Annotated in this window: 54 protein-coding genes, 2 tRNA genes and 1 other RNA gene (2 of these 57 cut by a window edge); 43 read left to right on the forward strand and 14 right to left on the reverse strand. The window is 61.6% G+C overall.

What is annotated here, in order from left to right:
* The 3 genes from ACZ51H_RS02105 to ACZ51H_RS02115 form a co-directional block, all read left to right on the forward strand.
* Positions 1–1,228 carry the 3' portion of an autotransporter assembly complex protein TamA gene (locus tag ACZ51H_RS02105; RefSeq protein WP_464802301.1) on the forward strand. The gene continues 665 nt to the left of window position 1, outside the view, so 1,228 of the gene's 1,893 nt are visible here — the last part of the coding sequence; its start codon lies beyond the left edge, outside the window; its stop codon occupies positions 1,226–1,228.
* A 77-nt stretch (positions 1,229–1,305) separates the two neighbouring features.
* Positions 1,306–5,403, forward strand: a complete 4,098-nt coding sequence (locus tag ACZ51H_RS02110; protein WP_464802302.1) for a translocation/assembly module TamB domain-containing protein — start codon at positions 1,306–1,308, stop codon at positions 5,401–5,403.
* Positions 5,404–5,535: 132 nt separating this feature from the next.
* The gene (locus ACZ51H_RS02115) at positions 5,536–6,189 is read left to right on the forward strand and encodes an outer membrane protein (RefSeq protein ID WP_464802303.1); all 654 of its coding nucleotides are present in this window, start codon (positions 5,536–5,538) and stop codon (positions 6,187–6,189) included.
* Positions 6,190–6,237: 48 nt separating this feature from the next.
* On the opposite strand, the gene pyrF is transcribed toward ACZ51H_RS02115, so the two are convergent.
* Positions 6,238–6,912, reverse strand: a complete 675-nt coding sequence (gene pyrF, locus ACZ51H_RS02120) for an orotidine-5'-phosphate decarboxylase (protein WP_464802304.1) — start codon at positions 6,910–6,912, stop codon at positions 6,238–6,240.
* Positions 6,909–7,244 carry a hypothetical protein gene (locus tag ACZ51H_RS02125; protein WP_449471517.1) on the reverse strand — a complete coding sequence of 112 codons (336 nt, stop codon included), beginning with the start codon at positions 7,242–7,244 and terminating at the stop codon, positions 6,909–6,911. Before ACZ51H_RS02125 ends, pyrF begins: the two co-directional genes overlap by 4 nt.
* Positions 7,245–7,411: 167 nt before the next feature.
* Between ACZ51H_RS02125 and ku the strand changes: the two genes are divergently transcribed.
* From ku to ACZ51H_RS02140, 3 genes are read left to right on the forward strand one after another with little or no spacing between them, the layout of a single operon-like run.
* Positions 7,412–8,278 carry a non-homologous end joining protein Ku gene (gene ku, locus ACZ51H_RS02130; protein ID WP_464802305.1) on the forward strand — a complete coding sequence of 289 codons (867 nt, stop codon included), beginning with the start codon at positions 7,412–7,414 and terminating at the stop codon, positions 8,276–8,278.
* A gap of 3 nt (positions 8,279–8,281) precedes the next feature.
* Positions 8,282–10,777: a DNA ligase D gene (gene ligD / locus ACZ51H_RS02135; protein ID WP_464802306.1), complete on the forward strand. Its 2,496-nt coding sequence runs from the start codon at positions 8,282–8,284 to the stop codon at positions 10,775–10,777.
* A gap of 59 nt (positions 10,778–10,836) precedes the next feature.
* Positions 10,837–11,022 (forward strand): hypothetical protein, encoded by a 186-nt coding sequence (locus tag ACZ51H_RS02140; RefSeq protein WP_449471522.1) that lies wholly within the window; start codon positions 10,837–10,839, stop codon positions 11,020–11,022.
* A gap of 103 nt (positions 11,023–11,125) precedes the next feature.
* Here ACZ51H_RS02140 and ACZ51H_RS02145 read toward each other — a convergent pair whose 3' ends face one another.
* Complete coding sequence (locus ACZ51H_RS02145) at positions 11,126–11,512, reverse strand: EF-hand domain-containing protein (protein ID WP_464794429.1); 387 nt, start codon at positions 11,510–11,512, stop codon at positions 11,126–11,128.
* A gap of 268 nt (positions 11,513–11,780) precedes the next feature.
* Here ACZ51H_RS02145 and purB point away from each other — a divergent pair, with 268 nt between their 5' ends.
* Positions 11,781–13,097 (forward strand): adenylosuccinate lyase, encoded by a 1,317-nt coding sequence (purB, locus tag ACZ51H_RS02150; RefSeq protein ID WP_464802307.1) that lies wholly within the window; start codon positions 11,781–11,783, stop codon positions 13,095–13,097.
* Positions 13,098–13,245: 148 nt separating this feature from the next.
* On the opposite strand, the gene ACZ51H_RS02155 is transcribed toward purB, so the two are convergent.
* Positions 13,246–13,322 (reverse strand) — tRNA-Pro (locus ACZ51H_RS02155).
* 99 nt (positions 13,323–13,421) lie between these two features.
* Entirely contained in the window at positions 13,422–13,703 is a 282-nt protein-coding gene (locus ACZ51H_RS02160) for a JAB domain-containing protein (protein WP_464794479.1), read from the reverse strand.
* A gap of 244 nt (positions 13,704–13,947) precedes the next feature.
* Here ACZ51H_RS02160 and thyA point away from each other — a divergent pair, with 244 nt between their 5' ends.
* From thyA to ACZ51H_RS02180, 4 genes are all read left to right on the forward strand, one after another.
* A complete protein-coding gene (gene thyA, locus ACZ51H_RS02165) occupies positions 13,948–14,838 on the forward strand; it encodes a thymidylate synthase (protein ID WP_464772575.1) in 891 nt (296 codons plus the stop codon).
* Between the two features lie 104 nt (positions 14,839–14,942).
* Complete coding sequence (locus ACZ51H_RS02170; protein WP_464802308.1) at positions 14,943–16,295, forward strand: thiamine pyrophosphate-dependent enzyme; 1,353 nt, start codon at positions 14,943–14,945, stop codon at positions 16,293–16,295.
* A 217-nt stretch (positions 16,296–16,512) separates the two neighbouring features.
* Positions 16,513–17,517 carry an alpha-ketoacid dehydrogenase subunit beta gene (locus tag ACZ51H_RS02175; RefSeq protein ID WP_464802829.1) on the forward strand — a complete coding sequence of 335 codons (1,005 nt, stop codon included), beginning with the start codon at positions 16,513–16,515 and terminating at the stop codon, positions 17,515–17,517.
* Positions 17,518–17,520: 3 nt separating this feature from the next.
* Positions 17,521–19,020 (forward strand): dihydrolipoamide acetyltransferase family protein, encoded by a 1,500-nt coding sequence (locus ACZ51H_RS02180; protein ID WP_464802309.1) that lies wholly within the window; start codon positions 17,521–17,523, stop codon positions 19,018–19,020.
* Between the two features lie 144 nt (positions 19,021–19,164).
* On the opposite strand, the gene ACZ51H_RS02185 is transcribed toward ACZ51H_RS02180, so the two are convergent.
* On the reverse strand, positions 19,165–19,632 hold the full coding sequence (locus ACZ51H_RS02185) for a hypothetical protein (protein ID WP_449474600.1): 468 nt from the start codon (positions 19,630–19,632) through the stop codon (positions 19,165–19,167).
* A 159-nt stretch (positions 19,633–19,791) separates the two neighbouring features.
* Here ACZ51H_RS02185 and ACZ51H_RS02190 point away from each other — a divergent pair, with 159 nt between their 5' ends.
* Together ACZ51H_RS02190 and ACZ51H_RS02195 are read left to right on the forward strand one after the other, a co-directional pair.
* Positions 19,792–20,946, forward strand: coding sequence for an AI-2E family transporter (locus ACZ51H_RS02190; protein ID WP_464802310.1), 1,155 nt, complete (start codon positions 19,792–19,794; stop codon positions 20,944–20,946).
* A gap of 41 nt (positions 20,947–20,987) precedes the next feature.
* Positions 20,988–21,064, forward strand: a tRNA-Asp gene (locus tag ACZ51H_RS02195).
* A gap of 196 nt (positions 21,065–21,260) precedes the next feature.
* On the opposite strand, the gene ACZ51H_RS02200 is transcribed toward ACZ51H_RS02195, so the two are convergent.
* From ACZ51H_RS02200 to ACZ51H_RS02220, 5 genes are all read right to left on the reverse strand, one after another.
* Positions 21,261–21,449, reverse strand: a complete 189-nt coding sequence (locus ACZ51H_RS02200) for a DUF2842 domain-containing protein (protein ID WP_464772577.1) — start codon at positions 21,447–21,449, stop codon at positions 21,261–21,263.
* 47 nt (positions 21,450–21,496) lie between these two features.
* A complete protein-coding gene (locus ACZ51H_RS02205) occupies positions 21,497–22,075 on the reverse strand; it encodes a 5-formyltetrahydrofolate cyclo-ligase (RefSeq protein WP_464772034.1) in 579 nt (192 codons plus the stop codon).
* An 86-nt stretch (positions 22,076–22,161) separates the two neighbouring features.
* Positions 22,162–22,318: non-coding RNA, 6S RNA (gene ssrS, locus ACZ51H_RS02210), on the reverse strand.
* An 11-nt stretch (positions 22,319–22,329) separates the two neighbouring features.
* Positions 22,330–22,665, reverse strand: a complete 336-nt coding sequence (locus ACZ51H_RS02215; RefSeq protein WP_449471534.1) for a cell division protein ZapA — start codon at positions 22,663–22,665, stop codon at positions 22,330–22,332.
* Entirely contained in the window at positions 22,658–22,855 is a 198-nt protein-coding gene (locus ACZ51H_RS02220; RefSeq protein WP_460987686.1) for a hypothetical protein, read from the reverse strand. Before ACZ51H_RS02220 ends, ACZ51H_RS02215 begins: the two co-directional genes overlap by 8 nt.
* Positions 22,856–23,029: 174 nt before the next feature.
* Between ACZ51H_RS02220 and tkt the strand changes: the two genes are divergently transcribed.
* The 4 genes from tkt to ACZ51H_RS02240 all read left to right on the forward strand — a co-directional run bounded on the left by tkt (position 23,030) and on the right by ACZ51H_RS02240 (position 28,373).
* Complete coding sequence (gene tkt, locus ACZ51H_RS02225) at positions 23,030–24,997, forward strand: transketolase (RefSeq protein WP_464802311.1); 1,968 nt, start codon at positions 23,030–23,032, stop codon at positions 24,995–24,997.
* A 29-nt stretch (positions 24,998–25,026) separates the two neighbouring features.
* Complete coding sequence (gene gap / locus ACZ51H_RS02230) at positions 25,027–26,037, forward strand: type I glyceraldehyde-3-phosphate dehydrogenase (protein ID WP_464802312.1); 1,011 nt, start codon at positions 25,027–25,029, stop codon at positions 26,035–26,037.
* 111 nt (positions 26,038–26,148) lie between these two features.
* On the forward strand, positions 26,149–27,381 hold the full coding sequence (locus tag ACZ51H_RS02235) for a phosphoglycerate kinase (RefSeq protein WP_464802313.1): 1,233 nt from the start codon (positions 26,149–26,151) through the stop codon (positions 27,379–27,381).
* 95 nt (positions 27,382–27,476) lie between these two features.
* A complete protein-coding gene (locus tag ACZ51H_RS02240) occupies positions 27,477–28,373 on the forward strand; it encodes a fructose bisphosphate aldolase (RefSeq protein WP_464802830.1) in 897 nt (298 codons plus the stop codon).
* 67 nt (positions 28,374–28,440) lie between these two features.
* Here the strand turns inward: ACZ51H_RS02240 and ACZ51H_RS02245 are convergent, their stop codons facing one another.
* A complete protein-coding gene (locus ACZ51H_RS02245) occupies positions 28,441–29,193 on the reverse strand; it encodes a DUF72 domain-containing protein (protein ID WP_464802314.1) in 753 nt (250 codons plus the stop codon).
* 38 nt (positions 29,194–29,231) lie between these two features.
* Here ACZ51H_RS02245 and thiE point away from each other — a divergent pair, with 38 nt between their 5' ends.
* From thiE to ACZ51H_RS02360, 23 genes are all read left to right on the forward strand, one after another.
* Complete coding sequence (thiE, locus tag ACZ51H_RS02250) at positions 29,232–29,924, forward strand: thiamine phosphate synthase (protein ID WP_464802315.1); 693 nt, start codon at positions 29,232–29,234, stop codon at positions 29,922–29,924.
* Between the two features lie 178 nt (positions 29,925–30,102).
* Complete coding sequence (locus ACZ51H_RS02255; protein ID WP_464802316.1) at positions 30,103–31,200, forward strand: L,D-transpeptidase family protein; 1,098 nt, start codon at positions 30,103–30,105, stop codon at positions 31,198–31,200.
* Complete coding sequence (locus tag ACZ51H_RS02260; protein ID WP_460987693.1) at positions 31,197–31,781, forward strand: M23 family metallopeptidase; 585 nt, start codon at positions 31,197–31,199, stop codon at positions 31,779–31,781. Before ACZ51H_RS02255 ends, ACZ51H_RS02260 begins: the two co-directional genes overlap by 4 nt.
* A 98-nt stretch (positions 31,782–31,879) precedes the next feature.
* Positions 31,880–32,443 (forward strand): elongation factor P, encoded by a 564-nt coding sequence (efp, locus tag ACZ51H_RS02265; protein ID WP_449471547.1) that lies wholly within the window; start codon positions 31,880–31,882, stop codon positions 32,441–32,443.
* A gap of 137 nt (positions 32,444–32,580) precedes the next feature.
* Positions 32,581–33,396 carry an inositol monophosphatase family protein gene (locus ACZ51H_RS02270; RefSeq protein ID WP_460987694.1) on the forward strand — a complete coding sequence of 272 codons (816 nt, stop codon included), beginning with the start codon at positions 32,581–32,583 and terminating at the stop codon, positions 33,394–33,396.
* Positions 33,397–33,522: 126 nt separating this feature from the next.
* Complete coding sequence (locus tag ACZ51H_RS02275) at positions 33,523–33,897, forward strand: NADH-quinone oxidoreductase subunit A (RefSeq protein ID WP_097091191.1); 375 nt, start codon at positions 33,523–33,525, stop codon at positions 33,895–33,897.
* Positions 33,888–34,442 carry a NuoB/complex I 20 kDa subunit family protein gene (locus ACZ51H_RS02280; protein ID WP_380800685.1) on the forward strand — a complete coding sequence of 185 codons (555 nt, stop codon included), beginning with the start codon at positions 33,888–33,890 and terminating at the stop codon, positions 34,440–34,442. The genes ACZ51H_RS02275 and ACZ51H_RS02280 overlap by 10 nt, the downstream gene beginning before the upstream one ends.
* 1 nt (position 34,443) lies before the next feature.
* Positions 34,444–35,355 carry an NADH-quinone oxidoreductase subunit C gene (locus ACZ51H_RS02285; protein WP_460987695.1) on the forward strand — a complete coding sequence of 304 codons (912 nt, stop codon included), beginning with the start codon at positions 34,444–34,446 and terminating at the stop codon, positions 35,353–35,355.
* On the forward strand, positions 35,355–36,590 hold the full coding sequence (locus ACZ51H_RS02290; RefSeq protein ID WP_449471551.1) for an NADH-quinone oxidoreductase subunit D: 1,236 nt from the start codon (positions 35,355–35,357) through the stop codon (positions 36,588–36,590). Before ACZ51H_RS02285 ends, ACZ51H_RS02290 begins: the two co-directional genes overlap by 1 nt.
* Positions 36,590–37,258 (forward strand): NADH-quinone oxidoreductase subunit NuoE, encoded by a 669-nt coding sequence (gene nuoE / locus ACZ51H_RS02295; protein ID WP_464794497.1) that lies wholly within the window; start codon positions 36,590–36,592, stop codon positions 37,256–37,258. Before ACZ51H_RS02290 ends, nuoE begins: the two co-directional genes overlap by 1 nt.
* A 109-nt stretch (positions 37,259–37,367) precedes the next feature.
* Entirely contained in the window at positions 37,368–38,684 is a 1,317-nt protein-coding gene (gene nuoF, locus ACZ51H_RS02300; protein WP_464802317.1) for an NADH-quinone oxidoreductase subunit NuoF, read from the forward strand.
* Between the two features lie 2 nt (positions 38,685–38,686).
* Entirely contained in the window at positions 38,687–40,693 is a 2,007-nt protein-coding gene (gene nuoG, locus ACZ51H_RS02305) for an NADH-quinone oxidoreductase subunit NuoG (protein ID WP_464802318.1), read from the forward strand.
* A complete protein-coding gene (gene nuoH / locus ACZ51H_RS02310; RefSeq protein ID WP_464772045.1) occupies positions 40,690–41,739 on the forward strand; it encodes an NADH-quinone oxidoreductase subunit NuoH in 1,050 nt (349 codons plus the stop codon). Before nuoG ends, nuoH begins: the two co-directional genes overlap by 4 nt.
* A complete protein-coding gene (nuoI, locus tag ACZ51H_RS02315) occupies positions 41,736–42,221 on the forward strand; it encodes an NADH-quinone oxidoreductase subunit NuoI (protein WP_097091199.1) in 486 nt (161 codons plus the stop codon). Before nuoH ends, nuoI begins: the two co-directional genes overlap by 4 nt.
* A gap of 33 nt (positions 42,222–42,254) precedes the next feature.
* Positions 42,255–42,866 (forward strand): NADH-quinone oxidoreductase subunit J, encoded by a 612-nt coding sequence (locus ACZ51H_RS02320; RefSeq protein WP_464772046.1) that lies wholly within the window; start codon positions 42,255–42,257, stop codon positions 42,864–42,866.
* A gap of 17 nt (positions 42,867–42,883) precedes the next feature.
* A complete protein-coding gene (gene nuoK, locus ACZ51H_RS02325; protein WP_019053664.1) occupies positions 42,884–43,168 on the forward strand; it encodes an NADH-quinone oxidoreductase subunit NuoK in 285 nt (94 codons plus the stop codon).
* 6 nt (positions 43,169–43,174) lie between these two features.
* Complete coding sequence (gene nuoL / locus ACZ51H_RS02330) at positions 43,175–45,211, forward strand: NADH-quinone oxidoreductase subunit L (protein ID WP_464772047.1); 2,037 nt, start codon at positions 43,175–43,177, stop codon at positions 45,209–45,211.
* Complete coding sequence (locus tag ACZ51H_RS02335; RefSeq protein WP_449471562.1) at positions 45,211–46,785, forward strand: NADH-quinone oxidoreductase subunit M; 1,575 nt, start codon at positions 45,211–45,213, stop codon at positions 46,783–46,785. Before nuoL ends, ACZ51H_RS02335 begins: the two co-directional genes overlap by 1 nt.
* Positions 46,785–48,221, forward strand: coding sequence for an NADH-quinone oxidoreductase subunit NuoN (nuoN, locus tag ACZ51H_RS02340; protein ID WP_464802319.1), 1,437 nt, complete (start codon positions 46,785–46,787; stop codon positions 48,219–48,221). Before ACZ51H_RS02335 ends, nuoN begins: the two co-directional genes overlap by 1 nt.
* A 44-nt stretch (positions 48,222–48,265) precedes the next feature.
* A complete protein-coding gene (locus tag ACZ51H_RS02345; protein WP_464802320.1) occupies positions 48,266–48,925 on the forward strand; it encodes a biotin--[acetyl-CoA-carboxylase] ligase in 660 nt (219 codons plus the stop codon).
* A 16-nt stretch (positions 48,926–48,941) separates the two neighbouring features.
* The gene (locus tag ACZ51H_RS02350; RefSeq protein ID WP_460987703.1) at positions 48,942–49,721 is read left to right on the forward strand and encodes a type III pantothenate kinase; all 780 of its coding nucleotides are present in this window, start codon (positions 48,942–48,944) and stop codon (positions 49,719–49,721) included.
* Positions 49,721–51,358, forward strand: coding sequence for a ribonuclease J (locus tag ACZ51H_RS02355; protein ID WP_464802321.1), 1,638 nt, complete (start codon positions 49,721–49,723; stop codon positions 51,356–51,358). The genes ACZ51H_RS02350 and ACZ51H_RS02355 overlap by 1 nt, the downstream gene beginning before the upstream one ends.
* An 11-nt stretch (positions 51,359–51,369) precedes the next feature.
* Positions 51,370–51,630 (forward strand): DUF1467 family protein, encoded by a 261-nt coding sequence (locus ACZ51H_RS02360; RefSeq protein ID WP_464794510.1) that lies wholly within the window; start codon positions 51,370–51,372, stop codon positions 51,628–51,630.
* Between the two features lie 114 nt (positions 51,631–51,744).
* Here the strand turns inward: ACZ51H_RS02360 and ACZ51H_RS02365 are convergent, their stop codons facing one another.
* Together ACZ51H_RS02365 and ACZ51H_RS02370 are read right to left on the reverse strand one after the other, a co-directional pair.
* Positions 51,745–52,401, reverse strand: a complete 657-nt coding sequence (locus ACZ51H_RS02365) for a response regulator (protein ID WP_449471570.1) — start codon at positions 52,399–52,401, stop codon at positions 51,745–51,747.
* Positions 52,398–54,071 (reverse strand): sensor histidine kinase, encoded by a 1,674-nt coding sequence (locus ACZ51H_RS02370; protein WP_464802322.1) that lies wholly within the window; start codon positions 54,069–54,071, stop codon positions 52,398–52,400. Before ACZ51H_RS02370 ends, ACZ51H_RS02365 begins: the two co-directional genes overlap by 4 nt.
* 162 nt (positions 54,072–54,233) lie before the next feature.
* On the opposite strand from ACZ51H_RS02370, the gene recO reads away from it, so the two are divergent.
* The 3 genes in view from recO to metZ are tightly spaced (at most 52 nt apart) and all read left to right on the forward strand, a layout consistent with a single transcriptional unit that may run on beyond the window.
* Positions 54,234–54,968 (forward strand): DNA repair protein RecO, encoded by a 735-nt coding sequence (gene recO / locus ACZ51H_RS02375; RefSeq protein WP_464802323.1) that lies wholly within the window; start codon positions 54,234–54,236, stop codon positions 54,966–54,968.
* A 52-nt stretch (positions 54,969–55,020) separates the two neighbouring features.
* Positions 55,021–56,067 carry a 3-isopropylmalate dehydrogenase gene (gene leuB / locus ACZ51H_RS02380; RefSeq protein WP_464802324.1) on the forward strand — a complete coding sequence of 349 codons (1,047 nt, stop codon included), beginning with the start codon at positions 55,021–55,023 and terminating at the stop codon, positions 56,065–56,067.
* 10 nt (positions 56,068–56,077) lie between these two features.
* Positions 56,078–56,854, forward strand: the 5' portion of a protein-coding gene (metZ, locus tag ACZ51H_RS02385; protein ID WP_464802325.1) for an O-succinylhomoserine sulfhydrylase. Its footprint extends 432 nt past the window's final position; 777 of the gene's 1,209 nt are visible here — the first part of the coding sequence; its start codon is at positions 56,078–56,080; its stop codon lies beyond the right edge, outside the window.

The raw sequence follows: 56,854 nt of genomic DNA on the forward strand, positions 1-56,854 counted from the left end.
CGGCGATCTGGATATCATCGTGACGCCGGGTGCCTACCGCACGTTCGGATCGGTCATCCTTAAGGACAACAAGCTGTTCAACGCTCGCCATGTTGAGAGCATCGCCCGCTTCGAGCGTGACGATCCTTACAAGGCGTCGGATGTCGAGGACCTGCGAAGCGCGATCGTTGCCACCGGTCTGGTATCGTCGGTCACGCTGACACCCAAGGATGCTGGTGACGGGAAGCATGTCGATCTGGCCGTCGATGTCCGGCCCGCGCCACTGCGGACCATTGCTGGCGAGTTGGGCTATGGCACCGGCGAAGGCTATCGCGCCGCCGTAAGCTGGCAGCACCGCAACCTGTTTCCGCCAGAAGGCGCCGTCACATTGCGCGGGGTGCTTGGAACGCAGGAACAAACCGCGTCCTTCACCTACCGGCGCAACAATTTCCGGGAGCGTGATCATGTGCTGACCGGGCTCGTGTCGATCAGCAATATCAAGCGGGATGCCTATGACGCGCGTACGATTACCCTTTCGGGGGCGCTGGAACGACAAACGAACATATTGTTTCAGAAAAAATGGGTCTGGCGGGTTGGGACGGAGTTCATCGCGTCGGATGAAAAGGATGCTTTCAGCGGCGGCAACAGACGAACCTTCCTGATCGGCGCGGTGCCGCTCAGCCTCACTTATGATGGCAGCGACGACCTTTTGAACCCGAGCCGGGGCTTCCGGCTGGGCGGTCGTTTCAGTCCCGAACTGTCCTTCCAGAACAGGACCTTCGGCTATTCCCGCGTGCAGTTGGACGGCAGCGTTTATCAGCCGGTGAATGACCGGATCGTGGTGGCAGCACGCGCCCGCTTTGGCACGATCCTGGGCTCCACGGTCGATCAGATCGCGCCGTCGCGGCGCTTCTATGCCGGTGGCGGCGCTTCGGTCAGGGGCTATGGCTATCAGGACATCGGTCCGCGCGACGCGAACAATGATCCGATCGGCGGCAAAAGCCTTGCTGAATTTTCACTGGAAACCCGCGTTCGTTTCGGGAACTTCGGTGTCGTGCCATTTGTGGATGCAGGCAATATCTCCACCAGCTTCCTGCCACGTTTTAAAGACATGCGCATCGGCGCGGGCATGGGGCTGCGCTACTATAGCAGCTTCGGCCCGATCCGGATCGACGTCGGCACGCCATTGAACCCGCAGAAGGGTGATCCGCGGGTTGCCGTATATGTTTCTCTCGGGCAGGCCTTCTGATGGCCGAGGGTGAGGTGCAGCGGCCGCAGCGGCGTCATCGGGCCTGGGATGGGCGATGGCAGCGGTGGATAGTGGGCATGCTTGCCCTTCTCCTGGTTGCGGCGGCGGCGGCGCTGGTGTGGCTCGATACGTCGGCCGGGCACCGCTTCCTGGTTGCGCGTGTTGAAAAGATCAGCCCGCCGTCCGGCCTACGTATCCATGTCGATAGGATCGAAGGCAGCATTTACCGCCGCGCCATCCTTCATGGCGTGACGCTGTCCGATCCCAAAGGCGCCTTTCTAACGGCTCCGCGCATAGAACTGGATTGGTGGCCGCTGGCGTGGCTTTCAAACCGTCTGGACATCGACCGGCTGAACATTCCTGTGGCGACGCTGCACAAGCTGCCACGCCTTAACCCTAGCAAGCAGAAGGGGCCTATCCTTCCCGGCTTTGACATCCGCTTGATGCAGTTTTCGGTAGGCCGACTGGTCATAGCCAAAAATATCAGCGGACGTGTGCAGCAGGCGACGATTTCCGGTGACGCCGACATACGTGACCGAAGAGCAGTCATCGACCTTTCCGCGCGGGTTCTGGGGCAGGAGGATGCGATCAACCTCGCGCTCGACAGTCGCCCGGATGACGATCAGTTCGACCTGGATGTAACCGTCAATGCGCCCGCTGGCGGCGTCCTGGCGACCATGGTGGGGTTGCGGCAGGACGGCAACCTGCGGATTCGGGGGGAGGGCAGCTGGACACGCTGGGACGGCAGGCTGGCTGGTACGCTGGACAGTGATCCTGCGATCGACTTGGCGCTTGCAGCCCGCAGTGGCACCTATTCCGCGACCGGATCGGTCGAAGCATCGGCCATAGCAGGAAAAGGGCTGGTACAGCGTCTAGCTTCGCCGCGCCTTTCGCTGGAAGCGCACGGAGAGCTGAAGGACCGCGTGCTGGACGGCAAACTGTCCCTGCGTTCGGAAGCCATCGCGCTGAGTGCTGATGGCGCCCTCGATCTGCGTAACTCCGCATTTGATAATCTGCTGATCGATGTGAAGGTTGCGCGGCCCCAAGCCTTGCTCAAGTCGATGCGGGGACGCGACGTCACCGCGCGGGTGCGGCTGGATGGCGCCTTTTCCAGCGTCGGCTACGAATATTTGCTGAGAGCCAGACAGCTTGTGTTCGACCGTACCGTGATCAGCGATGTGCGCGCAGAGGGTAAAGGACGCAAGGTCGGCAATGGGCCGTTGCTGATCCCCTTGCACCTGCGTGCGCGGCGGCTGGAGGGGCAGGGCGACCTTGTCGAAGGCATCATCCGCAATTTCGTGCTGGATGGCGTGTTGCAGATCAAGGGACAGCAACTCCTTACCAATCCCATGCCGATCCGGTCGGAAAAGCTCAGCGGCAAGCTGGTCATGCTCGCCGATCTCAGGACCGGTCGTTATGATTTCGGTCTGGATGGACAGATACGCGGCCTGGCCATTCCTGGTCTCGGTATCGTGGATCTCACGTCCAAGCTGCGGGCAGTGCCGGGAAAAAGCGGCGCGTTCAGCCTCAGCGGCACGGCAATGGCGCGCATGCGCCGGTTGGATAATAGTTTCCTGCGGGGGTTGGGCGGTGGCCTGCCGGTGGTGAAGAGCAATCTTTCGCTTGGCGCCGACAAACGCCTGATGTTCACGGGGCTGCGCCTTGAAGCGCCGCTGCTCAGTCTTTCGGCTGATGGATATCGTCGGCCCGACCGAAGTTTCCATTTTGAAGGCAGCGGCACGCACAAGCGATATGGGCCGGTACGCCTGACGCTTGACGGCAGGATTGAGCAGCCGACGATCGACCTGTTGCTTCAGCGACCCCTTGACGCATTGGGCGTCGCCGACATGCGTGTGCATCTGGTCCCGGACGACGCCGGGTATCAATTCACAGCTCTAGGCGGATCGACGCTGGGCGCCTTCAATGGCGAGGGCCAAATCCTGTTGCCGCGCGGCGCTCAGGCGGTGGTGAGGGTGGCGAAGCTCGCCGTGTCAGGAATAACCGCCAGCGGTGATCTGCGTCCTGTGACCGGCGGCCTTGAAGGGCAGCTGAATGTCGCTGGCCCCGTCAATGGAAGCATCGGCTTTGTCCCCGTGAATGACATTCAGCAACTGGTCCTGAAGCTCGACGCCACGGACGCCAGCTTTGATGGTCCCACGGCAATCGCGGTGCGTCGCGGCAAGCTGGATGCGACGGTTCTGCTCGATCCCGCCGGGACGTCGATCAATGCCGTGACGCAGGCCAGAGGCTTGCGGGTAGGGGGCATCCTGATCGGCAGACTGGCGGCCAATGCTGATCTGACCGGCGGTCGCGGAACGGTGAAGGCCAGCCTTTCGGGCCAGCGCGGCCGTCTTTTCGACTTGCAAGGTGAAGCGCAGGTCGAACCCGATCGCATCCGCATTGCAGCGCGAGGTACGGTGGACAAGCGAGCGATCCGGCTGACGCGGCCTGCGCTTTTGACCCGCAGTGCTGACGGTTGGCGATTGTCCCCGGCGACCATCAGCTATGCTGGCGGCTCCCTGCAATTGGGTGGAGAGCTAAGCGGCCAGACGACGCGCATCGAAGGTCGCGTGCAGAAGCTGCCGCTTTCCCTGCTGGATATTGCTTATGATAATCTGGGTCTGGGCGGCACCGCCACGGGATCGCTCAGCTATGTGCATAGCCGGGGCGGCATGCCCACCGGGAAGGCGGAACTACGCGTGCGCGGCCTGTCGCGTTCGGGATTATCGCTTAGTTCCCGGCCCGTCGATGCCGGGGTGAACGCGGTTCTCACCAATGACCGGCTTGCTTCGCGCATGTTATTCGCCGCCAATGGCCAGACTATTGGGCGGGCGCAGATCTTGCTGACGCCGCTTGGTACGCAAGGAAGCCTGATCGAGCGGCTGAACCGGGCGCCTCTATTCGGTCAGCTGCGATTTCGAGGGACTGCGGATACGCTCTGGCGCCTGACCGGGGTGGAGATAATCGACATCTCCGGCCCCGTGAGTGTCTCCGCTGACGCGCGCGGTACGCTTGGTAATCCGGTGATTTCCGGCGCGCTCGCGACTGACACGGCCGTGATCAACAGTGCGGTGACCGGTATGCGGCTGCATAATGTGAAGGCGCGTGGACGATTTTCCGGCGCGCAACTGGTCATGTCGAGTTTCACCGCCAATGCCAAGAATGGCGGAACGGTCAGCGGGACGGGCAGCTTCACCTTCGCCGGAATTGCCGGGGTCGGCATGGACTTGCGTTTGCAGGCAGATGACGCTGCCCTGCTGGACCGCGACGACATAGCCGCTACGGTCACCGGCCCGATCACCTTGCGTTCGGACGGCGTCAACGGAACCATTGGTGGCGACCTGCTGCTCAATCGCAGCCGTTTCACCTTGGGCCGTGCAGCCGCAATCGCCCAGATTCCGGAGCTTCGCGTCACAGAGGTCAACCGTAACGGTGAAGAGATCGAACGGCCCCGCACAAATCGGCCGTGGGCTCTTGCCATCAAGACGCGGGCGCGTAATCGCCTGACGGTCACAGGTTTGGGCCTTGATAGTGAGTGGCGTGCCAATCTGGATATCGCTGGCACCGTGACCAGTCCTGCAATCTCCGGAACGGCAGAGCTCGTTCGTGGAGGTTACACATTCGCCGGGCGTCGTTTCGAACTCCGTGAAGGCAAGATTCAGTTTGATGGTCGCACGCCAACGAATCCCACGCTCGACATCGATGCGGAAGCCAACGTCAACGACCTCACCGCGATGATCCATGTGGGTGGTACAGGTCTCAGGCCCGACATCAGCTTCACCAGCGTGCCCGCCCTGCCGCAGGACGAACTGCTTTCCCGCATATTGTTCGGCACATCGATAACCAATCTTTCCGCGCCCGAGGCGTTGCAACTCGCCTCGGCCGTCGGATCGCTCCAGGGTGGCGGAGGGCTTGATCCGATCAACGCAGTGCGCAAGGCTGCCGGACTTGATCGGCTGCGCATCATCGCCGCCGATCCTACGCAGGGGCAGGGAACCTCAGTTGCGGCCGGAAAATATCTGACGCGCAAGACCTATGTTGAACTCATAACCGATGGCCAAGGCTATTCCGCGACGCGCATGGAATATCAGATCACCCGTTGGCTTTCTCTGCTGGCGTCGATTTCCACTCTCGGTCGGGAAAGCGCAAACGTCCGCATATCCAAAGATTACTGACCTTGCCTGCGTTCCTGTTCGTTGCCGAAATACCACAATTTCAGCTGTTTATCTCAGGTTCATGAAACCATTGCCTGCCGTGGGACTTCCACCACTTCCTCCTCAAGGAGGTGAGTGACAATGGAGTATCCTATGCGGAAAATAATGGTCGCAACCCTGCTGGCTGGATCGGCCGTCGCCTCTCCCGCACTGGCACAGGATGCCGGCGCCACTTTCACCGGTCCAAGGGTCGAAGCCATTTTGGGCTATGATCATACCGGCGCAGGTAGCAGCGTGGACAATGACAATAGCAGAGATGATCAGTCGATCGAAGGGCTGCTATATGGCGTAGGCGCAGGCTACGATGTCAATCTCGGCAGCGCTGTCGTAGGTGTCGAGGGCGAATTCACGGATTCGACCGCCAAGAGCAGCAGAAACCCCTTCACCAGCCAGTTCGGTTTCGGCCGTGTCAGCCAGGGCCGTGACCTATACGTCGGCGCCCGGGCTGGCATCCTCGCCAGCCCCAACACCCTTGTCTATGTGAAGGGTGGCTACACCAACACCAAGCTGAACGTGCTTGCAGGCGACACCGACGAAACAACCGATACCGCCTTCAAGCTCGACGGCTGGAGGATCGGTGGCGGCGTTGAACGCGCCTTCAACCAGAATATGTTTGGAAAGCTGGAGTATCGCTACTCAAAATATGACAGCGCACACATCGATTTCATGAATGGCGCGACGAGCAGCGAATTCGACATCGATACCGATCGTCATCAGGTCGTGGCCAGCGTAGGCTGGCGCTTCTGACGGGACGGGGGGATCGGCTTTGCGGATCCTCCCATCACGCCTTTCCCTCTATAAAGTCGCTTCGATTTCCCGTGCGGCCATATCAGGATTTTCCGCGAGGCTGATCGGCCGTCCCACGACAAGGATCGATGCGCCCCGATCCAGTGCTTCCCGAGGTGTGACCGCGCGCTTCTGATCACCCAGGGCGCCGCCTTGTGGCCGGACGCCAGGCACAACGAAAAAGCCATCGGGCCAGGCACGTTTGGCTAGCGCGACTTCTTCCCCGGAACAGACGATGCCGTCCAGTCCAGCACTCTGCGCCAGGTCGGCAAGCCGTGTCACCTGATCTTCAGCCTTGCCGCCCACCCCTATATCCACAAGGTCGCTATTATCCAGGCTGGTGAGCACGGTTACCGCGACGACCTTTGTATTGACGCCCGCCGCTGCTTTTGCATCCTCCAACATGGCGCGCCCGCCCGCCGCATGCACGGTGAGGATCGCTGGTTCGAGGCCATGGAGCGCCTGAACCGCCTTCGCGACCGTATTCGGGATATCGTGCAGCTTCAGGTCGAGGAAGATCGGCAGATCGAATTTCATCATTTCCCGCACGCCGTGGTGGCCATGTGCGCAGAAGAATTCGAGCCCCAGTTTCAACCCGCCTACATGTCCGCGCACACGCCGGGCCAGATCCTGGGCTTTGGTGAGGTCGGGCGTATCAATGGCGACGTAAATGGGGCTGCTCATGCTGTTCCTGTAGCGGGTAGGGAAGGAGAAGAAATGGAAAGGTCGTCGGCGATGCTGGCAGGCGGTAAGGTGGGAGCAGCCGTGGCGGTTGCCGCGATCAGCGCCCGCTCCGTGCTTTCCAGCTTCCTCTTCATCCGCCAACGCGTGGTGCGGGCCATGATCCAGAAGGGAACGGCGCCCACCAGAAAGGCGATGAGTATGGGAAACCAGATACGCGTCTCCCACACGATGTCGCCCCATATCTTGATTTCGGTAGGCCGGTTGTTCGCCTTGCAGAACAGGGCAATCGCGACGGCCAAGACAACCCAGAAGGCAGTCCGCAGGAATTGCATTCGGCATGTCCTCTAGCTGATAATCGAACCAGCTTAGGCCATTTCGGCGTAGTTCGGAAGCGCCTCGTCGGATTTGCTGGTGTTGGGAGGACAGAAAGTCGCCCCACTGCATGCCGGAACCCTTGTGCCCGCCTGCGCATTTTCCTTGCGGCAAGGAGGTTCAGGACATGGCGGCGCGCGCATATTGGCAGGGACAAATCAGGCTGGCCCTCGTGGCCATTCCCGTCGAAATCTATGCGGCCACCAAATCAGGCGCCCAGATAGCCTTCCATCAGATTCACGAACCCAGCGGCAAGCGCGTGCGCTACGAAAAGACCGTTCCCGGCCTTGGTCCGGTCAAGCCCGAGGACATTGTGAAGGGCTATGAAGTCAGCAAGGGCGACTATGTCCTGCTTCAGCCCGAGGAGATTGATGCGGTCAAGCTGGACAGCAAGAAAACGCTCGAACTGACGCAATTTGTGGACGCTGACGAGATCGACGTCCTCTATTATGAGCGGCCCTATTATGTCGTGCCTGCAGATGATCTTGCCGAAGAAGCGTTTATCGTCCTGCGCGAGGCATTGCGGCGCGCGAAGAAGGTTGGATTGGGCCAACTCGCCATGCGCGGCCGGGAATATATCGTTTCGCTAAAGCCTTGCGGGCGGGGTATGGTGCTGGAGACGCTTCGCTATGCCGATGAGGTCAATCGTGCCCAGTCCTACTTCCGCGAAATTGAGGATGTGAAGCCCGATCCGGAACTGCTCGACCTTGCCGAAGCGCTCATCGAAAAGAAGACTGCGCCTTTCAAACCCGACAGCTTCCACGACCGTTATGTCGATGCGCTTGAGCGGCTGATCGAAAAGAAGAAGAAGGCCAAGGGCCGTCGCGTCATCGAGGACGAGGATGAGGCTCCGGTCAAGCGCAGCGGCAACGTGATCGATTTGATGGCGGCGCTGAAGAAATCCGTCGATACCGGGGCGAAACGCGCGCCCGCCAAGAAACCGGCCGCGCGGCGCACCGCCAGCAACAAGGCTGTCACGCGCAAGCGGGCATGACATATGGCCGAAGCCGACCCCCTCAAGGAATATAATCGCAAGCGCGATTTCACCCGAACGAAGGAACCGGCGGGCAAACGGACGCGCACGAGCGGCAACAGCTTCATCGTGCAGAAGCATGATGCCACGCGTCTACATTATGATTTCCGGCTGGAAGTGGATGGTGTCCTGAAAAGCTGGGCGGTGACACGCGGCCCTAGCCTCGATCCCGCCGACAAGCGCCTTGCCGTTCGCACGGAAGATCATCCGCTATCCTATGCGAGCTTTGAGGGCACGATCCCAAAGGGGGAATATGGCGGCGGCACCGTGATGCTGTGGGATGAAGGCAGTTGGGAACCGGTCCCCGGAAAAAGCGCGAAGGATCTGGAGAAAGGACATCTTCACTTCATTCTTCACGGCCAGCGGATGAAGGGAGAGTGGCTTCTGATCCGCCTGAAACCCCGGCCCGGCGACGGGAAGAGGGAGAATTGGCTCCTCCGCAAGATCGACGATGCCTATGCTGGCCCCGCCGAGGATCTGGTCGGGCGTGAACTGACCAGCATCACGAGCGGCAGGACCATGGGCGAGATTGCCGCCAACGCGCCAGCCATCTCGTTAAAGGGTAAGCGCGGAAAGGCTTTCGATGCCGCCATGGACCAAGCGAAGAGGGCGACGCCGGTTCAGCCTTCCGCCAAGCGCCGCCGACAGGAAAAAGTACCGCCATTTCAGGCGCCACAGCTCGCTACGCTGGTCGATGCTGTCCCCACGGGCAATGGTTGGCTGCATGAAATCAAATATGACGGTTATCGCACCTTGGTCAGTGTTTCCGGCAGCCGCGTTCAGCTGTTCACGCGCACGGGCCTCGACTGGACTGACCGCTTCGCGCCACTGGCGAAGGAAATTAGCGGCATGAACCTTCCGCCCATGCTGATTGATGGAGAAGTCGTCGCACTGGGGGCGGACGGAAATCCGGACTTTTCCACATTGCAGCAGGTGTTGAAGGGCGAGGGTAAAGGCGCCCTCCACCTCTTCGCCTTCGATCTTCTTTCACTGGAAGGAGAGGATCTGACATGGCAGCCCAACATCGCCCGTAAGGAAGAGCTAGCGGCACTACTAGGTCAGGGGAGCGCACATGTGCATTTTTCTGATCATATTATCGGCGCTGGCGAAAAGCTGTTCCGGACGATGTGCGAGGCTGGACAGGAAGGCATAATCTGTAAGCGGGCCGATGCGCCTTATCGGGGCGCCCGAACGAAGAACTGGCTCAAGGTCAAATGCACCCGCCGACAGGAATTTGTGGTTGTCGGATGGACTCCCAGTTCCGCAAGTGGGCGAGCGATCCGTAACATCCTTCTAGCGCAGAATGATGATCAAGGACTCGTCTACGCGGGCAAGGTCGGCACTGGTTTCAATGCGCGGAACAGTGATCGACTGCTTCGCCAACTGAAAGCACTAGCCCGCCAATCCCCTGCCTTGAACGTACCACGCAGCGAAACTCGGGGTGCCAAATGGGTGTGCCCTGACCTGGTGGCTGAAATCGCCTTCGCCGAGTTTACCAGCGACAATGTCGTGCGCCACGGCAGTTTCCTTGGGCTTCGCGAAGACAAGAAGGCGGGCGAAGTAGCTCGGGAGAAGGTGATGGCTGTGCCCGAACAGGAAAGCGACGTTCATGTCTCAAATCGTGACCGGCTGATCTTTCCGGAGGCGAAGGTGACCAAGGGGCAGTTGGCTGACTATTATGAAGCAGCCGGGGCGATCATGCTGCCCTGGATTGCGCATCGCCCGATCAGCCTGGTGCGCTGCCCACAGGGAAGGGCGAAGAAATGCTTTTTCCAAAAGCATGACAGCGGCAGTTTTGGTGACCATGTGAAGCACGTCCCCATTCGCGAGAAGGACGGTGATGAGCAGGACTATCTTTATGTGGACGATATTGATGGGCTAATAGCTTGCGTTCAAATGGGTACGATTGAATTCCATGGCTGGGGTTCCCGGGTGGAGGATGTCGAAAAGCCTGACCGGCTGATCTTTGACCTCGATCCGGACGAAGGTCTCGACTTTGAGGATGTGAAGAAGGCCGCCCGCGACATTCGCCGCACGCTTGAGGACATAGGGCTCACCAGCTTTCCCATGTTATCCGGTGGGAAGGGCGTGCATGTGGTTGTCCCGCTTACGCCCGAAGCCGAATGGCCGCAGGTCAAGGATTTCGCAGACCGCTTCGCGAGGGCACTTGCCGCCGCCGAACCCGATCGTTTCACGGCAACGATGAGCAAGGCCAAGAGGAAGGGCCGGATTTTCATCGATTGGCTGCGCAATCAGCGGGGGGCTACGGCGGTGCTTCCCTATGTCGTCAGGGCGCGCGAGAATGCTCCGGTGGCGGTGCCCGTCAACTGGAACGAACTGGAGGATATTGATCGGCCGGGGGCTTTCACTATCGCGGACGTGGATGAATTGATCACCCGCGCGGCATCACGAGAGATGCGGGGATGGGGAGAAGCGCGGCAGACGCTGCCCGATTATTGAACTGATATCTGACAGCTATCTTTTCTCTGGCGCGACCTTGTTGCATAAGCCGATTCACCATGACCAAGTCCGACAAAGACGCGCCCGATGCAGGCGCCCCCGAACAGGCAACAGAAGCAAAGCCCGATCTGGCAACGGCTGCACGAAAGACAGCGGGCCGAGGCGTATGGATGGGCACCGCAGTCGGCATAGGATCGGCCGCCATCGTTGCAGCGCTTCTGTATACGAATAAAAAACGCGGCTGATTGATTGGCTAAAAGGGAGGCGGCATGGCCTTCGCTCCACGCCGCCTCATGCTGTGACCCATAGACCGGGTTCTTGTCAGCTTCGATAATAGTGGCGCGGTGATTAAGCGGCGCCGCGGCTCAGATAGGTGATGAGTTCGGGCTTGCTCACTGATGTGCTTTTGTCCGCATCAGCTGTCTTGAATGCGCCATCAGCCCAAGTTGTGACGTCAGCGGCGGATAGTTTTTCACCGCTGCTTTTCATCTCCTGATCCTTGAGCGCAACCATCCAGCGTGAAAACTCGGCTTTGTCGAGTTGACCGTCTCCATTGGCATCATAGGCCGGGAATTCGCTATCGACGATGGATGCGACGGTATCGGCCGGTGTCGCCGCCGGGCTTTGAGGAGATGTGCTCGCACCTGCCTGTGGGCTACCGGGCACAGAGCCAACCTGTCCGATGGCCGGAACGGCGGCAGTCAGCGCAACAGACAATATAAGGCCGCGTAACATCACTTTCTCCCTCGGCAGCGGTCGAGCAGGTCAGTTGCTCGATAGCTTGACCCATGAATACATGAGTGACGACTGTGTTTCCTGAATATCCATTCAGAGTCGGCAATTCGCCTGCGAAACCGGCTCATCCCGTCCTTGAACGCTGCGATATTCGGGGTAAAAAGTTGCTGGTACAGACGCGCGAACCCAAATGAGGGCGCGATTTGCCCTTGAATGGCTGGACTGCTAGGCGGCGCGCGAACTTTTATCAGCAATCAGGATTCGTTCGATGGTCCCGCGCTACGCCCGCCCGAAAATGACAGCTCTCTGGGAGCCCGAGGCTCGATTTCGCATTTGGTTCGAGATCGAGGCGCACGCCACCGAAGCGCTCGGTGAATTGGGCGTGGTGCCCAAATCAGCTGCTAAGGCGCTGTGGGACTGGTGGGCGACCAACCCGACCATAGATGTGCCAGCGATCGACGCCATCGAGGCCGTCACCAAGCATGACGTCATCGCCTTCCTGACCTGGGTTGCTGAACAGGTCGGCGACGAAGCGCGCTTCATGCATCAAGGCATGACCTCTTCCGACGTGCTGGACACCTGTCTTGCTGTGCAGCTTTCCCGCGCGGCCGACATCCTGATCGAGGATCTGGATCAGCTGCTCGACGTCATCAAGCGCCGCGCGTTTGAACATAAATTGACGCCGACGATCGGGCGCAGTCACGGTATTCATGCCGAGCCGGTCACTTTCGGTCTCAAGATGGCCGAGGCCTATGCCGAGTTCAGCCGGTGCCGGACCCGCCTCGTCGCGGCGCGTGAGGAAATTGCGACCTGTGCTGTTTCCGGCGCGGTGGGCACGTTCGCGAATATCGATCCGCGTGTCGAAGAACATGTCGCGGCCAAGCTGGGCCTGGCGGTCGAACCCGTTTCGACCCAAGTCATTCCCCGTGATCGCCACGCCATGTTCTTTGCCACCCTGGGCGTTATCGCAAGCTCGATAGAACGGCTGGCCGTCGAGGTCCGGCATCTGCAACGCACCGAAGTGCTGGAGGCGGAGGAGTATTTCTCCCCCGGCCAGAAGGGCAGTTCGGCAATGCCGCACAAGCGCAATCCGGTTCTGACTGAGAATCTGACGGGCCTTGCGCGCATGGTGCGCAGCTATGCGCTGCCCGCGATGGAAAATGTAGCCCTGTGGCATGAGCGCGACATCAGCCATTCGTCGGTTGAACGCTATATCGGTCCTGACGCTACCATCACGCTCGACTTTGCTCTGGGCCGTATGACCGGCGTCATCGACAAGCTGCTCGTCTATCCCGAGCGCATGATGAAGAATCTCGATAAGATGGGCGGTCTTGTTCATTCGCAGCGGGTGTTGCTGGCGCTGACGCAGGCGGGCGTTTCGCGCGAGGACAGCTATCGCTATGTCCAGCGCAACGCGATGAAGGTCTGGGAATCGGATGGCCAGCTTTCGCTTCTGGAACTGCTGAAGGCCGATCCGGACGTGTCCGCAGCCCTTACCGCTGATCAGATCGAAGAGAAATTCGACCTCGGCTATCACTTCAAACAGGTGGACACCATCTTCCGCCGAGTGTTTGGAGAGGCCTGATAGGCCTTTAAAAGCTCATATGATAAAAAGGGCGCGGGAACGCGCCCTTTTTTATGTGCTGTCGGGATGCAGCAAAAAACTACGGGCGGTCGGCAGCAGCACATGTTGCGCGGCTGACGCCTCTGTGGCTTTTGATATGAAAAGAAATTGGTCGGGGAGAGAGGATTCGAACCTCCGGCCCCTGCCTCCCGAAGACAGTGCTCTACCAGGCTGAGCTACTCCCCGACCGATAGCGGCATTGCTTGCAACGCCGCTGGGCAGGCGGGGTCTATAGAGGGGGCTTTTCGGGCTGGCAAGCGGCTGGGGGTGCTTTTTTTGACATGGTCATAATAGGCCTGCCGCGCGAAAGCTGAACTGGTTCGCGGTGCCCCGGATTATATGATCGGCAAGCTTGACCTCCATGGGCCGGAAGCGGCGAGCAATGGTTCGTGACAGGCGAATGTCGCTCCAACATGGATAGGGGGAGCATTGGTCGGGGCGATGCTGTTCGATTGCCAGCCAGTGGCTACCGCGCAGCAACAGTTCCTGCACGATACAACGCCAATCTTCATTGCTATCCACGCGGTGCACGGGGCGCCAATCATCGTCGAGGACCAGGAATTGCATGCTTGCGGTTATAGTCATTACGACAGGATGCGGCCGGGCCGATCAGTGATCACTGCCAACTGTCTCCACTGTGGAGGGGAAGGCGGGTAGAATGATCCGAAGCGAAAGCAAGATTGGCTAGCGGCTGTTCGCTCGGCTAAAGCGGGGGCGGCGAGTTTGGAATCGTCGCAGCAGGAAAGAACCCCCGTTGACCAGTACCGTCACCCCGGCCGAAGCGCATTACGAACAGCAATATCTGGACCTGATGCGCCGTATCTGGACGGAGGGGGACGAGCGGATCGACCGAACCGGAGTGGGCACGCGATCTCTGCTGGGCGCGAGCATGCGTTTTTCGCTGGCTGATGATGCGGTGCCGTTGCTGACGACCAAGCGCGTTTACTGGAAAGTGGCGGCGCGGGAGATGCTGTGGTTCCTGACGGGCGATACCAATATCCGTGAGCTTGTGCGTCAAGGGGTGCATATCTGGACGGACTGGCCGCTGGATGCCTATCGCAAGGCTACAGGCGAGGACATTAGCCGGGACGATTTTGAAGCGCGGATTATCGAGGATGCGGCCTTTGCGGGACGGTGGGGCGATCTGGGGCCGGTCTATGGGGCGCAGTGGGTGAACTGGCCGCGCTATGAAGCGGTTGGTGACGGGCTGTTCCGGCGGGCGGAGAAGGGGCATAACCAGATTGCTGAACTGGTCGAGGGGATCAGGAATAACCCGGGGTCGCGGCGCTTGCTTTTTACCGGGTGGAATGTTGCGGAAGTGGCGCAGATGGCTCTGCCGCCTTGTCATATGACCTATCAGTTCCAGGTGTCGAATGGGCGGCTCAACGGGCTGCTGTTCCAGCGCAGTTGTGACCTTGGCCTTGGATTTGCGTTCAACATCTTCGGGCTGTCGATGATCACGCGGATGTTGGCGCAGCAATGCGATCTGGAGCCGGGGGAAGTCGTTTGGCACGGTGGTGACGTGCATCTTTACCTGAACCATGCCGCACTGGTTGAGGAGCAGATCGGCCGGACGCCGGAAGGTGCCCCGAAGCTGAAGATAAAGAGGCGGCCGGAAAGCATTTTCGATTATCGGATCGAGGATTTCGAAGTGGTGGATTATGCGCCGCAGAGTCACATTGCGGCGCCGGTGGCGGTTTGAAACCAAGAAGGAAATAGCGAGAAACGGAACTCTTGCTTTTTGCGAGCGTTGTAATATTATAATTGCGATAAGCAATAATATTGCAAATGCGAGTAGGAGGCAGGATGGGCGACCGGGAAGGTTCGGGCGCTGAGAGGCCGGTCGCTAAAGGCGGCCAAACAGGCGACGGCGGCGATCGCGGCGGAGAGCAGCTTTCGGCGGACGGCCGGAACCTGCCGCCATTGCGGTTGCATGTGCCGGAACCTCAATTTCGGCCAGGCGATGAAGCAGATTTCAGTCATTTCGACATTCCCCCCGCCGGAACCTCGCGCAGGCCCGATGAGGCCGCGGACGCGGGTACGATGCGGGAAATGGCCTATGACCTTGTCCGCGTGCTGGATGAGGAAGGGCGCGCGGTGGGGCCGTGGGACCCGAAGCTGCCACCCGAGATGCTGCTCCGCATGCTGCGCGGTATGGCGCTGACCCGCGCTTTCGATGGCCGCATGTTCCGCGCGCAGCGGCAGGGCAAGACCAGTTTTTACATGAAGTCGACTGGAGAGGAGGCGGTGTCGATCGGCGCGGCGGCGGCGCTGGCGAGCGATGACATGTGCTTTCCCAGCTACCGCCAGCAGGGGATATTGATCGCGCGCGGCTGGCCGCTGGTCGATATGATGAACCAGATTTATTCGAACAAGGGCGACCGGCTGAAAGGGCGGCAGCTGCCGATCATGTATTCAGCGCGGGAAGCGGGGTTCTTCTCGATATCCGGCAACCTTGCCACCCAATATCCGCAGGCGGTGGGCTGGGCCATGGCGAGCGCGGCGCGCGGTGACACGCGGATCGCGGCGACATGGTGCGGGGAAGGATCGACGGCGGAGGGGGATTTTCATTCCGCCTGCACTTTTGCCAGCGTGTATCGCGCGCCGGTCATCCTCAACGTCGTCAACAACCAGTGGGCAATCAGCAGCTTTTCCGGCTTTGCGGGCGCGGAGGCGACGACCTTCGCGGCGCGGGCGATCGGCTATGGCATTGCGGGGCTGCGGATCGACGGCAATGACGCGTTGGCGGTCTATGCCGCGACACGCTGGGCAGCGGATCGGGCGCGGGCCAATCATGGGCCGACGCTGATTGAGCATTTCACTTACCGGACCGAGGGGCACAGCACGTCCGATGATCCAAGCGCCTATCGGTCTGCGGACGAGGGGAGTCACTGGCCGCTGGGCGACCCGATTGCGCGGTTGAAGCAGCATTGCATCGCGATCGGCATCTGGGACGAGGAACGGCAGGCGGCGATGGACAAGGAACTGGCCGAGCAGGTGCGTGAGGCTGCGAAGGAAGCGGAGAAGAACGGGATTTTGGGGCATGGACTCCATCAGCCGATGGAGAGCATGTTCGAGGATGTGTTCGAGGAGATGCCCTGGCATCTGCGGGAGCAGCAGCGGCAGATGCTGGATGAAGCGAAGGCGGCTGGGTTGTGAGGGGGGGTGGTTCCTTTTTCCTCGCCCCTTCAGGGGTCGGCCAGAGGCACGTGACTCTGGCCGAGATAACGGAGCTTGCTGGCTTGCCAGCTAGCGGAGGTTGGAGAGGGGGCTGCGTCGCTCTCCCCGTCTCCCAGCTTCGACTAGGCGGCAAGCTGCCAAGTCTTCGCAACCCTCTCCCCCAAAGAGGGCGAGGGGAATGACTGACACCCGCCAGATGAGTATGATCCAGGCGATCAATAGCGCTCTCGACGTGATGATGGAGCGTGATCCCACTGTCGTCGTGATGGGGGAGGATGTCGGCTATTTCGGTGGCGTTTTCCGGGCGACGGCGGGGTTGCAGAAGAAATTTGGCAAGAACCGAGTGTTCGATACGCCGATCACCGAGACCGGGATCATCGGTGTTGCGGTGGGCATGGGCGCCTATGGGTTGCGGCCGGTGCCGGAAATCCAGTTTGCCGACTATATCTACCCCGCGCTCGACCAGTTGGTGAGCGAGGCCGCACGGCTGCGTTATCGGTCGGCGGGGGAGTTTATCGCGCCGATGACGGTGCGGTCGCCCTTTGGCGGGGGGATTTTCGGGGGGCAGACGCATAGTCAGTCGCCCGAAGGCATCTTTACCCATGTGTCGGGGATCAAGACTGTCATCCCGTCGACCCCCTATGACGCCAAGGGGCTGCTGATCGCCGCGATCGAGGATAATGATCCGGTCATCTTCTTCGAACCCAAACGCATCTATAATGGGCCGTTCGATGGCCATTATGATCGGCCTGCGAAGAGTTGGGCGGGGCATCCCGGGGCGATGGTGCCGGAGGGCTATTATCGGGTGCCGCTGGGGCAGGCGCGCACGGTGCGGGCAGGCGAGGCGCTGACCATCCTCTGCTACGGCACGATGGAGCATGTGATCGAGAGCACTGTCTTGGAGATGGGCGTGGATGCCGAGATCATCGATCTGCGGACGCTGGTGCCGCTGGATATCGAAGCGATCGAGCAGTCGGTGAAGAAGACCGGCCGCTGCCTGATCGTGCATGAGGCGACGCGGACCAGCGGCTTTGGCGCGGAGTTGAGCGCACTGGTGCAGGAGCGGTGCTTCTATCATCTGGAGGCGCCGATCGAACGAGTGACGGGTTTCGACACGCCCTATCCGCATAGTTTGGAATGGGCCTATTTTCCTGGGCCGGTGCGGATCAGGGAAGCGATCAACAAGATAATGAGGGATTGAGCGATGCCCCTGTTCACGTTCAGGCTACCCGACATTGGCGAAGGCATTTCCGAGGCGGAGATTGTTGGCTGGCATGTGAAGGTCGGCGACCGGGTGGAGGAAGACCAGCCTATCGCCGACATGATGACTGACAAGGCTACGGTCGAGATGGAGAGCCCCGTCGCGGGGGTGGTGTCGCGGTTGGCCGGGGAGGCGGGTGAGCAGGTCGCGATCGGGGCCATGCTGGTGGAGATTGAGGTTGAGGGGGAGGGGGAGGTCGCTTCCGTTGGGGAGGCTCCGATGCCTTCGGAAGAGGTGATTGAGGCGGAGACGGCGGGAAGGCGCGAGGTGGCTGGTTCGTCGGTGAATGGGATTGTTTCGTCGGTTGAGCGGGTTGAAGCTGCGGGGGAAGGATCCTCTTCGCAGGATAAGGCTGAAAAGCCCTCTCCCCTTCAGGGGAGAGGGTTGGGAGAGGGGGAGCTAGGCGAAACGTCCGCGGGAGAAAAAGCTGAAAAGCCCCTCCCCTTCAGGGGAGGGGTTGGGGTGGGGGATCAGAGGGATATGCCCAGTTCGCAGGGCAGCCCCCTCTCCCCAGCCCACTCCCCTGAAGGGGAGAGGGAGCAGGGCGGTCCGTGCCTCCCAGCGGTCCCGGAAGGGGAGAGGGAGAAGGTGCTCGCCTCACCGGCCGTCCGTGCTCGCGCCAAGGAACTCGGGATAGACCTCGCCCAAGTGAAGCCCACCGGCGATCATATCCGCCATTCGGACCTCGACGCTTTCCTCCTTTACGGCGCTGGGCAGGGCTATCGGCCTGCGGGGCAGCGCGCGCGACGGGAGGATGAGGTGGTGAAGGTCATCGGCCTGCGCCGCCGGATTGCCGAGAATATGGCCGCGTCGAAGCGGCATATTCCGCACTTTTCCTATGTCGAGGAAATCGACGTCACCGAGCTGGAGCGGATGCGCGCGCAGTTGAATGGCGAGCGCGGGGATCGGCCGAAGCTGACGATGTTGCCGCTGTTGATCGTGGCGATTTGCCGTGCGCTGCCGGACTTTCCGATGCTGAACGCCCGCTATGATGATGAGGCAGGCGTTGTGACCCGTTTTGGCGCGGTGCATATGGGGATCGCGACGCAGACGGACGCGGGATTGATGGTGCCGGTGATCCGGGACGCGCAGGATCGGAATATCTGGCAGTTGGCGAGCGAGATCGGGCGGCTGGCAGAGGCCGCGCGGTCCGGCAAGGCGAAGGCAGAGGAGCTTTCCGGATCGACTCTGACGCTGACGTCGTTGGGTGCGCTGGGCGGGGTAGCGACGACGCCGGTGATCAATCGGCCGGAGGTGGCGATTATTGGCCCAAATCGGGTGATCGAGCGGCCGGTGTTTCGTGGGCGGGAGGTTGTGGCGGCGAAGCTGATGAACCTGTCGATCAGTTGTGACCATCGTGTGGTGGATGGATGGGATGCGGCGAGTTTTGTGCAGGCGGTGAAGCGGTTGCTGGAGACGCCGGTGTTATTGTTTGCGGAGTGAGTGAATATACGCCCCTCCCTTTCAAGGGAGGGGTTGGGGTGGGGGCGAGCGAAGCGAGCCAGCAACCGATCGAAAAGGCAGAACGCCGCTGGCGCGGCGACCCACCCCCGTCCCCTCCCTTGAAAGGGAGGGGCTTTTTTTGGTTCACCGCATTGTCGCCCGGTAGCTCAGACGCGCGGTCTCGCCCGGCGACAGGCGTGTGGGGCTGGTCCAGCGAATATGGGTGATGTCGGCGGGAACGGCCCTGCGGACGCCGCCTAGCGGGGTGGGCAGCCAAAGCTCGTCCAGGCGGCCCCAGCGTTGGCCGCCGTCCACCGATACTTGCATCGATGGATCGGGCGCCGTGAGGAGGGTGCCACGGGGAACGGCGTTGGTGAGGGCTATGCCCTGAACTGGTCCGCGCCCTTCGTTTCGACAGTTGACGACGAAGAGCAGCTGGTCGCCCGGCGCCGCGCGCGTGGCGCTGGCGAGGGTGCGGCGGGCGCGGCCGTTGATGTCGGTATGGACGCGCTCCACAAACATCTGGGTTTCCATGCGCAGGTCCGTACGGGCCAGTGATGTGGCGGGCAGCATCGCCCATCCAGCCATGCCCAGCAGCGCCAGTTTACGCATCATCCGTTCAAAGCCCCGATCCCCGTTTCGCTATTGCTTAGGACAGGGGAGCGAAAATTTGGTTAATGGGCCTTAGTCATGTCAGGGCCGATGAATGAAATTGACGGGCTGTGGCGGGCCGGTACACATTGTCGACATGCGGGCAGGATCGATCGTTCAGTGACACCTCATGAACAGCTGGAAATCAACCGGCGGCGGGATCGGCTGCTGGCGTCGATCGCGCTGACGACGGGCGTTGGGCTGCTCCTTGCCTTGCCCTTTGCCTTGCGCGAGGGGGCGGAGTTTTTCCTGCCACTGACGGCAGCGATCGTGATCGCCATTGCGCTGGTGCCGTTCCTGGAATGGATGGAGCGGCGTCGGGTGCCTTCGGCCGTGGCGGCGCTGGCGGCGGTGATTGCGTTCCTGGTGGTGGCGAATACCGCGCTGGTGCTGATCGTGGTGCCGGCGACCGACTGGTTCAGGCTGCTGCCGCAGCGCTTGCCCAAGATTCAGGACAATCTGGCGCCGCTGATCGACTTTTATTCCCAGTTGCAGCATTTCGTGGATGAAACCGTGCAGATGCTGGCGACGGGGCCTGTGGCGGCGGCCCAGACGGCGGCGGTGGATGCTCCGCGATCGCTGTTGCAGTTTGCCGCGACCTCCGCGCCTTCCGCGATCATCCAGATGGTGTTCGCGCTGCTCATCATCTATTTTTTCCTCGCCGGTTGGACGCGGCTGCGGCGGCGGACGATCAACAGCCGGGGCAGCTTCGACGGCGCGATGGCGGTGGCGCGGGTGATCCAGAATGTGGTCGATGCGACGTCCGCCTATGTGTTGACGATCGCGACGATCAACCTGTGCCTTGGGCTGGCGGTCGCGTTTGCGCTGTGGTTGATTGGCATGCCTTCGCCGCTGATGTGGGGCGGGATCGTCGCGCTGCTGAATTTTGTGCCCTATTTCGGGCCGATGCTGGCTGCGGCCTTGTTGGCGCTGGGCGGCCTCATGGTGTTTGACGATGTGTGGCGGGCGCTGGCGCCTGCGGTGACGCAGATCGGCTTTCATCTGGTGGAGGCGAATGTGATCACGCCGATGGTGCTGGGGCGGCGGTTGACGATGAACCCGCTGCTGATTCTGGTGTCGCTGACCTTTTGGGGATGGGTGTGGGGTACGCCGGGCGCGCTCCTGGGCGTGCCTTTGCTGATCATCATCCAGACCGTGGTGGGGGCTGCTGGAACCCCGGATATCGCCGGTTTCCTGTTCGAGCGCGGGACGCTGACGGTGGCGCTGCGCGAAGAAAATGACGAGAAAGAAGAAAGTGGCGAAAGAGCCGGTTGACAGGTCCGGCGGTCCCGCATAGATGCCCGCCCACACCGAACGCGGGTGTAGCTCAGTTGGTTAGAGCGCCGGCCTGTCACGCCGGAGGTCGCGGGTTCGAGCCCCGTCACTCGCGCCACTCTTTTTGAAGAGTGGATGGTCCTTAAGGGCCGGGATTTCACAATAATTTGATGAGCGTCATGCTAGCGGAAGCTGGCATCTCAGGTCTTTACGTGCGGTCTCGTCCCACGAAATCCCAGCCTGCGCTGGGATGACGAAGTGGGCGCTACTAACGACGGAGTTGGATGCCTTGGCCGCGCCGAAAATATGGCGCGTCAGCCGCGCCGCCAGCGGCCCGTTTCCATCCAGGCGAGCAGGCGCTTCAGCGGCAGAACCCAGATCCAGACGATGCCGAGGAAGACATAAACCGGCACCTGCACGATCATCGGCAGGCTGCCGATGAGCCCCGACAGGCTGCCGACGAGGACTGCCCAAAGCGTGATGAGCCCGACGATGGCGAGCATGCCGACGGGCTTGCGCCAGCTGGGTTCGTAGGGTGCAGGCTGGCGGTTCACGCGTCGGGTCCTTCGATCAATTCAACTTCGGTGAGGATGATGTGGAGCGGCAGGTCCCACGGGTCGGCGGGCAGGGCGTCTTGTTCCTGCACCGACCAGGCGAGGCCGATCCGCAGCGCATCGGGGTAGCGGGCGAAGGCGCGGTCATAATAGCCGCCGCCCTGGCCCAGCCGGTTCATCGCACGGTCGAAGCCGAGCAGCGGGGCGATGATGACGTCCGGCGCGACGGGCGGGCCGCTGGGTTCGGGATGGTGCGTGCCGTAGAGGCCGGGGTGAAGCTGATCCTCCGGCGTCCAGGCGAGGAATTCCATGCTGCCGAGCCGGTCGATGACGCGGGGGAGGGCGAGGGTCTTGCCCAGACTTGCGAGTTGCGGGGCGAGGCGCTGGGCGGGCGCTTCATCGTCCAGGCCCATGTAGAGCGCGACCGTCTGCGCATTATCCAGCCTGCGGGCGAGCGGCGAGGGGAGTGCCTTGAAGGCTAGCCTGTGCGCCAGCGGATCGAGCGATTGGACGAAGGCGCGGCGGTGTGTCCGGGCGAGGGTGCGCAGGGCGGTCTTGTCGAGGTCTTCGCTCATGGGGCCGCGTTTAGACCTGGAGGAGGGGGCTGGAAACCGGTTTCTCGACTGCGCTCGAAACGAACGGAGGAGAGAACGAGGAGGGTGACGGGACCGCCTTGGCCGTTTGCTGGAATATCCTCTGACGCCTCAACGTCAGGTGGGGACCATGTAGATCGGGCCTGGACCCGCCCAGGGACAGCCCCCTTGGATGTGATTATCGCCTCAGGGATGTTCGCTAAAGCTCGTACGAGGCAGTACCCGTCGTCCCTTATCTAGGCGTCCGGCGGCGGTGCGGCAAGCCTGTCGCTCAGCTTTTCTATCCGGGCAGCGAGCGCCTCGATCGCGCGGGCAGCCGCGTCATCGTCGTCATCGAGGGCCAGGCTCTGCTGACGGCCGATCGCTTCCCGCTTCAGGTCGTTAAGTTCGTCAGCCAGGAAGAGGGCGGCGAACAGCAGGGTGCGTACCTCAGTAAGGCCCGGCGTGTTCTGCTGCGCAAGGCGTGCCTTGCGTTCGATCAGGCTGGCGAGATGGGCAAGATGGGCTTCCTCACCATCGCGGCATCGGATTGCATAATGACGCCCGGCGATCTGAAGGTTCGTTTCAGCCACGCGAGTCCCCTTTAAGATCGGCGATCAGTTCATCGAGCGACCGGAGCGCCGCGCGCGCGGCGACGGGGTCCATGCCGGAGGAGGCGGAAGAGGCCGGACCCGCGACCGCGAGACCCTGCACATCCTGTTCCAGCCGACTTACCGCGCGCTCCAGTGCGCCGATAGCCTGCATCATGCGATCGCTTGCCATGACCCACGCATAAACAAAGTTTTCGCCTTGCAAAAGCCGTGATTGGACGGCTTGGCGCTCTCCACGGTCCTGCCACGGTTGACGCTTTGGGTGCAACGCGACAAAGGGGACCGGATTTCGATTCGTCGGCTCAGCAGGGGGCCGCTTAGTCAAGCAGGAAAGAAGCCAGCCTAGATGACCGTATCCGAAAAGTCGCTCGCCAGCGCCATCCGGGCGCTTTCCATGGACGCAGTGCAGGCGGCGAACAGCGGCCATCCGGGCATGCCGATGGGCATGGCGGACGTCGCGACGGTATTGTTCAAGGACTATATCAAGTTCGATCCGACCCAGCCCAAATGGGCCGACCGCGACCGTTTCGTATTGTCGGCGGGCCATGGATCGATGCTGATCTACTCGCTTCTGCACCTCACCGGCTATGCGCGCCCGACGATTGAGGACATCCGCAATTTCCGTCAGTTGGGCAGCCCCTGCGCCGGGCATCCCGAGAATTTCGAGCTGGCGGGCGTTGAGGCGACCACCGGGCCGCTGGGTTCGGGCCTGGCCACCGCAGTCGGCATGGCGATTGCTGAGCGGCACCTCAATGCGCAGTTCGGCGACGATCTGGTCGATCACCGCACCTGGGTGATCGCGGGCGACGGGTGCCTGATGGAAGGCATCAACCATGAGGCGATCGGCCTGGCAGGGCATCTGAACCTTGGCCGTCTGATCGTGCTATGGGACGATAACAAGATCACCATCGACGGTTCGGTCGACCTGTCGAGCAGCGAAGATGTGCGGGCGCGCTATGTCGCGACAGGATGGCATGTCGTGTCGTGCGACGGTCATGACGTTGCCGATGTGCGGCGCGCGATCGACGAGGCGCTGGCCGATCCGCGCCCGTCGTTGGTCGCTTGTGCCACCAAGATTGGCTATGGCGCGCCTAACAAGGCGGGTACTTCGGGCGTCCATGGTTCGGCGCTGGGCGTTGAGGAAGTTGCGGCGGCTCGCGAGTTTCTGGGCTGGACGGCCGAGCCCTTCATCATCCCTGACGATATTGCCGCCGAGTGGCGTCGCATTGGTTCGCAAGGTGCCGAAGTGCGCGCGGCCTGGGAAGGCCGTCTGGCTGACAATGGCCAGAAGGCGGAATTTGAGCGCCGGATGGCTGGCGAGCTGCCCGCCGACTTCTCGCTCAACAGCTATATCGACACGTTGATCGCCAATCCGCAGAAGGTCGCGACGCGCCGGGCAAGCGAGCTGGCGCTGGGCGCGATCAATGATCTGCTGCCCGAGACGTTGGGCGGTTCGGCGGATTTGACCGGGTCGAACAACACCAAGACCAAGTCGACGGGGCCGCTCACCAAGGATGATTATTCGGGCCGCTATGTTTATTACGGCATTCGCGAGTTCGGCATGGCCTGTGCGATGAACGGCATGGCGCTGCATGGCGGCGTCATTCCCTATGGCGGCACTTTCCTTGTCTTTTCCGACTATATGCGTGGCGGCATCCGTCTGGCCGCGCTTCAGGAGCAGCGCGTCATCCATGTGCTGACCCATGACTCGATTGGCCTTGGCGAGGATGGTCCGACCCACCAGCCGATCGAACATGTCATGTCGCTGCGCATGATCCCGAACCTGGACGTGTATCGCCCGGCTGACATCGTCGAGACGGCGGAATGCTGGGAACTGGCGCTGAAGGACGTGGATGGTCCGTCAGTGCTGGCGCTGACCCGTCAGAACCTGCCCCAGCTGCGCACCGAGAAGAGCGAGAATCTCTGCGCCAAGGGCGCCTATCGCCTGCGCGCGGCGAAGGCCGACCGTAAGGTCGTGCTGATTGCCACTGGTTCCGAGGTAGAGATTGCCGTCGCCACCGCCGAGCTGCTGGAGAGCCAAGGCATCGGCGCGGACGTGGTTTCCATGCCGAGCTGGGCGCATTTCGACGCGCAGCCGCAGGCGTATAAGGATGATCTCCTTCCGCACCATGTGCTGCGCTGCTCGATTGAGGCAGGGACGACATTCGGATGGGAACGCTATGTCGGCATCGCCGGCTTACGCTTCGGCATCGACACATTCGGCGCTTCGGCTCCGGCAGAAGCGCTTTACGACCATTTCGGCCTGACGGCCGCCAAGATCGCGCCGCAGGTTGCGGCCGCTCTCGATCATTGAGAACAACTACCAATCAGGAGGCTAGTGCAGTGGCAACGAAGGTCGCAATTAACGGTTTCGGACGTATCGGTCGGCTGGTGGCGCGCGCCATATTGTCGCGCACCGACCATGATCTGGAACTGGTCAGCATCAACGATCTGGGCGATGCCAAGGCAAACGCCCTGCTGTTCAAGCGGGACAGCGTTCATGGCAACTGGGCTGGCGACGTCAGCGTCGATGGCGATGCGCTGATCATCAACGGCAAGCGCATCGCGGTGACCGCCGAGCGCGATCCCGCCAAGCTGCCGCACGCGGCGCAGGGTGTCGAAATCGCCCTCGAATGCACCGGCATCTTCGCGTCCAAGGAAAAGGCGAGCGCTCATCTGACCGCTGGCGCCAAGCGTGTCATCATTTCCGCCCCCGCGACCGGCGTCGACAAGACCATCGTGTTCGGCGTGAACCACGACGCGCTGGGCGCTGACGATATCGTCATTTCGAACGCCAGCTGCACCACCAACTGCCTGGCGCCGCTCGCCAAGGTCCTGCACGACGCCATCGGCATCGAAAAGGGCTTCATGACGACGATCCACAGCTACACCAATGACCAGAACACTCTGGATCAGTTGCACAGCGACATGCGCCGCGCCCGCGCTGCCGCCCTGTCGATGATCCCGACCACCACCGGCGCCGCGCGCGCCGTGGGTGAAGTTCTGCCGGAGCTCAAGGGCAAGCTGGACGGTTCGTCGGTACGCGTGCCGACCCCGAACGTCTCGGTCGTAGACCTCAAGTTCATTGCCAAGCGCGGTACGACCAAGGACGAAGTTAACCAGCTGTTGAAGGCTGCTTCGCAAGCTGGTCCGCTGAAGGGCGTGCTCGGCTATTCCGACGAGCCGCTGGTGTCGATCGATTATAATGGCGACGCGCGTAGCTCGACTGTCGACAGTCTGGAAACCGCCGTTATCGACGGTAATCTGGTTCGCGTGCTCAGCTGGTACGACAATGAATGGGGTTTTTCGAACCGCATGATCGATACGACCGGCGTGGTCGCCGGGCTGCTGTAAGAGAAGCGGGGCGGGCCTTAAAAACCCGCCCTTTTTCGTGATTCCGGCGAACGCTGGGATCTTGTTTATCAAGTCCCTGCCTGGAGGCATGAGATCCCAGCTTTCGCTGGGATGACGGGTAGGGTGGCTGGGAGCATATTGGTGGCCAAGCCCTTCAAGACGCTGGACGATATGGGCGACATCCGCGGCAAGACCGTGCTGGTGCGCGAAGATTTGAACGTGCCGATGCAGGACGGATCGGTGAGCGACGACACGCGCTTGCGGGCGGCGATGCCGACGATCCTGGAGCTGGCGGATCGCGGTGCCAAGGTACTGATCCTGGCGCATTTCGGACGGCCCAAGGGGCAGAAGAACCCGGAATATTCGCTGTCGAAGATCACCCGGCCGCTGACGCAGGTGTTGGGGCGTGACGTGCAGTTCATTCCCGATTGCTGCGGCGAAGCGGCGGTCGATGGCATCGCGGTTATGCGTCCGGGTGACATTTCGATCCTGGAAAATACGCGTTTTCATCCCGGCGAGGAAAAGAATGATCCGGCGCTGGTCGATGCAATGGCCGCGATCGGCGATCTCTATGTGAACGACGCTTTCTCCGCCGCGCACCGGGCGCATGCCTCGACTGAGGGTCTTGCGCACAAGCTGCCTGCTTTTGCGGGCCGCTCGATGGAGAAGGAATTGGATGCGCTGCAGGCGGCGCTGGGCGAGCCGGTGAAGCCGGTCGCGGCGGTCGTCGGCGGGGCGAAGGTTTCGACCAAGCTTGATGTGCTGAACAACCTCGTCGCCAAGGTCGATCATCTGATCATCGGCGGCGGCATGGCCAACACCTTCCTCCACGCGCGCGGCGTCGATGTCGGCAAGTCGCTGTGCGAGAAGGATCTGGCGGAGACGGCCGAGGCGATCTTTGACAAGGCCGAGGCTGCGGGTTGCACCATTCACCTGCCCTATGATGTGGTGGTGGCGAAGGAATTTGCGGCTAATCCGCCGTCGCTGCGGACATGCAATGTGCATGAGGTCGCCGCCGACGAGATGATCCTGGACGTGGGGCCTGCCGCCGTCGAGGCGCTGGGCGACGCGCTCAAGAACTGCCGGACTTTGGTGTGGAACGGGCCGCTGGGCGCGTTCGAGATTGCGCCGTTCGACAAGGCGACGGTGGCACTGGCCAAGACGGCGGCGGCGCTGACCAAGGAAGGTGGCCTGATATCGGTGGCGGGCGGCGGCGATACCGTCGCGGCGCTCAACCATGCGGGCGTGGCGGGCGACTTTACGTTCGTGTCCACGGCAGGCGGCGCTTTCCTCGAATGGATGGAAGGCAAGGACCTGCCGGGCGTCAGCGCATTGATGGTGTGAACTTCGAAGGCCGCTGTCCAAAAAGGATGGCGGCCTTTTCCTCTTTCCGATGCCGCCGATGGGGCGGTGCAACCCTACAGAGAAAGTATGTGCAGATGCTGGATCAGGACATGATGAACAAGATTGCGGGCGGCAACGGCTTTATTGCCGCGCTCGACCAGAGCGGGGGATCGACGCCCAAGGCGCTCAAGGGCTATGGCATCGAAGAGGGTGCCTGGTCGAACGATGAGGAGATGTTCGGCCTCATCCACGACATGCGCAGCCGCATCATCACCTCGCCCTGCTTTAGCGGCGAAAAGGTGATCGGTGCTATCCTGTTCGAGCGGACGATGGATGGTCAGGCGGGCGGGAAGTCCGTGCCGCAGGCGCTGATCGAGCGTGGCGTCGTGCCTTTCATCAAGATCGACAAGGGCCTGGAAGACGAGGCGAACGGCGTTCAGATGATGAAGCCGATGCCGGAACTCGATGCGCTGCTGAAGCGGGCAAAGTCGCTCGGCGTGTTCGGGACCAAGGAGCGTTCGGTTATCAATCTCGCCAACCGCGAGGGCATTGCCGCGATCGTCAAACAGCAGTTCGAGGTAGGCGCGCAGGTTCTCGCCGCCGGCCTGATGCCGATGCTGGAGCCCGAGATCAACATCAAGAGCCCCGAACGCGCCGACGCCGACCAGATCCTGCTTGAGGAACTGCTCAAGGGCTTGGACGCGCTGCCGGAAGGCCAGAAGGTGATGCTGAAGCTGTCGCTCCCGGCAAAGGCTGGCCTGTTCGACGCGCTGGTCGACCATCCCAAGGTGCTGCGCGTCGTCGCGCTGTCGGGCGGCTTCTCGCGCGCCGAGGCTTGCGTCGAACTGGCGAAGAATCGCGGCATCATCGCCAGCTTCAGCCGCGCGCTGCTGAACGACCTGCGCCACCAGATGAGCGAGGATGAGTTCAACGCTTCGCTGGGTCAGGCGATCGACGAAATCTACACCGCTTCGACCAAGAAGGCGGCGTGATGTGAGATGAGGGCTGCTGGCGATATGTGCCGAGCAGCCGTCATTTGCCTGACGGGCTAAGGCTTCTTCATCCGATCATGTCCTTGAGCGCCAAGGCGTCGTGGATGGCGTCGGCATTGATGTCATTGTTGAAATAGGCCCAGACGGCGCGGCCCTGGTGAGCCTGATCCCTCATCCAACCCGCCCATTCGCGCAGATCATCTTCGGCATAGCGGCCCCAATATTTGCCTTGCCCGCCATGGAAGCGGACATAGGCGGCGCGGCCCGTCGCCATCCGGGGGCTGGATGATCCGGGCATGTCATGGACGCAGAAGCTGGCGCCATGCCGGTCGAGCAGGGCGTAAGTCGCGTCTTCATACCAGCTGCGGTGGCGGAACTCGAAGACGGGGACGACGTCGGCGGGTTGCAGCTTGAGGAAGCTTTCGAGCCGAGTGAGATTGAGGGTGAGGCTAGGCGGGAGCTGGTAGAGGATGGGACCCAGCGTTGGGCCGAAATGGCGGAAGGACGCCATCATCCGTTCCATCGGCTCCTCGCAGTGGGTGAGCTTCAGTGCCTGGGTGAGATAGCGGTTTGCCTTGACCGCATAGCAGAATCCGGGCGGGGCCTGGCCGCGCCAACCGTCGACGGTCTCCGGCTTGGGGAGGCGGTAGAAGCTGTTGTTGATCTCCACCGAGTCGAAATGGTCGGCGTAGAAGGCGAACCAGCGCTTCATCGCCAGTTTTTCCGGGTAGAAGGCGCCGCGCCAGTGGCGGTAGTTCCATCCTGAGCAGCCGATTCTGATCATGACAGGACAAGCCGCCGCGGCCGAACGAGGTTCCATTCTTTTCCTTGGGCGGCGAAACGCGCTAAGGGCTGCGCATGACCGATTTTACTGACGAAGAGCTGGCGCTCGATCCGCATTTTGCTGACCAGTTCGACAAGGGCTTCCGCCCGGCCTGCCAGCTTTACCTCATATCGCCGCCCGCGATCGACGAGGGTTTCGGGGCGCAGTTGGCCGAGGCTCTGGATGGCGGCAAGGTTGCGGCTTTCCAGTTGCGGCTGAAGGGCGTGGATGAGGACGCGATCGCCCTCGCGGCAGAGCCGTTGCAAAAGCTGTGCGCGGAGCGGGAGGTCGCCTTTATCATCAACGACAGTATAGCGCTGGCCAAGCGGCTGGGCGCGGATGGCGTGCATTTGGGGCAGGGGGACGGCGACCCGCGAGAGGCGCGCAAGATATTGGGGCCGAAGGTCCAGATCGGTGTCACTTGCCATGATAGCCGTCACCTTGCGATGGAAGCGGGCGAGGCCGGAGCGGACTATGTCGCGTTCGGCGCCTTTTATCCCACGACGACCAAGGAAACGCATCATCGGCCCGAGCCGTCGATCCTTGGCTGGTGGACGACCCTGTTCGAGCTGCCCTGCGTGGCGATCGGGGGGATTACGGCGGATAAGGCCGCGCCTCTGGTCGAGGCGGGTGCGGACTTTCTGGCGGTGAGCAGCGCGGTGTGGGCGCATCCGGACGGGCCGCGCGCGGGCGTTGCGGCATTTTCGGCTGTGCTGGGAGGGGCTTAGAGAAGCGTGGCTTTATGGATCAGCGCCACTTCCTGATGCCGTTCGCCCGAACGGACGTAGTGATTTAGATCGAACATATTGTGCTCTAAATAGGTCTCGCCGGATGCTAGTTAATGGCAGGAGGCAGCTTTCCTGAGCTTTGCGCGTTTCTCTCCCCGAACATCGGGAGAGTATCGCCTTGAAGACATATCTGCTCGCGCTCACGCTGCTCTGCTCGGCTTGCAAGGTTGCCGTCACCGACGCCAATGAAAGCGGGACAACGGTTCCCGGAGATCAGAAGGAGGCAGCGCACGGCGCGGCGGTTAAGCCGGTCGGCGATCCTTATGCCTTCTCCATAGTGCCCGAGCCGGGCGGTGCGCCTGCTCGCGCGGACTCGATCTTGCAGGCGCAGGTGGCGCTTGACCGGGCGGGATTTTCTCCTGGCGTGCTGGATGGGAAGGAGGGCATGTCCTTCACCGCCGCGCTGAAGGGATTTCAGGAGGCGAAGGGCTTACCGGAAACCGGCAAATATGATGAGGCGACTGCGAAGGCGTTGCTGGGGGACAAGCCGCCGACCGCTACATGGCTGGTGACGATCCCTGAGGGCTTTGCGCGTGGTCCGTTCACCGCGATCCCCAAGGAATATGCCGATCAGGCGAAGCTGCCTGCGCTGGGTTATCGCAATTTGATCGAGAAGCTGGCCGAGCGGTTCCATACCAAGCCCGAAGTGCTGGTGGCGTTGAATGCGCCCAATACAAAGCTTGGGCCGGGGGCTACGGTGCGAGTGCCAGCCGTGGGCAATCAGCCGGTGGCGCAGATTGAGGGCGATGAGCGCGGCTGGGGCAATACGCTAGCCAGCCTGGCGGTCGCCAAGGATCAGCCGCAGGCCGATCATATCGTGGTCGACAAGTCCGAAGGCGTGCTGCGCGTTTTTGACAAGGCCAACAAGCTGATCGCGCAATTCCCGGCGACCATGGGATCGGCACATGATCCGTTGCCGCTCGGCACCTGGGAGATCAAGGGGATCAGCCGTAATCCCGATTTCCATTATAATCCCGACCTGTTCTGGGATGCCGATGCGAAGGATGAGAAGGCGGTGTTGAAGCCGGGGCCTAATGGTCCGGTGGGCGTCGTTTGGATTGATCTGTCCAAGCGGCATTATGGTATTCATGGCACGCCTGAACCGCAGACCATCGGGCGCACCGAAAGCCATGGCTGCATCCGCCTGACCAACTGGGATGCGGCGCGGCTGGCGCAGATGGTGAAGAGCGGGGTGAAGGCGGTGTTCCAGGGATGAGGAGGCCGGGGCGGCGAGGATTTTTGGGCATCATAGTCGCCGTCCTGCTGCTGTTACTGTTCCTGAAAATGTGCGTACGGATCGTTCCGGGTGGCCCGGAAAGGACGGCTTTGCCGCCTGAGCGTCCGGCTGCGGCAGAGGCTGGGCCGCTGCTGATCCCGGTTGAGGGTGTGCCGCCGACTGCGCTGACCGACACTTTTACGCAGGCGAGGGCAGGCGGCGCGCGGCCGCATGATGCGATCGACATCATGGCGGCGCGGGGGCGGGCTGTGCTGGCGGCTTCGGATGGTCGTATCGAGAAGCTGTTCACGAGCGCGGATGGCGGGCTGACCATCTATGAGCGATCGCCTGACGGTCGGCGGATCTTTTATTATGCGCATCTGGATGGCTATGCCGCCGGATTGGCAGAGGGCCAGAGCGTGCGGCGGGGGCAGAAGATCGCCACCGTCGGCAGCACCGGCAATGCCGATCCGTCAGCGCCGCACCTCCATTTTGCCGTGAATGAGATCGCGCCGGGCGAGCCATGGTACGGGGGACGGGCGATCAATCCCTACCCCTTGCTCGCGCGGCCGATCCGATGAGCCTACTTGCCCTTCGCGGCGGCACGATGTAGAGGCGCGCCCAGCCTTTTAAACAGGCCGGCTCTTTTCACCTTCAGACATATAGGCAGGCTCTTCCCATGAAGATCAGTGGCGTCGAGATTCGTCCCGGCAACAATATCGAATATGACGGAAGCCTGTGGCGTGCCGTCAAGATCCAGCACACGCAACCCGGCAAGGGCGGCGCCTATATGCAGGTGGAACTCAAAAACCTGATCGACGGGCGCAAGAATAACGTCCGTTTCCGCTCGGCCGAGACGGTTGAGCGCATCCGGCTCGATACCAAGGATTTCCAGTATCTTTATGCCGAGGGCGACATGCTCGTCTTCATGGATACCGAGACCTATGAGCAGATCAACTTACCGCAGGATCTGGTGGGCGAGGCGTCTGCCTTCCTGCAGGATGGCATGATGGTCATGCTGGAAATGTATGAAGAGCGCCCGATTTCCGTGCAGCTGCCCGAAACGGTCGAGGCGACCGTGGTCGAGGCTGACGCCGTGGTGAAGGGGCAGACTGCTTCGGCGAGCTACAAGCCCGCGATCCTGGACAATGGCGTGCGCGTCATGGTGCCGCCGCATATCGTTACCGGAACACGCATCATCGTCGATGTGTATGAGCGGGAATATGTGAAGCGGGCGGAATGAACTGCTAATTGTTCCCTCTCTCCTTCAGGGGAGAGGGTGCCGAGCGCAGCGAAGGCGGGAGAGGGACCGCAGCTGAGCATATGTTGTTCCCCTCTCCCCGACCCTCTCCCCTGAAGGGGAGAGGGGGAGTATTGTTTATGGTATCCCATTCCGGCCTTCTCACCGTCATGGAACGCGCCGCGCGCAAGGCCGGCGCGAAGCTGCGCCGCGACTTTGGCGAAGTCGAACATCTGCAGGTGTCACGCAAGGGACCGGCCGACTTCGTGTCCAAGGCCGATCAGCAAGCCGAGCGCACTTTGGTCGAAGAGCTGCAAAAAGCACGGCCGGATTGGGGATTCCTGCTGGAAGAAGGCGGGGTGATCGAGGGTGATCCCAACAAGCCGCGCTGGATCATCGACCCGCTCGACGGCACCAGCAACTTCCTCCACGGTATCCCGCACTTCGCGATCTCCATCGCCGTCGAAGAGCCGCTTTATGGCGGCAACAAGCGGGAAGTGACGACCGGTCTTATCTACCAGCCGGCGACTGACGAAAGCTATTGGGCGGAAAAGAGCCGGGGCGCGTGGCGGCATGACCAGCGTTTGCGGGTATCGGCCCGCCGCGACCTGGGCGACTGCCTGATCGCGACCGGCATTCCCTTCATGGGCCATGGCGACATGGCGCAGTGGACTCGCATCTTTGGCGCGGTCGCGCCCTCCGTCGCGGGGATTCGTCGCTTCGGTGCGGCTTCGCTCGATTTGGCGCATGTGGCGTCCGGTCGTTATGACGGCTTCTGGGAAAGCGGGCTTCAGCCCTGGGACGTGGCGGCTGGATTGCTGCTGGTACGTGAGGCGGGCGGGTTCGCCACCGATTTCAGGGGCGGCGATCAGCCGATCGAGCGCCGCGAAGTGATCGCGGGCAATGATGCCATCCACAGCAAATTGCACAAGCTTGTAGCGGGTGCGCTGCGCTGAGGCAGGCATTTGTTTCTGCGTAAGAGAAGCAGACTGTTGCGAATCATTCTCACACCTCGGGGCCTTGCTTCGCTTATGCGGCAGGCCTAAAGCGCGCCCATAGTCATTTTCGCCCAGGGGATTCCGTTGGTCGATCTAGCCCAATATCTGCCGATCCTTATCTTTCTCGGGATCGCATTGCTGCTTTCCGGGGCATTCGTGTTCCTGCCGATGCTTGTCGGCCGCCTGACCGGCGCGCATCAGCCTGACCCGGCGAAGCTGTCGGAATATGAGTGCGGTTTTCCAGCGTTCGAAGAACCGCGCAGTCAGTTCGACGTGCGCTTCTACCTGGTCGCGATCCTCTTCATCATCTTCGATCTGGAAGCCGCCTTCCTCTATCCCTGGGCGGTCAGCCTGGATCAGATCGGCTGGGCCGGCTGGGCGACGATGATGATCTTCATAGCGGAGCTGGTGCTGGGCCTCGTTTATGCGTGGAAGAAGGGAGCCCTAGATTGGGAGTAGAACTGACCAGTCCCGCGCCCGGCACGATGTTGCCCGCGGGGACGCAGCCCGACCAGAATTTCTTCAACGCACTGAACAGTGAGGTCAGTGACAAGGGGTTCCTCGTCACGTCGACCGAAGAGCTGTTCCAATGGGCTCGCACGGGTTCGCTGTGGTGGATGACGTTCGGCCTTGCCTGTTGCGCGGTGGAGATGATCCACGTCAACATGCCGCGTTACGATATGGAGCGGTTCGGCGCTGCGCCGCGCGCATCGCCGCGCCAGTCGGACGTGATGATCGTCGCGGGAACGCTGTGTAACAAGATGGCTCCGGCGTTGCGCAAGGTTTACGACCAGATGTCCAATCCGAAATATGTGATTTCGATGGGCAGCTGCGCGAACGGCGGCGGCTATTATCATTACAGTTATTCGGTCGTGCGCGGCTGTGACCGGATCGTGCCGGTCGACATCTATGTGCCGGGCTGTCCGCCGACTGCCGAAGCGCTGCTTTATGGCGTGATGCAGTTGCAGCGGAAGATCCGCCGCATCGGGACGATTGAGCGCTGATATGGGTCATTCTGCACCGAAGATCGTGAACCCGGAAGGGCTCGCGGAGAAGATTGCCGGGCTGTTGGGTCCGATGCTGATCGAAGCGGTCGATCACGCGGATGAGCTGAGCTTCACCGTCGTGCGCGATCGGCTGGCCGAGGCGCTGGATGCGCTGCGCGTACAGGGCGAATATCAGCAGCTGATGGAGATTGCGGGCGTCGATTATCCGGAGCGGGCCGAGCGCTTCGAAGTCTGCTATCATCTGCTGTCCGTCACGCAGAACCATCGCATCCGCGTCAAGGTATCGACCGACGAGGATAAGCCGGTTCCTACCGTCACGCACATCTGGCCTGTTGCAGGCTGGCTGGAGCGTGAGGTGTTCGACATGTACGGCGTGATCTTCGAGGGCAATGCCGACCTGCGTCGCATCCTGACGGATTACGGGTTCAAGGGTCATCCGCTGCGCAAGGACTTCCCGCTGACCGGCTATGTCGAGATGTGGTATTCCGAGGAAGACAAGCGCGTCGTCTACAAGCCGGTGCAGCTGGCCCAGGATTTCCGCCAGTTCGATTTCATGAGCCCATGGGAAGGCGCGCAATATGTGCTGCCGGGTGATGAGAAGGCGCCGCAGGCTCCGGGTGCGCCCACGCCTGCCGCCGCTCCGCCGCCGCCCGCCGTAGCGCCCAAGGGCGCGCCTGCTGGCGAGACGCCCAAGATGACGGAAAAGAAGGCAGATACCGGCGCGGGCGAAGCTGCGAACACGGAAGCCGCCAAGGCGACCGATGAGAAGCCGCTTGCCGAAGACGCGCAGACGACGCCGGTGCGCCGATCCCGTGCTGCGAAGGCCGAAACCGGAGAAGCGGACACCGCCAAGCCGAAGCGCCCGCGCAAGCCGAAAACTCCCGCCAAGGATGAGGGGGGTGACGCCTGATGTCCACCTATCTCGAAGAACTCGACCATAAGACCAGTGCGGACGATCCGACGCTGGGCGATACCGAGATCCAGAATTACACGATCAACTTCGGTCCCCAGCATCCGGCAGCGCACGGCGTGCTTCGCCTGGTCATGGAACTGGACGGCGAAATCGTGGAGCGCTGCGATCCGCATGTCGGGCTGCTCCATCGCGGCACCGAGAAGCTGATCGAATATAAGACCTATCTTCAGGCTCTGCCCTATTTCGACCGGCTGGACTATTGCTCGCCGATGGGGATGGAGCACAGCTATGTGCTGGCGATCGAGAAGCTGCTGAACCTGGAAGTACCGCTGCGCGCGCAATATCTGCGTGTGTTCTTCGCGGAACTGACGCGGATCAAGAACCACATGCTGAACCTGGGTTCGCACGTCATGGACGTCGGCGCGATGACGCCGAACCTGTGGCTGTTCGAACTGCGCGAAGATTGCATGAATTTCTATGAGCGGGCTTCGGGCGCGCGTATGCATGCGGCCTATTTCCGGCCGGGCGGCGTCCATCAGGATGTGCCGCTGAAGCTGCTCACCGACATTGCCGATTGGCTGGACACGCGCCTGCCGCGCCTGTTCGAGGACGCGATTTCGCTGGTCGCGGACAACCGCATCTTCAAGCAGCGTAACGTCGATATTGCCGTGGTGAGCAAGGAAGACGCGCTGAAATGGGGCTTTTCCGGCCCGATGCTGCGCGGTTCGGGCATCCCCTGGGATTTGCGCAAGTCGCAGCCTTATGACGTTTATGACCGGATGGACTTCGATATTCCGGTCGGCACCAATTTCGACTGCTATGACCGTTTCATGGTCCGTGTCGAGGAAGTGCGCCAGTCGGCACGCATCATGAAGCAGTGCCTGAATGAGATGCCGGAAGGCCCTGTGATATCGTTTGATCGCAAGGTGGCGCCGCCGCGCCGGGGCGAGATGAAGCGCTCGATGGAAGCGCTGATCCACCACTTCAAGCTGTACACTGAGGGCTTCCATGTTCCGGCGGGCGAGGTCTATGTGGCGACCGAAAGCCCCAAGGGTGAGTTTGGCGTCTATCTGGTGAGCGACGGGACGAACTCGCCCTATCGCTGCAAGATCCGCCCGACGGCTTTCTCACACCTGCAGGCGATGGATTTCATGATGAAGGGCCACATGCTGGCCGACACCACCGCCGTCCTTGGCGCGATGGACATCGTGTTCGGAGAATGTGACCGCTAATGGCTGACGCAGTTCATATCCCTGACGAAGCGGAAACCCGTGCGCGCTGGGGCGCGTTTGCGTGGACCGCTGAAAATGCCGAGCAGGCGAAGAAGGTCATCGCGCGCTATCCTGCCGGTCGTCAGCAGTCGGCGGTGATGCCGCTGCTCGATCTCGCCCAGCGGCAGGTCGGTGCGGAGACACAGACCAATGGCTGGCTGCCGGTGCCGGTGATGGAATATATCGCCGATCAGCTGGAAATGCCGTACATGCGGGTTTACGAGGTCGCGACCTTCTACACCATGTACAATCTGGCTCCGGTCGGCCGCTATCATGTGCAGGTTTGCGGCACGACGCCCTGCATGTTGCGCGGTTCCGACGATGTGTTTTCGGCCTGCAAGAACAAGGGTCTGGTGAAAGGCGGGACGACGCCGGACGGGCTGTTCACGCTGAGCGAGGTCGAGTGTCTGGGTGCCTGTGCCAACGCGCCGATGGTGCAGATCAACGACGATAATTTCGAAGACCTGACCTATGACAGCATGAGCGCGATCCTTGACGATCTCGCCGCTGGCAAGCAGCCCAAGATCGGGCCGCAGATTGAGCGTCAGACGAGCTGCCCAGAGGGTGGCCCGACGACGCTCAAGGAAATGGTTTCGGAAAATCACGATTATCGGGGGAAGTGGGCGTAATGGCTTATCCCTGTTCCGTCACCCCAGCGGAAGCTGGGGTCTCCATCCTCAGCGCGCGCACGCCTGAGATGCCGGCTTTCGCTGGCATGACGAATGCTGGAGGCCGCGCATGAGCGACGTCATCGCACCCCTTGCCGACAAGGATCGTATCTTCACCAACGTCTATGGCTTCCAGGATTGGGGCATCGACGCGGCGATGAAGCGTGGCGACTGGGACAATACCAAGAAGCTGCTGGAGATCGGCCAGGACGAGATCATCGAGCGGATCAAGGCGTCCGGCCTGCGCGGTCGTGGCGGCGCCGGCTTCCCGACCGGCATGAAGTGGAGCTTCATGCCCAAGGAAAGCAAGGATGGCCGTCCGAGCTTCCTCGTCATTAATGCCGATGAATCAGAGCCGGGTTCGTGCAAGGACCGCGAGATCATCCGCCACGATCCGCACAAGCTGATCGAAGGCGCGCTGATCGCCGGCTTCGCGATGCGGGCGCGCGCGGCCTATATCTATATTCGCGGCGAGTTCATTTATGAGGCGAAGGTTCTCTTCGCCGCCGTTGAGCAGGCTTATGAAAAGGGCTTCCTCGGTAAGAACGCATGCGGTTCTGGTTATGATTTTGACGTCTTCGTCCATCGGGGCGCGGGCGCCTATATCTGTGGCGAGGAAACCGCGCAGATCGAAAGCCTGGAAGGTAAGAAGGGCCAGCCGCGTCTGAAGCCGCCTTTCCCGGCGGGGGCAGGCCTTTATGGCTGCCCGACGACGGTGAACAATGTGGAATCGATCGCGGTTTCGCCGACGATCCTGCGCCGTGGGTCCGAATGGTTTTCCAGCTTCGGCCGCGAAGGGAACAAGGGCACCAAGCTGTTCCAGATCAGCGGCCATGTGAACAAGCCCTGCGTCGTCGAAGAGTCGATGGGCATCAGCTTCAAGGAGCTGATCGACCGGCATTGCGGCGGCATTCGCGGTGGTTGGGACAATCTGCTTGCTGTGATTCCTGGCGGATCGTCGGTGCCGCTGGTGCCCGCCGCGCAGATCATGGACGCGCCGATGGACTTTGATGGCCTCAAGGCGGTGGGCTCCGGCCTTGGCACCGCTGCGGTCATCGTCATGGACAAGTCGACCGACATCGTCCGCGCGATCAGCCGTCTCTCCTACTTCTACAAGCATGAGAGCTGCGGTCAGTGCACGCCCTGCCGCGAAGGCACCGGCTGGATGTGGCGCGTGATGGAACGGCTGCGTTCAGGCGAAGCGGACATCGGCGAGATCGATATGCTCCAGCAAGTCACCAAGCAGGTCGAAGGCCACACTATCTGCGCGCTCGGTGACGCGGCGGCCTGGCCGATCCAGGGCTTGATCCGGCACTTCCGTCCCGAGATCGAGCGGCGGATCAATGAGAATAAGGGTGGCGCACCTGTGATGGAGGCGGCGGAGTAATCATGCCCAAGGTCAAAGTAGACGGCGTAGAACTCGAAGTTCCGGCGGGCGCGACGGTCCTGCAGGCGTGCGAGATGGCGGGGAAGGAAATCCCGCGTTTCTGCTATCATGAGCGCCTCTCCATCGCGGGCAATTGCCGCATGTGCCTGGTCGAGGTGAAGCCCGGGCCGCCCAAGCCGCAGGCCAGCTGCGCGCTGCCCGCTGCCGAAAATCAGGAAATCTTCACCCAGACCGAAATGGTGAAGAAGGCGCGGGAAGGGGTGATGGAGTTCCTCCTCATCAACCATCCGCTCGATTGCCCGATCTGCGACCAGGGAGGCGAGTGCGACCTTCAGGATCAGTCGGTCGCCTATGGCCGTGGCGGCAGCCGCTTTGATGAAAACAAGCGCGCGGTCACAGAGAAATATATGGGGCCGATCGTCAAGACGGTTATGACCCGTTGCATCCAGTGCACCCGCTGCGTGCGCTTTGCCGAGGAAGTCGCGGGGGTGCCGGAAATCGGCGCCATTTATCGCGGTGAGAATATGCAGATCACCACCTATCTCGAACATGCCGCCAAAAGCGAGCTGTCGGGCAATGTGGTCGATCTGTGCCCGGTGGGCGCGCTGACGTCCAAGCCCTATGCCTTTGAGGCGCGGCCTTGGGAGCTGCGCAAGACGCCCGCGATCGACGTGATGGATGCGGTCGGCACCAATATCCGTCTCGACAGTCGCGGCCGTCAGGTGCTGCGCGCCGTGCCGCGCATCAACGACGACGTGAACGAGGAGTGGGCGAGCGACAAGACCCGGCACAATGTCGATGGTCTGGTGCGCAAGCGGCTCGACAAGCCTTATGTCCGCAAGGATGGCAAGCTGGTTCCGGCGACTTGGGAAGAGGCTTTCTCGGCTATTGCGGCCGTGAAGCATGGTGGATCGGTCGCGGCGTTGGCGGGCGACCTGCTCGATTGCGAGACCATGTTTGCGGCCAAGTTGCTCGTCGAGAAGCTGGGCGGTTCGATGCTGGAAGGGCGTCAGACCGGCCTCGCCTATGACGTGTCGAGCCTGTCGGCGGTGAACTTCAACACGACGCTTAATGGCATTGAGACGGCGGACGTGATCCTGCTGGTCGGCACCAATTTGCGCTGGGAAGCGCCGCTGGTGAACACCCGCATTCGCAAGGCGATCAAGAGGGGGGCGAAGGTGTTTGCGCTCGGCCCGCAGGTCGATCTTACCTATAAGGTTGAGTGGCTGGGCAATGACGCGTCGTTGCTGGCAAAGCTGCCTGAAGCGGTAACGCAAGCGTTCGGCAAGGCGGCGCGTCCGGCGATGATCGTCGGCGGCGGCGTGCTGGGGAAGGACGGCGCGCATGGCGATACGCTGGCGCTGGTCGAGACGCTTGGCCTGATCAAGGACGGTTGGAACGGCTATAATGTCCTGCACTTCGCGGCGGCGCGCATGGGCGGGCTGATGCTCGGCTATGCGACGCAGGGCGGGGTCAAGGCTGTGGCTGCTGCCAAGCCAAAGCTGCTCTTCTCGCTGGGCGCGGACGAAGTCGATTATTCGGCCTTCCCGGACAGCTTCAAGGTCTATGTCGGCCACCATGGCGACAAGGGTGCGCATGCGGCGGACGTGATCCTGCCGGGCGCGAGCTATGCCGAGAAGGCGGGCACCTACGTCAATCTGGAAGGTCGGGTGCAGCGCGGCGAAAAGGCCGTGTTCGCACCGGGCGATGCGCGTGAGGACTGGTCGATCCTGCGCGCGCTGTCCGAGGTGCTGGGTGCTACGCTGCCATTCGACAGCTTCGATGCGCTGCGGGCGGAAATGGCCAAGGCGGTTCCGGCGCTGAGCGTCGAAGGCCTCGCCGATTATGGTTGGTCTGTACCGTCGCTGCCGACCGGAGCCAGCGGTGAGTTCGGTTCGCCGATCAAGGATTTCTATCTGACCAACGCCATCTGCCGCGCTAGTCCGACGATGCAGCAATGCTCGGCCGAGCTGATCCACGGTGAGAGCTTCGCGGAGGCCGCAGAGTGACCGCTTTCTTCCAAAATTGGGGGCTTCCCTTTAACGGCGCGTGGCTGCTGTCCACGGTCATCGGCATTTTGGTGATTGCCCTGCCGCTGATGCTGGCGGTGGCGATGATCATCTATGCCGACCGCAAGATCTGGGCGGCGATGGCGCTGCGTCGGGGGCCGAACGTTGTAGGTCCGTTCGGCCTGCTCCAGTCCTTTGCGGACGGGGCGAAGGTATTCCTGCAGGAAACCATCATTCCTTCGGCCGCCAACCGTGCGCTGTTCCTGATCGCGCCGATCATTACGTTCACAGTGGCCTTGATTGCCTGGGCGGTGATCCCGTTCCAGGCGGGCGTGGTGCTGGCGAACATCAATGTCGGTCTGCTCTATATTCTCGCGATCAGTTCGCTGGGCGTCTATGGCATCGTGTTGGCGGGTTGGGCGTCAAACTCCAAATATCCCTTCTACTCCGCGATCCGCGCGAGCGCGCAGATGATCAGCTATGAAGTGTCGATCGGCTTCATCCTGGTTTGCGTTGTGCTGTGGGCGGGCAGCTTCAACTTGACGACTATCGTGGAAAGCCAGCGCGGCTATTATGGCTTCATCAACGGCCATGCGTTCAATCCGCTGCTGTTCCCGATGGCGATCATGTTCCTGATATCGGCGATGGCGGAAACCGGTCGCGCGCCCTTCGACCTGACCGAAGCGGAAAGCGAGCTGGTTGCCGGTTATCAGACCGAATATTCGTCCATGTCGTTCGCGCTCTATTGGCTTGGCGAATATGCCAACGTGCTGTTGATGTGCGCGCTGAACGCAATCCTGTTCTGGGGTGGTTATCTGCCGCCGATCGATTGGGCGCCGCTTTACTATGTGCCCGGGATCATCTGGCTGTTCGCCAAGATACTGTTCTTCTTCTTCGTTTTCTCCTGGGTGAAGGCGACGGTGCCCCGTTATCGCTATGATCAGCTTATGCGGCTGGGCTGGAAAGTATTCCTGCCAACGTCGCTCTTCTTTGTCTTCCTGGTATCGGGCTTCCTGATGTTTACGCGCTACGGAGGCGCTCAATGAGCCTCGGCTATTATGTCAAATCCTTCACGCTCTGGGAGTTTGTGAAGGCGCACGCCCTGACCTTGAAATATTTCTTCAAGCCCAAGGCGACGATCAACTATCCCTATGAGAAGAACCCGATTTCGCCGCGGTTCCGGGGGGAGCATGCGCTGCGCCGTTATCCCAATGGCGAAGAGCGCTGCATCGCGTGCAAGCTGTGCGAGGCGGTGTGCCCGGCGCAGGCGATCACGATCGAGGCGCAGCCACGTGACGACGGCAGCCGCCGTACGACGCGCTACGACATTGATATGACGAAGTGCATCTATTGCGGCTTCTGTCAGGAAGCCTGCCCGGTGGATGCCATCGTAGAAGGTCCGAACTTCGAGTTTTCAACGGAAACTCGCGAGGAGCTCATCTACGACAAGGCGAAGCTTCTTGAAAATGGCGACAAATGGGAACGCGCACTCGCCGCGAACCTTGCCGCCGATGCACCCTATCGTTAAGCCGCGACCCGATCGAAGAGGATATATGATCCTGTGATTCACGTGCTTGCCTTTTACCTGTTCGCCACTTTGGTGGTGTGCAGCGGCGCGCTGACGATCCTGTCGCGCAATCCGGTTCATTCGGTGCTGTGGCTGATCCTCGCGTTCTTCAACGCGGCGGGCCTGATGGTGCTGCTGGGTGCCGAGTTCATCGCGATGCTCCTCATCATCGTCTATGTGGGAGCGGTCGCCGTGCTGTTCCTGTTCGTCGTCATGATGCTCGACATCGACTTTGCGGAATTGCGGGCGGGGTTCGTCGATTATCTGCCCTTTGGCATGCTGGTCGCGCTGGTGCTGCTGGCTGAGATTGTGTTGGGTATTGGCATCTGGAGCGCGGGGCCGATTGAGCTGGCGCAGCGCGCGGCACCGGTGAACCCTGAGGTTTCCAATATCCAGGCGATCGGGACGCTGCTCTACACGCGCTATATCTTCCTGTTCGAAGCGGCGGGCATCGTCCTGCTGGTGGCGATGATCGGCGCGATCGTGCTGACCCATCGTGCACGCGGCGGCGTAAAGGGCCAGAATATTGCCCGTCAGAACCGCCGCCGTCCGCAGGATGCCGTGCGCAACGTCAATCAGCCCGTGGGGCAGGGGGTGGAGTTGTGATCGGCCTTCAGCATTATATGGTGGTCAGCGCGATCCTGTTCGTGATGGGGGTGCTGGGCATCTTCATCAACCGTAAGAATGTCATCATCATCCTGATGGCGATCGAGCTGATCCTGCTGAGCGTGAACATCAACCTTGTCGCCTTCAGCGCCTTCCTGGGTGATCTGGTGGGGCAGGTGTTCAGCATGTTCGTGCTGACTGTCGCGGCGGGTGAGGCGGCCATCGGCCTTGCCATCCTCGTCATCTATTTCCGTGGTCGCGGCACCATTGCCGTCGATGATGTCAACCGGATGAAGGGCTAAAGCTCGATGATCCAGCTTATCGTCCTTCTCCCGCTCATCGCGGCTGTCATCGCGGGCCTTGGCAACAAGGCGCTGGGCAAGCTGCCTGCGAAGATCATCACTACCGGCGCGCTGTTCGTTTCCTGCGCGCTTAGCTGGCCGATCTTCATTGCCTTCCTGACCGGGCATGCGGAACCTTATGTGGCGCCCGCCTTCACCTGGATTCAGTCGGGCAGTTTTGATGCTCAATGGGCGCTGCGCGTTGACGCGATGACGGCGGTCATGCTGGTGGTGATCACCAGCGTGTCGAGCCTCGTCCACCTCTATAGCTGGGGCTATATGGAGGAGGAGCCGGATCAGCCGCGCTTCTTCGCCTATTTGTCGCTCTTCACCTTCGCGATGCTGATGCTCGTGACGGCCAACAACCTGCTCCAGATGTTTTTTGGCTGGGAAGGCGTCGGCCTTGCCTCCTATCTGCTGATCGGCTTCTGGTTCCGTAAACCGAGCGCGAACGCTGCCGCGATCAAGGCATTCGTCGTCAACCGCGTCGGCGACCTTGGCTTCATGCTGGGCATTTTCGGCACCTATCTGGTGTTCAACACCATATCGATCCCGGAAATCCTCGCCGCCGCGCCGTCCATGGCCGGTTCGACGATCGGATTCCTCGGCCATCGTTTCGACACGATGACGGTGCTCTGCCTGCTTCTGTTCGTAGGTGCGATGGGCAAGTCGGCGCAGCTTGGCCTCCACACCTGGTTGCCAGACGCAATGGAAGGTCCGACGCCTGTGTCGGCGCTGATCCATGCCGCTACCATGGTGACCGCAGGCGTGTTCATGGTGTGTCGCCTGTCGCCGATGTTCGAAACCTCGCCGACGGCGCTGGGCTTCGTCACCTTCATCGGCGCGGCGACCTGTTTGTTCGCGGCGACGGTCGGCACGGTACAGAATGACATCAAGCGCGTGATCGCCTATTCGACCTGCTCGCAGCTGGGCTACATGTTCTTTGCGGCGGGTGTTGGCGCTTATGGCGCGGCGATGTTCCACCTGTTCACGCACGCCTTCTTCAAGGCGCTGCTGTTCCTGGGCGCGGGCTCGGTCATCCATGCGATGCACCATGAACAGGACATGCGTTACTATGGCGCGTTGCGGAAGGAGATCCCGATCACCTTCTGGACGATGACGCTGGGAACGCTGGCGATCACGGGCGTGGGCATTCCGTTGCTAGGCTATGGTTTTGCGGGCTTCTATTCGAAGGACGCGATTCTGGAATCGGCCTTCGCGGCGGGCGGCAATGGCGTGGGCGCGTTCCTTGTCGGCACCTTTGCGGCGCTGCTGACCAGCTTCTACAGCTGGCGTCTGGTGTTCCTGACCTTCTTCGGCAAGCCGCGCTGGGCCGCTTCGGAGCATATCCAGCATGCGGTGCATGGCCACCATGAATCGCCGGACGAAGAGACAACCCATGATGACCATGGCCATCATGGGCCGGAGTTGACCGGCACGGCGGGCTATCATCCGCATGAAAGCCCTTGGGTCATGCTGCTGCCGCTGGTGCTGTTGAGCCTGGGCGCGGTGTTCGCGGGCTTCATCTTCCATGACCAGTTCATCGGGGCTGAAGGCGGCGTCGAGTTCTGGAAGGGGGCGCTGGCGTTCGACAGTCACCTGATGCATGCGAGCCATGAGGTGCCCAACTGGGTCAAGTTCGCGCCGTTCACGGTGATGCTGACCGGCTTCGTCATCGCGTGGCTCAGCTACATCAAGAATACCGATTGGCCGCGCCGTTTCGTGGCGGAGTTCGGGGTTCTGTACCAGTTCCTGCTCAACAAATGGTATTTTGACGAGCTGTATCACTTCCTGTTCGTCAAGCCTGCCTTTGCCATCGGCCGCTTCTTCTGGAAGTTCGGTGACGTCGGCTTCATCGACCGCTTCGGGCCGAACGGGCTCGCTGCGCTGGTCGTACAGGGCAATAAAGTCACCCGTCGGCTTCAGTCCGGCTACCTCTACACATACGCGCTGGTGATGCTGATCGGCCTCGCCGCGGCCGCAACCTGGGCGATGACACGATAATGGACGGCTTCCCCATCCTTTCCCTGATGATGGCAGTGCCGATGGCGGGGGCCATCGCCTGTCTCTATGCGGGTGCGAACCAGGCGCGTTGGATCGCGTTGTTGGCGACGCTGGTCGATCTGGCGCTCGGCGTCCTGCTCTGGGCGAATTTCGACCAGTCGGGCGGCGCGGCGCAGTGGCAGTTCCAGGAATATGCGCCGATTTTCGGCCGCTTCGCCTGGGCGCTAGGAATCGACGGCATCGCGCTGGTGCTGATCATGCTGACCGTGTTTCTGATGCCGATCTGCATCGGGGCGAGCTGGCAGGCGATCGAAAAGCGCGTCGGCGAATATATGGCGGCCTTCCTGTTCATGGAGGTGCTGATGATCGGCGTCTTCACGGCGCAGGACCTGTACCTCTTCTACGTAATGTTTGAAGCTGGCCTGATCCCGATGTATCTGATCATCGGCATCTGGGGCGGCGCGGATCGCATCTACGCCAGCTACAAATTCTTCCTCTACACGCTGCTCGGATCGGTGCTGATGCTGATCGCGATGATGTGGATGGTCCACGACGCGGGCACCACCGACATCCCGACGTTGATGGCCTATAATTTCGATCCGCATGTGCAGGTCTGGCTGTTCCTGGCCTTCTTCGCGAGCTTTGCTGTCAAGATGCCGATGTGGCCGGTCCACACCTGGCTGCCTGACGCACACGTTCAGGCGCCGACGGCCGGTTCGGTCATTCTGGCGGGCGTTCTGCTGAAGATGGGCGGCTACGGCTTCATCCGCTTCTCGCTGCCCATGTTCCCGGAAGCTTCGGCGCAGCTGGCGTGGCTGGTGTGGGGCCTGTCGATGGTGGCGGTGGTTTACACCAGCCTCGTCGCGCTGGTGCAGACCGACATGAAGAAGCTGATCGCCTATTCCTCGGTTGCGCATATGGCGATCGTGACGGTCGGCCTGTTCGCCTTCAACCAAGCGGGCATCGAAGGCGCGATGATGGTGATGCTGGGCCATGGCCTGGTGTCTGGCGCGCTGTTCTTGTGCGTCGGCGTCATCTATGACCGTCTGCATACCCGCGAGATTTCGCGCTATGGCGGCCTTAGCATCAACATGCCGAAATATGCGGTGCTGTTCCTGCTGTTCACCATGGCGTCGGTCGGCCTGCCGGGTACGAGCAACTTCGTGGGTGAGTTCCTGGCGCTGATGGGCATCTATCAGGCTTCGAGCTGGGTCGCGTTGGTTTGCACGACGGGCATCATCCTGGGCGCGGCCTATATGCTCTATCTCTACCGCCGCATTGCCTATGGCGAGCAGAAGAATGCCGACGCTGCGGCGATGCCGGATCTGTCGATGCGGGAAATGTGGCTGCTGGCGCCGATCGCTGCTGCCGTCCTGTGGATGGGCATTTATCCGGAGAGCTTCCTGGCGCCGATGCGGTCTGACATTCGTGCGCTGGAAGCCCGCATTGCCTCTGCGGCTCCTGTGGGAGATTCCAGGATCAAGATGGGTCCGGCTGTCCCACCGGCGGCTGCTCATCAGGGCGAAGACCATAGTGCAATGTCCCATGAAAAAGCGTCGGGGGAGGCGCACTGATGATTGATTCCGCTTCCCTTCTTGCCGTTCTGCCGGAGCTTGTCCTTACGGCGGGTGGGCTGATCCTCCTGCTGATCGCCGCTTTTGGCGGTGACGGGACCGCGCGCGTCGTCAACTGGCTGTCGGTGCTGACGCTGCTCGTTGCGGGTTTGATGCTGCCGGTTTCTCTGGCGCATGGGCCACTCGCCTTTGACGGGCTGGTGCGTGCCGATGCGTTCTCGGTTTTCGCCAAGGCACTAATTTATGGTTCGGCCGGTGCCGCAATCTTGTTGGCGCCGCGCTACTTCCTCGTCGATGGCGCGTTGCGGCCGGAATATCCCGTCCTGATCCTGTTCAGCAGCATCGGCATGGGCATGATGGTGTCGGCCGGTGATTTGCTGACCCTCTATGTCGGGTTGGAGATGCAGAGCCTGGCCGCCTATGTGCTGGCGAGCTTCATGCGTCAGGACGAGCGGTCTTCCGAGGCGGGCCTTAAATATTTCGTGCTCGGGTCGCTGGCGAGCGGCATCCTGCTCTATGGCACGGCGCTGCTTTACGGCTTTACCGGTAGCACGAGCTTTGATGGCATCGCCGTCGCGTTGGGCGATGGCGTGGGCAAGGGCGAACTGTTCGGCATGGTGTTCCTGCTGGCCGGTCTTGCCTTCAAGATGAGCGCTGTGCCGTTCCATATGTGGACGCCCGACGTTTATGAAGGTGCGCCGACACCGGTTACGACCTTCTTCGGCAGCGCGCCCAAGGTTGCGGCGATGGCGCTGACGGTACGTGTTGCGATAGAGGCGCTTGGTCCTGCCGGCCTCGACTGGCAGCAGATCGTGATCTTCGTGGCGCTGGCTTCGATCATCTTCGGCGCGGTGGCGGCCATCGGCCAGACCAACATCAAGCGTCTGATGGCCTATTCGTCGATCAACAATGTCGGCTTCGCGCTGATCGGCCTTGCCGCGGCGACGCCTGCGGGCGTGGCGGCGACGATGAGCTATATGGCGATCTATGTCGTGATGACGATCGGCGGCTTTGCCTGTATCTTGCAGATGCGGGACGCCCAAGGGCGTCCGGTGGAGAGCATTGCGAGCCTTGCTGGTCTGTCGCAGTCGCGTAAGGGCTTGGCTGCTGCGCTGGCGATCTTCATGTTCTCCATGGCCGGTATCCCGCCGCTGTTTGGCTTCTGGGCGAAATTCCTGGTGTTTGATGCGGCGGTGGCTGCGGGGCTGACCGCGCTGGCGGCGTTCGGTATCGCGGCTTCGGTGATTGGCGCATTCTATTATCTCAAGATCATCAAGACGATGTATTTCGATGAGCCTGCCGCAGCTTATGAAGCGCGGGGCGGGGCGGTCGAGAATATCATCCTGACCGCCTGCGCGGCTGTGATCGTCGTCGGATATCTGTTGAACCCCGTGCTGGACAAGGCAAGCGCGGCGGCTGCGGCGTCGTTATTCTGAGCGATATTCGCTTCGTCGAAGAGACCGGCTCTACCAACGCTGATATGCTGGCGTTGGCGGAGCAGGGTGTAGCGGAAGGCACGTGGCTGCGTGCGGGACGGCAAGTGGGTGGCCGTGGTCGCATGGGCCGGACCTGGGAAAGTCCTGTCGGCAATCTCTATTGTTCCACGCTGGTCCGGCTGCGGGTGGGCGATCCGCCTGCACATCTGCTGGCTCTGGTCGCCGCGAATGCGGTGCATGCGCTGGTGGCCCCTTTGTGCGAGGGGCAAGCGCGGATCAAATGGCCCAATGACGTTCTGGTCGATGGCGCGAAGATCGCGGGTATTCTGCTCGAACGTGCGGGAGATGCCATCGTCGTGGGGATCGGCATCAATGTGGAGGGCCACCCGGTTGGGCTGGACCGGCCTGTTACCAGTCTGGCGGCGCAGGGGGCCGAGGATGCAGAAGCTGGCCCGCTTCTGGAGAGATTGGCGGAATTATTCGAACATTGGCTGGCCATCTGGCGCGCGCAAGGGCTGGAGCCGGTGCGGGCGCATTGGTTGCTGAACGCGCATCCCAGCGGCACGGCGATGCGGGTCGTTCAGCCTGACGGCGAGACCGTCGAGGGCAGTTTCGATACGCTTGATCAGCAAGGGATGCTGATCCTCCGCTTGGCGAATGGCGATACCCGTGCCATTCATGCGGGCGACATCCTTCTCATCTGATATCCGGGGACGGGCCATGCTTCTCGCGATCGACGCGGGCAATACCAATGTGGTTTTCGCACTGCTTGACGGGCGGGAAATTCGCGCGCGTTGGCGGATCGCGACCGACCCGCGACGGACGGCGGATGAATATGCCGTGTGGCTGAACCAGTTGCTGATGCTGGAAGGCTATGCCCTTGCGGATGTCGATGCGGTCATCATCGCCACCGTTGTTCCACGCGCGCTGCATAATCTTCAGGTGCTGGCGGAGAAATATTTCAAGACGGCCGCGCTGGTCGCGGGGCAGGCGCCGGTCGAATGGGGCATTGAACTGGACGTGGCGGAGCCCGCTTCCGTGGGAGCCGACCGGGTTGTAAACGCCATCGCCGCCCATCATTTGTACGAAGGCGATTTGATCGTCATCGATTTTGGAACCGCGACTACCTTCGACGTCATCGATTATCAGGGGACTTACAAGGGCGGCATCATTGTGCCGGGGATCAACCTGTCGCTCGATGCATTGGTCGCGGCCGCTGCCAAGCTTCCGAAAATTGCCATCGCGCCACCGGAGAACCGATCGGTTATCGGTCGTACGACGGAAGCGCAGATGCATATCGGCGTTTTCTGGGGCTATGTCGCGATGATGGAGGGGCTGGTTGCCCGAACGCGGGCGGAGATTGGCCGCCCGGCCAAAGTGATTTCAACAGGGGGCCTGGCTGTCCTGTTTGATGAGAATAGTGAAATTTTCGATGCGATCGCGCCGGACCTGACCATTTTGGGTCTCGCGCTGTTGCACGAACGGAGTTTGAAGAACTGATGATACCTAAAGACGAGCTGCTCTTCCTGGCCCTTGGCGGGTCGGGAGAGATTGGCATGAACGTCAATCTATATGGTTGCCAGGGCAAGTGGGTGATGGTCGATCTTGGCCTGACCTTCGCCGACCCGGCTTATCCCGGCGTTGATCTGGTGCTGCCCGATCTGTCCTTCATCGAGGAGCGGCGCGACGACCTGCTCGGCATCGTGCTCACCCATGGGCATGAAGATCATATCGGGGCCATCCCCTATCTGGCAGCTGACCTTGGCGTGCCGCTTTATGCGACGCCCTTCACGGCGGGCCTTATCAGGCTGAAGCTGGAGGAAGAGGGGCTGACCAAAGAGGTCAAGCTGAATGTCATCGACAATGAAGGCAGCTTTGCACTGGGGCCGTTCGGGTTCCGCTATGTGCCGCTGGCGCATTCGATCCCCGAGGGCAATGCCGTGCTGATCGACACGCCTTATGGACGTGTTTTCCACACGGGCGATTGGAAGATCGACGAGAAGCCATTGCTGGGCCAGCCTTCGACGCCGGAGGAGCTGACCGCGATCGGCGATGAAGGCGTGCTGGCGCTCGTGTGCGATAGTACCAATGTGTTCAATTCCGAGGCGAGCGGCTCCGAAGCCGATGTGCGCGAGGGGTTGATGCAGACGATCACCGGCGCGAAGGGGCGGGTGCTGGTCACTACTTTCGCCTCCAACGCGGCGCGTTTGCAGACGCTGGGCGAAGTGGCGAATGCGGTCGGACGCAAGCTGTGCGTCGCCGGGCGATCGCTGGACCGGATCATCTCGACCGCGAAGACGGCGGGATATCTCAAGGATTTCCCGCCGACGGTCGATTGGGATGATGCGATGGCGCTGCCCCGCAACGAGGTGATGATCATCGCCACGGGCGGGCAGGGTGAAGCGCGCGCGGCCTTGTCTCGCGTTGCTTTCGACAGTCATCCGATCAAGCTGGACACCGGGGATCTGGTGGTTTTCTCGTCCAAGCAGATACCGGGTAACGAGATCGCGATTGGGCGTATTCAGAATGCCCTGGCGACCAAGGGCGTGCTGATGGTGACGGATCGCCAAGCTGAGGTCCATGTTTCGGGCCACCCGGGGCGACCCGAACTTGAAGCCATGTATCGCTGGGTCCGGCCGCAGATATTGCTGCCCGTCCATGGCGAGCGGCGGCACATGGCGGAGCAGGCGCGGCTTGGTCTGACAAGTGGCGTCCCCAGCGCCATCGTGCAGTCCAATGGTGATATGTTGAGGCTGGCGCCCAATGGTCCCGAGATCATCGGGCATGAGGCCACGGGGCGGCTCGTTCTGGATGGCGATGTGATCCTGCCCGCGGACGGTTCCACGATGAACGAGCGCCGCAAGGTCGCGCTGCATGGGCAGATCAGCGTGGCGGTGGCGCTGGACCGTAAGGGCAAGCTGATGGGTGAGCCCGCGTTGCGTACCCAAGGCGTGCCGGTGGAAGAGGATAAGGCAGCGTTCTTGGCGGAGGCGGCTGACGAGGCGGCGCAGGCGGTGTCGAAGGGTCCGCTAGAGGAAGACGCGTTGCGCGAGCGAGTACGGCTGGCGGTGCGGCGGACGGCCACGCGCTGGACGGGCAAGAAGCCGGTGGTGGACGTTCTGCTCATTCGCGCCTAAGGCTCCGCATCATGAACTGGTACGCAATCCTGGCTATTTATGTGCTGTTCTGGGTGATCAGCGCGTTCATCGTTCTGCCTTTCGGCATCCGGACGCCCGACGAAACGGGTGAGGTGATGCTGCAAGGGCAGGCTGACAGTGCGCCCAGCAACTTTCGGCCGGGCGTCGTTGCGTTACGTGCGACGGCCCTGTCGGCGCTGTTGTTCGGGCTATATTATGCCAATTATGTCGAGGGCTGGGTCACGCTGGAGCGGCTGACGCATCCTTCGTGATGGTCGTAAGATAGCGTTGGTGCAGAGACCGTCGCGAGCTTTGGCAAGCGCAGTCCGAACGGATGAGTTGTCCGGACAGCTCACTTGATGCTCTGGTGGCGGTAGCTGACCGGTTCAGTGCAGGCCGACCGCCGGTATAGCGCTGTCCATCGACAACATCATGATGATCAGCTCCGACCGGGATTTGATGCCGAGCTTCTGAAAGATGCTGTGCAGGTGCACCTTGACCGTTCCTTCGGTCAGGCCGCACCGCGCGGCGATTTCGCGATTGCGGAGGCCGGCCCGGATAAGTCCGGCAATCTCCATTTCCCTGTCGGTTAGGCTGGAAAGCGCGTTGTTGTCGTTCGGCGGGGCCGAGATGCTGTGCACAAGCGCCTGTTCCATCACGGCGGGCGCAATGCTTTTGTTGCCGCCCAGAACCTGCGTGATGCAGGAGAGCAGTTCATTGGGATCGCTGTCCTTCAGGACCACGCCATCCACGCCGAGCTTAATCGCCTCCAGCGTCTGATCAGGGCGGATGTGGACGGTCATGAAGATCACGGGAACATTGCTGCCGCTGTCGCGGATGGCAGACAGGATCGCGAGGCCGCCACCGTCCTTCATGCTCACATCCAGGACCAGCAGGTCCGGCTGATCATCCTGAAGGCGGGAGATGGCTTCACTGACAGAACGCGCGCAGAAGACGACGTCATGCCCGTGCGAACTCAGAAACTGCGCCATGCCATCCAGGAAGATGGGGTGGTCGTCGACTATCGCAATCTGAGCCATCATGTTGGGGACCTCGGCAAGGATGAAGGTAATCTAATCGAAATTAATGAATTCATGCTTAAGTTGTGGAAATAGGCGGTGCCGCCGATCTTGCCCAACCGTTTCATGATGGACTGCGATTGCAGTTCGAAGTCGCCAGTATAGCTTTGCTGCTCGATCCCCCGGTCGCCCGGATTGTCCTTGAGCGCGATCATTATCTCATCATCGGCCTGAGCAAGTGAGACGGTAATATGCTGGGCGGCGGCGTGCTTTACGGCGTTGGCGGTAGCCTCCCGGAGTAGGAACTCCACTTCCGCTGCCGTTTCAGATGTGACCATCATGGGATGGTCTACCGGGTTCAGCCGACACTCAATTCCCCATTGCAGGGCAATGAAGCGGCAGCAGCTTTCGACATCGCGGACCAGATCGACATCGTCCGGGCTGTTCCCGGTCACATTGAGCAGGCGGCGCAGATGCGCCTGTTCGGCGGTGACGAGTTCTTCCATTGCATGGAGTTCGGCCAGGTGATGCGGGGCATTGGCGGCAAGCCCATGCTGTGCCGTCACAAGTCGGACGCGAAGGGCGGCAAGGGTCTGAAGAACGCTGTCGTGCAGATCGCGGCTCAGCGCGAGCCGCGCTTCGGCAAAGGTTCGATCGCGCCAGGCGAGCAGGAAAAAATGCCTTTCCAGGAAGAGCTCTAGCCCCTCCTGGATGCGGAGCGCGCGGAGCAGGGCGGCAGGCGACCAGCCATGGCGCGTGCCGACGAAAATGCGGCCGCGCAGCTCACCGGCCTGCACCTGAAAGCTCAAACCCTGCCCTGCACCCAGCAGGTCGGATATCGCTTCTGTCAGGTGAGAAGCCTTTTCATTGCGCGTGATGCCGAGGCGGTTGCGCAGCAACAGGCGGCTTGATTGACCGGAATAGAGAAAGGGCGCTTCCGGCGGTGCGATGCCCAGCAATGCTTCGACCTGGGGCTGCGGCAGGCTGATGGCATGGACGCCGTCGCCATTGATAAGCTCGCAGTTGATGGGGCCATCGTCCATCTGCCAGACGAGAGCGCAATAGCGGGCCGCCATCAGTTCCGATATCTGCTCCACCACGAAGCGCGGAAGAGATTTTTGGAAAGACAGCCCGACGGCCTGCAATCGTTCCGACCAATCGATCAGCCGCCTTTCCAGGATCGACATGCTGAGCATCGCCGCAGCGATCGTGCAGCCGATGATCACCGTGATCCCGTCGATCGCCCGGTCCACCTCTGCCACATGGCGTTCGGCGGCCCAGGTCTCGTAGGAACCCCGCGCCAGGAAAGCGAGAACGAGGCAAAGGGCAAGGACGATTATCGAGCCACGGCCAAAGCGCTCCGACGCCGAGCAGGCAACGAAAAACAGGCACGCGAGGGCTGCGATCTGCAAAGGCTGGCATAGGGCGATCACCGTCAGGAAGATGATCGCGTCGAGGATCAGTGACAGGGGCCGGAGCAGCAAGCCAAGCGGCGGCGCCAGCATATGCTGCACAATGCCGAACACGGTCCAGAGCCAGACGCCGCCGTGGAAAACTGTGATGGTGCGCGCGAAGTCAGGTTCGTTGTTGAACATCGCGCCGATCTGCCACGTGGCGGCAACGGCAAAGGCGACGCGGGATACTGCAAAACCCAGCGTCGGCGATCGACCCAACCAGAGCACCAGGCGATCCATCGCGGAAGATGACGCCTTGGGCATATTCAACATGGTGGCTTGTCCCCCGACTCCCACAAGGATGTTTCACCACAGGCGGGCAACAGAAACAACCTATATCGACCCGGCACTGGTGCGTCCCGAGCAGTGGCGCGAAGGGCTCTGCACGGTTAAGGATGACGCATGGCGGTGCTGATCACTCCTGCCCTGGTTTGCGGGGTCCGTTCCCATGGCGAACATGGAGCCATTGCGCGTCTTCTGACGCCAGACCATGGGTTGTTGGCGGGCTATGTGCGTGGAGGCCGATCCCGCGCCTTGCGGCCGGTGCTGCTGCCCGGAAATAGCGTGAAGGCGGAGTTCCGCGCCCGCACCGAAGAGCAGCTTGCCGGGCTGACCGTCGAAATGGAGCATAGCCGCGCACCTTTGCTATCCGAGCCCTTGCCTGCCGCGGCGATCGATTGGGTCTGCGCGCTGACGGCGGCGGCTCTGCCGGAAGGGACGCCATATCCGACGCTCTATCAGGCTTTGGATGGCGTGCTGGGCGCGATCGACGCGGCGCCCGCCGCGCGGGGATGGGCGGCGGCGCTGGTGCGCTACGAACTGTTGTTGTTGGCAGAACTGGGCTTTGGCCTCGATTTTGGCCGGTGCGCAGCGACAGGTGGTGCCGAAGATCTGGCCTTCGTAAGCCCGCGCAGCGCAGCGGCGGTCAGCAGGACGGGTGCTGCGGGATATGAGAGCCGGTTGCTACCGCTGCCGTCTTTTCTGCTGGAGGGAGGCAGCGGCGAATGGCCCGGCATATTGGACGGATTACGGCTGACCGGCTTTTTTCTGGAACGGTCGGTGCTGACCGATTGGAGGGCTGACACGCTGGCCGCGCGCGAAAGGCTGGTCGACAGGTTGAAAAGAGCGGTTGCGTGAGGCGCGGCGGCTTCATAAGGGGCGGCCACGACATTGAAGGAGTTTTCGCGCCATGTTGATCGCCCTGTTCCCCGGAGATGGTATCGGCCCAGAGATCATTGCGCAGGCACGGCGCGTGCTCGACGCCCTGGCGATTGACGGCCTGACCTATGAGGAAGGACTGGTTGGCGGCGCTGCTTACAAGGCCGTGGGCCACCCGTTGCCGCCCGAGACGCTGGATATAGCCCGGCGCGCTGACGCCATCCTGTTTGGCGCTGTCGGTGATCCCGATTGCGACTCGCTGGAGCGGCATTTGCGGCCCGAGCAGGCGATCCTTGGCCTGCGCAAAGCGCTGGGGCTGTTTTCGAACCTGCGTCCCGCGAAGGTTTTTCCGGAGCTGGCGGATGCGTCTGCCCTGAAGAAGGAGGTGGCGAGCGCCATCGACCTGCTGATCGTGCGTGAGACCAATGGCGACGTCTATTTCGGCGAGAAGGGCCTGCGCAAGACGGCGGACGGCCTGCGCGAAGGCTATGACGTCATGTCCTATAATGAAGAGGAGGTGCGCAAGATCGCGCATCAGGGCTTCCAGGCTGCGCGTGCCCGCCGGGGCAAGCTCTGTTCGGTGGACAAGGCCAATGTTCTGGAAACCAGCCAGCTGTGGCGTGACGTGATGATCGAGGTTTCGGCTGAATATCCCGACGTTGCCCTGTCCCACATGTATGTCGATAATGCCGCGATGCAGCTGGTGCGCGATCCGGGCCAATTCGATGTGATCGTTACGGGCAACATGTTCGGCGATATCCTGTCGGATCAGGCGAGCATGTGCGTCGGATCGATCGGCATGCTGGCATCAGCGACCCTCAACGACAGCAAGCAGGGCCTGTACGAGCCGATCCATGGGTCCGCTCCCGACATCGCCGGGCAGGGCAAGGCCAATCCGCTGGCAACGGTCCTGTCGGCGGGGATGATGCTGCGCTACTCGCTGGGCATGCCGGAACAGGCCGACCGGATCGAGGCTGCGGTTGCCAAGGCGCTTGCCAATGGTGCGCGCAGCCCTGACCTTGGCGGAAACATGACTACGGTTGAGATGGGCGACGCGGTACTGGCGGCTCTGAAGTAAGGAAGAAGCGATGAAGCGCAGGAGCGGGCAGGACCCGGCGATCACCAAGAATTGGCGGCCTGCTACGCTTGCGGTGCGGGGCGGCAGCGCGCGCAGCGAGTGGGGCGAAACGTCCGAAGCGCTGTTTCTGACCAGCGGCTATTGCTACGATCGCGCCGAAGACGCTGCGGCGCGCTTCGCCGGCGAGCAGCAGGGCATGACCTACAGCCGCCTGCAAAACCCGACGGTCGAGATGCTGGAAAAGCGCATCGCGCTGCTGGAAGGCGCCGAAGCGTGCCGTGCGACCGCCACCGGCATGGCGGCGATGACGGCGGCACTGCTGTGTCAGTTGTCGGCGGGCGACCATGTGGTTGCTGGCAAGGCGCTGTTCGGGTCATGCCGCTGGCTGACGGACACGCTGTTGCCGAAGTTCGGGATAGAGACGACGACCGTCGATGCAACGGACAATGCTGCCTGGGAAGCGGCTGTGCGGCCCAACACGAAGGTGTTCTTCTTCGAGACGCCCGCCAACCCCACGATGGATGTCGTGGACCTAGAGGCGGTGTGCGGCATCGCGAAGAAGCATGGCATCGTCAGCGTGGTCGACAATGCTTTCGCGACGCCAGCGCTTCAGCGACCGATGGAATTCGGGGCGGATGTGGTCGCCTATAGCGCGACCAAGATGATGGACGGGCAGGGCCGTGTCCTGGCCGGTGCGATCTGTGGCACCGAGGATTTCATCATCAACACACTGCTGCCGTTCCACCGCAACACCGGGCCGACGCTGAGCGCGTTCAATGCCTGGGTG

It is taken from the genome of Sphingobium sp. TomMM15 (genome assembly GCF_055397045.1).

Bases quoted from the DNA above. Each gene is read 5' to 3' on its own strand.
- ACZ51H_RS02110 (WP_464802302.1), top strand. From the start codon at position 1,306: ATGCTTGCCCTTCTCCTGGTTGCGGCGGCGGCGGCGCTGGTGTGGCTC.
- ACZ51H_RS02115 (WP_464802303.1), top strand. From the start codon at position 5,536: ATGCGGAAAATAATGGTCGCAACCCTGCTGGCTGGATCGGCCGTCGCC.
- pyrF (WP_464802304.1), bottom strand. From the start codon at position 6,912: ATGAGCAGCCCCATTTACGTCGCCATTGATACGCCCGACCTCACCAAA.
- ACZ51H_RS02125 (WP_449471517.1), bottom strand. From the start codon at position 7,244: ATGCAATTCCTGCGGACTGCCTTCTGGGTTGTCTTGGCCGTCGCGATT.
- ku (WP_464802305.1), top strand. From the start codon at position 7,412: ATGGCGGCGCGCGCATATTGGCAGGGACAAATCAGGCTGGCCCTCGTG.
- ligD (WP_464802306.1), top strand. From the start codon at position 8,282: ATGGCCGAAGCCGACCCCCTCAAGGAATATAATCGCAAGCGCGATTTC.
- ACZ51H_RS02140 (WP_449471522.1), top strand. From the start codon at position 10,837: ATGACCAAGTCCGACAAAGACGCGCCCGATGCAGGCGCCCCCGAACAG.
- ACZ51H_RS02145 (WP_464794429.1), bottom strand. From the start codon at position 11,512: ATGTTACGCGGCCTTATATTGTCTGTTGCGCTGACTGCCGCCGTTCCG.
- purB (WP_464802307.1), top strand. From the start codon at position 11,781: ATGGTCCCGCGCTACGCCCGCCCGAAAATGACAGCTCTCTGGGAGCCC.
- ACZ51H_RS02160 (WP_464794479.1), bottom strand. From the start codon at position 13,703: ATGCAATTCCTGGTCCTCGACGATGATTGGCGCCCCGTGCACCGCGTG.
- thyA (WP_464772575.1), top strand. From the start codon at position 13,948: ATGCGCCGTATCTGGACGGAGGGGGACGAGCGGATCGACCGAACCGGA.
- ACZ51H_RS02170 (WP_464802308.1), top strand. From the start codon at position 14,943: ATGGGCGACCGGGAAGGTTCGGGCGCTGAGAGGCCGGTCGCTAAAGGC.
- ACZ51H_RS02175 (WP_464802829.1), top strand. From the start codon at position 16,513: ATGAGTATGATCCAGGCGATCAATAGCGCTCTCGACGTGATGATGGAG.
- ACZ51H_RS02180 (WP_464802309.1), top strand. From the start codon at position 17,521: ATGCCCCTGTTCACGTTCAGGCTACCCGACATTGGCGAAGGCATTTCC.
- ACZ51H_RS02185 (WP_449474600.1), bottom strand. From the start codon at position 19,632: ATGCGTAAACTGGCGCTGCTGGGCATGGCTGGATGGGCGATGCTGCCC.
- ACZ51H_RS02200 (WP_464772577.1), bottom strand. From the start codon at position 21,449: ATGCTCGCCATCGTCGGGCTCATCACGCTTTGGGCAGTCCTCGTCGGC.
- ACZ51H_RS02205 (WP_464772034.1), bottom strand. From the start codon at position 22,075: ATGAGCGAAGACCTCGACAAGACCGCCCTGCGCACCCTCGCCCGGACA.
- ACZ51H_RS02220 (WP_460987686.1), bottom strand. From the start codon at position 22,855: ATGGCAAGCGATCGCATGATGCAGGCTATCGGCGCACTGGAGCGCGCG.
- tkt (WP_464802311.1), top strand. From the start codon at position 23,030: ATGACCGTATCCGAAAAGTCGCTCGCCAGCGCCATCCGGGCGCTTTCC.
- ACZ51H_RS02235 (WP_464802313.1), top strand. From the start codon at position 26,149: ATGACGGGTAGGGTGGCTGGGAGCATATTGGTGGCCAAGCCCTTCAAG.
- ACZ51H_RS02240 (WP_464802830.1), top strand. From the start codon at position 27,477: ATGCTGGATCAGGACATGATGAACAAGATTGCGGGCGGCAACGGCTTT.
- ACZ51H_RS02245 (WP_464802314.1), bottom strand. From the start codon at position 29,193: ATGGAACCTCGTTCGGCCGCGGCGGCTTGTCCTGTCATGATCAGAATC.
- thiE (WP_464802315.1), top strand. From the start codon at position 29,232: ATGACCGATTTTACTGACGAAGAGCTGGCGCTCGATCCGCATTTTGCT.
- ACZ51H_RS02260 (WP_460987693.1), top strand. From the start codon at position 31,197: ATGAGGAGGCCGGGGCGGCGAGGATTTTTGGGCATCATAGTCGCCGTC.
- efp (WP_449471547.1), top strand. From the start codon at position 31,880: ATGAAGATCAGTGGCGTCGAGATTCGTCCCGGCAACAATATCGAATAT.
- ACZ51H_RS02270 (WP_460987694.1), top strand. From the start codon at position 32,581: ATGGTATCCCATTCCGGCCTTCTCACCGTCATGGAACGCGCCGCGCGC.
- ACZ51H_RS02285 (WP_460987695.1), top strand. From the start codon at position 34,444: ATGGGTCATTCTGCACCGAAGATCGTGAACCCGGAAGGGCTCGCGGAG.
- ACZ51H_RS02290 (WP_449471551.1), top strand. From the start codon at position 35,355: ATGTCCACCTATCTCGAAGAACTCGACCATAAGACCAGTGCGGACGAT.
- nuoE (WP_464794497.1), top strand. From the start codon at position 36,590: ATGGCTGACGCAGTTCATATCCCTGACGAAGCGGAAACCCGTGCGCGC.
- nuoF (WP_464802317.1), top strand. From the start codon at position 37,368: ATGAGCGACGTCATCGCACCCCTTGCCGACAAGGATCGTATCTTCACC.
- nuoG (WP_464802318.1), top strand. From the start codon at position 38,687: ATGCCCAAGGTCAAAGTAGACGGCGTAGAACTCGAAGTTCCGGCGGGC.
- nuoI (WP_097091199.1), top strand. From the start codon at position 41,736: ATGAGCCTCGGCTATTATGTCAAATCCTTCACGCTCTGGGAGTTTGTG.
- nuoK (WP_019053664.1), top strand. From the start codon at position 42,884: ATGGTGGTCAGCGCGATCCTGTTCGTGATGGGGGTGCTGGGCATCTTC.
- nuoL (WP_464772047.1), top strand. From the start codon at position 43,175: ATGATCCAGCTTATCGTCCTTCTCCCGCTCATCGCGGCTGTCATCGCG.
- ACZ51H_RS02335 (WP_449471562.1), top strand. From the start codon at position 45,211: ATGGACGGCTTCCCCATCCTTTCCCTGATGATGGCAGTGCCGATGGCG.
- nuoN (WP_464802319.1), top strand. From the start codon at position 46,785: ATGATTGATTCCGCTTCCCTTCTTGCCGTTCTGCCGGAGCTTGTCCTT.
- ACZ51H_RS02345 (WP_464802320.1), top strand. From the start codon at position 48,266: ATGCTGGCGTTGGCGGAGCAGGGTGTAGCGGAAGGCACGTGGCTGCGT.
- ACZ51H_RS02350 (WP_460987703.1), top strand. From the start codon at position 48,942: ATGCTTCTCGCGATCGACGCGGGCAATACCAATGTGGTTTTCGCACTG.
- ACZ51H_RS02355 (WP_464802321.1), top strand. From the start codon at position 49,721: ATGATACCTAAAGACGAGCTGCTCTTCCTGGCCCTTGGCGGGTCGGGA.
- ACZ51H_RS02360 (WP_464794510.1), top strand. From the start codon at position 51,370: ATGAACTGGTACGCAATCCTGGCTATTTATGTGCTGTTCTGGGTGATC.
- ACZ51H_RS02365 (WP_449471570.1), bottom strand. From the start codon at position 52,401: ATGATGGCTCAGATTGCGATAGTCGACGACCACCCCATCTTCCTGGAT.
- ACZ51H_RS02370 (WP_464802322.1), bottom strand. From the start codon at position 54,071: ATGGATCGCCTGGTGCTCTGGTTGGGTCGATCGCCGACGCTGGGTTTT.
- recO (WP_464802323.1), top strand. From the start codon at position 54,234: ATGGCGGTGCTGATCACTCCTGCCCTGGTTTGCGGGGTCCGTTCCCAT.
- leuB (WP_464802324.1), top strand. From the start codon at position 55,021: ATGTTGATCGCCCTGTTCCCCGGAGATGGTATCGGCCCAGAGATCATT.